Origin of the sequence: Bradyrhizobium sp. 1, from assembly GCF_023073315.1 — a bacterium.
In the GTDB taxonomy this organism is placed as follows: Bacteria; Pseudomonadota; Alphaproteobacteria; order Rhizobiales; family Xanthobacteraceae; genus Bradyrhizobium.
In genome coordinates this window covers 653,096-696,909 of the sequence record NZ_JADPJH010000034.1, presented here as the reverse complement: position 1 = coordinate 696,909, position 43,814 = coordinate 653,096, and the positions used below count along the sequence as shown (strand labels likewise).

42 protein-coding genes and 1 pseudogene (1 of these 43 cut by a window edge) are annotated in these 43,814 nt (G+C 64.1%); 22 read left to right on the top strand and 21 right to left on the bottom strand.

Annotated elements, in window-relative coordinates:
• Nucleotides 1-737 (top strand): ABC transporter permease (locus IVB29_RS33270; RefSeq protein ID WP_247507629.1); only part of this gene is annotated, 737 nt, incomplete at its 5' end.
• Nucleotides 738-863: 126 nt separating this feature from the next.
• On the opposite strand, the gene gtdA is transcribed toward IVB29_RS33270, so the two are convergent.
• Nucleotides 864-1,904 carry a gentisate 1,2-dioxygenase gene (gtdA, locus tag IVB29_RS33265; RefSeq protein WP_247507628.1) on the bottom strand — a complete coding sequence of 347 codons (1,041 nt, stop codon included), beginning with the start codon at nt 1,902-1,904 and terminating at the stop codon, nt 864-866.
• Nucleotides 1,905-1,997: 93 nt separating this feature from the next.
• Between gtdA and maiA the strand changes: the two genes are divergently transcribed.
• The gene (gene maiA, locus IVB29_RS33260; RefSeq protein ID WP_247507627.1) at nt 1,998-2,630 is read left to right on the top strand and encodes a maleylacetoacetate isomerase; all 633 of its coding nucleotides are present in this window, start codon (nt 1,998-2,000) and stop codon (nt 2,628-2,630) included.
• Nucleotides 2,620-3,132 (top strand): MarR family transcriptional regulator, encoded by a 513-nt coding sequence (locus tag IVB29_RS33255; RefSeq protein WP_247507626.1) that lies wholly within the window; start codon nt 2,620-2,622, stop codon nt 3,130-3,132. Before maiA ends, IVB29_RS33255 begins: the two co-directional genes overlap by 11 nt.
• A 161-nt stretch (nt 3,133-3,293) precedes the next feature.
• On the opposite strand, the gene IVB29_RS33250 is transcribed toward IVB29_RS33255, so the two are convergent.
• The 5 genes from IVB29_RS33250 to IVB29_RS33230 form a co-directional block, all read right to left on the bottom strand.
• The gene (locus IVB29_RS33250) at nt 3,294-4,907 is read right to left on the bottom strand and encodes a benzoate-CoA ligase family protein (RefSeq protein WP_247507625.1); all 1,614 of its coding nucleotides are present in this window, start codon (nt 4,905-4,907) and stop codon (nt 3,294-3,296) included.
• Nucleotides 4,904-6,055: an FAD-dependent monooxygenase gene (locus tag IVB29_RS33245; protein ID WP_247507624.1), complete on the bottom strand. Its 1,152-nt coding sequence runs from the start codon at nt 6,053-6,055 to the stop codon at nt 4,904-4,906. The genes IVB29_RS33250 and IVB29_RS33245 overlap by 4 nt, the downstream gene beginning before the upstream one ends.
• A gap of 184 nt (nt 6,056-6,239) precedes the next feature.
• Nucleotides 6,240-6,455 carry a hypothetical protein gene (locus IVB29_RS33240; RefSeq protein ID WP_247507623.1) on the bottom strand — a complete coding sequence of 72 codons (216 nt, stop codon included), beginning with the start codon at nt 6,453-6,455 and terminating at the stop codon, nt 6,240-6,242.
• Between the two features lie 100 nt (nt 6,456-6,555).
• Nucleotides 6,556-7,389, bottom strand: a complete 834-nt coding sequence (locus IVB29_RS33235) for a cysteine rich repeat-containing protein (RefSeq protein WP_247507622.1) — start codon at nt 7,387-7,389, stop codon at nt 6,556-6,558.
• A gap of 252 nt (nt 7,390-7,641) precedes the next feature.
• Nucleotides 7,642-8,643 (bottom strand): NADP-dependent oxidoreductase, encoded by a 1,002-nt coding sequence (locus IVB29_RS33230; protein WP_247507621.1) that lies wholly within the window; start codon nt 8,641-8,643, stop codon nt 7,642-7,644.
• A 210-nt stretch (nt 8,644-8,853) separates the two neighbouring features.
• Here IVB29_RS33230 and IVB29_RS33225 point away from each other — a divergent pair, with 210 nt between their 5' ends.
• Both IVB29_RS33225 and IVB29_RS33220 read left to right on the top strand, forming a co-directional pair.
• The gene (locus tag IVB29_RS33225) at nt 8,854-10,149 is read left to right on the top strand and encodes a dicarboxylate/amino acid:cation symporter (RefSeq protein WP_247507620.1); all 1,296 of its coding nucleotides are present in this window, start codon (nt 8,854-8,856) and stop codon (nt 10,147-10,149) included.
• A 12-nt stretch (nt 10,150-10,161) separates the two neighbouring features.
• On the top strand, nt 10,162-11,082 hold the full coding sequence (locus IVB29_RS33220; protein WP_247507619.1) for an amino acid ABC transporter substrate-binding protein: 921 nt from the start codon (nt 10,162-10,164) through the stop codon (nt 11,080-11,082).
• Between the two features lie 185 nt (nt 11,083-11,267).
• On the opposite strand, the gene IVB29_RS33215 is transcribed toward IVB29_RS33220, so the two are convergent.
• On the bottom strand, nt 11,268-12,068 hold the full coding sequence (locus IVB29_RS33215; protein WP_247507618.1) for a RimK-like protein: 801 nt from the start codon (nt 12,066-12,068) through the stop codon (nt 11,268-11,270).
• 373 nt (nt 12,069-12,441) lie between these two features.
• Here IVB29_RS33215 and IVB29_RS33210 point away from each other — a divergent pair, with 373 nt between their 5' ends.
• From IVB29_RS33210 to IVB29_RS33195, 4 genes are all read left to right on the top strand, one after another.
• Complete coding sequence (locus IVB29_RS33210; RefSeq protein ID WP_247507617.1) at nt 12,442-13,215, top strand: ferredoxin--NADP reductase; 774 nt, start codon at nt 12,442-12,444, stop codon at nt 13,213-13,215.
• 308 nt (nt 13,216-13,523) lie between these two features.
• Nucleotides 13,524-14,438 carry a patatin-like phospholipase family protein gene (locus IVB29_RS33205; protein ID WP_346731316.1) on the top strand — a complete coding sequence of 305 codons (915 nt, stop codon included), beginning with the start codon at nt 13,524-13,526 and terminating at the stop codon, nt 14,436-14,438.
• A 200-nt stretch (nt 14,439-14,638) separates the two neighbouring features.
• Nucleotides 14,639-16,264, top strand: coding sequence for an FMN-binding glutamate synthase family protein (locus IVB29_RS33200; protein WP_247507697.1), 1,626 nt, complete (start codon nt 14,639-14,641; stop codon nt 16,262-16,264).
• Between the two features lie 224 nt (nt 16,265-16,488).
• Nucleotides 16,489-16,728 (top strand): PilZ domain-containing protein, encoded by a 240-nt coding sequence (locus tag IVB29_RS33195; protein ID WP_247507616.1) that lies wholly within the window; start codon nt 16,489-16,491, stop codon nt 16,726-16,728.
• A 42-nt stretch (nt 16,729-16,770) separates the two neighbouring features.
• On the opposite strand, the gene IVB29_RS33190 is transcribed toward IVB29_RS33195, so the two are convergent.
• From IVB29_RS33190 to IVB29_RS33175, 4 genes are all read right to left on the bottom strand, one after another.
• Nucleotides 16,771-18,066, bottom strand: coding sequence for a hemolysin family protein (locus IVB29_RS33190; protein WP_247507615.1), 1,296 nt, complete (start codon nt 18,064-18,066; stop codon nt 16,771-16,773).
• Between the two features lie 121 nt (nt 18,067-18,187).
• Nucleotides 18,188-20,131 (bottom strand): carbohydrate porin, encoded by a 1,944-nt coding sequence (locus IVB29_RS33185; protein WP_247507696.1) that lies wholly within the window; start codon nt 20,129-20,131, stop codon nt 18,188-18,190.
• Nucleotides 20,132-20,567: 436 nt separating this feature from the next.
• Nucleotides 20,568-20,831, bottom strand: a complete 264-nt coding sequence (locus IVB29_RS33180; protein ID WP_247507614.1) for a hypothetical protein — start codon at nt 20,829-20,831, stop codon at nt 20,568-20,570.
• A gap of 139 nt (nt 20,832-20,970) precedes the next feature.
• Nucleotides 20,971-21,777, bottom strand: coding sequence for a creatininase family protein (locus IVB29_RS33175; protein WP_247507613.1), 807 nt, complete (start codon nt 21,775-21,777; stop codon nt 20,971-20,973).
• A gap of 151 nt (nt 21,778-21,928) precedes the next feature.
• Here IVB29_RS33175 and IVB29_RS33170 point away from each other — a divergent pair, with 151 nt between their 5' ends.
• Genes IVB29_RS33170 through IVB29_RS33150 form a run of 5 tightly spaced genes read left to right on the top strand, consistent with a single transcriptional unit; the run spans nt 21,929 to nt 26,273 of the window.
• Nucleotides 21,929-22,951: an ABC transporter substrate-binding protein gene (locus tag IVB29_RS33170; RefSeq protein ID WP_247507612.1), complete on the top strand. Its 1,023-nt coding sequence runs from the start codon at nt 21,929-21,931 to the stop codon at nt 22,949-22,951.
• A gap of 10 nt (nt 22,952-22,961) precedes the next feature.
• The gene (locus IVB29_RS33165; RefSeq protein ID WP_247507611.1) at nt 22,962-23,777 is read left to right on the top strand and encodes an ABC transporter ATP-binding protein; all 816 of its coding nucleotides are present in this window, start codon (nt 22,962-22,964) and stop codon (nt 23,775-23,777) included.
• Nucleotides 23,774-24,592: an ABC transporter permease gene (locus IVB29_RS33160; protein WP_247507610.1), complete on the top strand. Its 819-nt coding sequence runs from the start codon at nt 23,774-23,776 to the stop codon at nt 24,590-24,592. Before IVB29_RS33165 ends, IVB29_RS33160 begins: the two co-directional genes overlap by 4 nt.
• A complete protein-coding gene (locus IVB29_RS33155; RefSeq protein ID WP_247507609.1) occupies nt 24,592-25,581 on the top strand; it encodes a 2-hydroxyacid dehydrogenase in 990 nt (329 codons plus the stop codon). Before IVB29_RS33160 ends, IVB29_RS33155 begins: the two co-directional genes overlap by 1 nt.
• On the top strand, nt 25,581-26,273 hold the full coding sequence (locus tag IVB29_RS33150; protein WP_247507608.1) for a protease inhibitor Inh/omp19 family protein: 693 nt from the start codon (nt 25,581-25,583) through the stop codon (nt 26,271-26,273). Before IVB29_RS33155 ends, IVB29_RS33150 begins: the two co-directional genes overlap by 1 nt.
• A 31-nt stretch (nt 26,274-26,304) precedes the next feature.
• Here IVB29_RS33150 and IVB29_RS33145 read toward each other — a convergent pair whose 3' ends face one another.
• Nucleotides 26,305-27,696 carry a peptidoglycan-binding protein gene (locus IVB29_RS33145; RefSeq protein ID WP_247507607.1) on the bottom strand — a complete coding sequence of 464 codons (1,392 nt, stop codon included), beginning with the start codon at nt 27,694-27,696 and terminating at the stop codon, nt 26,305-26,307.
• 314 nt (nt 27,697-28,010) lie between these two features.
• On the opposite strand from IVB29_RS33145, the gene IVB29_RS33140 reads away from it, so the two are divergent.
• Together IVB29_RS33140 and IVB29_RS33135 are read left to right on the top strand one after the other, a co-directional pair.
• Complete coding sequence (locus IVB29_RS33140; protein WP_247507606.1) at nt 28,011-28,331, top strand: hypothetical protein; 321 nt, start codon at nt 28,011-28,013, stop codon at nt 28,329-28,331.
• Nucleotides 28,332-28,455: 124 nt separating this feature from the next.
• The gene (locus IVB29_RS33135; RefSeq protein WP_247507605.1) at nt 28,456-28,761 is read left to right on the top strand and encodes a YMGG-like glycine zipper-containing protein; all 306 of its coding nucleotides are present in this window, start codon (nt 28,456-28,458) and stop codon (nt 28,759-28,761) included.
• Between the two features lie 58 nt (nt 28,762-28,819).
• Here the strand turns inward: IVB29_RS33135 and radC are convergent.
• Both radC and IVB29_RS33125 read right to left on the bottom strand, forming a co-directional pair.
• A pseudogene (gene radC / locus IVB29_RS33130) lies at nt 28,820-29,542 on the bottom strand (DNA repair protein RadC).
• Nucleotides 29,543-29,645: 103 nt separating this feature from the next.
• Nucleotides 29,646-30,590, bottom strand: coding sequence for an EamA family transporter (locus IVB29_RS33125; RefSeq protein ID WP_247507604.1), 945 nt, complete (start codon nt 30,588-30,590; stop codon nt 29,646-29,648).
• A gap of 133 nt (nt 30,591-30,723) precedes the next feature.
• Between IVB29_RS33125 and IVB29_RS33120 the strand changes: the two genes are divergently transcribed.
• Nucleotides 30,724-31,332, top strand: coding sequence for an Ada metal-binding domain-containing protein (locus IVB29_RS33120; protein WP_247507603.1), 609 nt, complete (start codon nt 30,724-30,726; stop codon nt 31,330-31,332).
• 14 nt (nt 31,333-31,346) lie between these two features.
• Here the strand turns inward: IVB29_RS33120 and map are convergent, their stop codons facing one another.
• Both map and IVB29_RS33110 read right to left on the bottom strand, forming a co-directional pair.
• Complete coding sequence (gene map, locus IVB29_RS33115; protein ID WP_247507602.1) at nt 31,347-32,165, bottom strand: type I methionyl aminopeptidase; 819 nt, start codon at nt 32,163-32,165, stop codon at nt 31,347-31,349.
• A gap of 121 nt (nt 32,166-32,286) precedes the next feature.
• Nucleotides 32,287-33,603 (bottom strand): mechanosensitive ion channel domain-containing protein, encoded by a 1,317-nt coding sequence (locus tag IVB29_RS33110; RefSeq protein WP_247507601.1) that lies wholly within the window; start codon nt 33,601-33,603, stop codon nt 32,287-32,289.
• Between the two features lie 212 nt (nt 33,604-33,815).
• Between IVB29_RS33110 and IVB29_RS33105 the strand changes: the two genes are divergently transcribed.
• Nucleotides 33,816-35,609, top strand: a complete 1,794-nt coding sequence (locus IVB29_RS33105; protein WP_247507600.1) for a potassium/proton antiporter — start codon at nt 33,816-33,818, stop codon at nt 35,607-35,609.
• Between the two features lie 158 nt (nt 35,610-35,767).
• Here IVB29_RS33105 and IVB29_RS33100 read toward each other — a convergent pair whose 3' ends face one another.
• From IVB29_RS33100 to IVB29_RS33080, 5 genes are read right to left on the bottom strand one after another with little or no spacing between them, the layout of a single operon-like run.
• The gene (locus tag IVB29_RS33100; protein ID WP_247507599.1) at nt 35,768-36,676 is read right to left on the bottom strand and encodes a polysaccharide deacetylase family protein; all 909 of its coding nucleotides are present in this window, start codon (nt 36,674-36,676) and stop codon (nt 35,768-35,770) included.
• A 4-nt stretch (nt 36,677-36,680) separates the two neighbouring features.
• Nucleotides 36,681-37,478, bottom strand: a complete 798-nt coding sequence (locus IVB29_RS33095) for an ABC transporter permease (RefSeq protein ID WP_247507598.1) — start codon at nt 37,476-37,478, stop codon at nt 36,681-36,683.
• Nucleotides 37,478-38,341, bottom strand: a complete 864-nt coding sequence (locus tag IVB29_RS33090) for an ABC transporter permease (RefSeq protein ID WP_247507597.1) — start codon at nt 38,339-38,341, stop codon at nt 37,478-37,480. The genes IVB29_RS33095 and IVB29_RS33090 overlap by 1 nt, the downstream gene beginning before the upstream one ends.
• Complete coding sequence (locus tag IVB29_RS33085) at nt 38,338-39,417, bottom strand: ABC transporter ATP-binding protein (RefSeq protein WP_247507596.1); 1,080 nt, start codon at nt 39,415-39,417, stop codon at nt 38,338-38,340. The genes IVB29_RS33090 and IVB29_RS33085 overlap by 4 nt, the downstream gene beginning before the upstream one ends.
• A complete protein-coding gene (locus IVB29_RS33080; RefSeq protein ID WP_247507595.1) occupies nt 39,414-40,448 on the bottom strand; it encodes an extracellular solute-binding protein in 1,035 nt (344 codons plus the stop codon). The genes IVB29_RS33085 and IVB29_RS33080 overlap by 4 nt, the downstream gene beginning before the upstream one ends.
• A 196-nt stretch (nt 40,449-40,644) precedes the next feature.
• Between IVB29_RS33080 and IVB29_RS33075 the strand changes: the two genes are divergently transcribed.
• The 4 genes from IVB29_RS33075 to IVB29_RS33060 form a co-directional block, all read left to right on the top strand.
• Complete coding sequence (locus IVB29_RS33075; protein ID WP_247507594.1) at nt 40,645-41,397, top strand: GntR family transcriptional regulator; 753 nt, start codon at nt 40,645-40,647, stop codon at nt 41,395-41,397.
• A gap of 470 nt (nt 41,398-41,867) precedes the next feature.
• Complete coding sequence (locus IVB29_RS33070) at nt 41,868-42,446, top strand: methyltransferase domain-containing protein (protein ID WP_247507593.1); 579 nt, start codon at nt 41,868-41,870, stop codon at nt 42,444-42,446.
• Nucleotides 42,447-42,456: 10 nt separating this feature from the next.
• Nucleotides 42,457-43,134, top strand: a complete 678-nt coding sequence (locus IVB29_RS33065; protein ID WP_247507592.1) for a DedA family protein — start codon at nt 42,457-42,459, stop codon at nt 43,132-43,134.
• Nucleotides 43,135-43,371: 237 nt separating this feature from the next.
• Nucleotides 43,372-43,814 carry the 5' portion of a UDP-2,3-diacylglucosamine diphosphatase gene (locus IVB29_RS33060; RefSeq protein WP_247507591.1) on the top strand. 418 nt of this gene lie beyond the right edge of the window, so the window shows 443 of its 861 coding nt (coding positions 1-443); its start codon is at nt 43,372-43,374; its stop codon lies off the right edge, out of view.

The following is a 43,814-nucleotide window of genomic DNA, read 5'->3' as shown; positions in this document are numbered from 1 at the left end:
GGAGCCGTTTTGGTGGCTGGATCGCGCTCGCCCTCGTCATCGCGATCTGGCAAGCTGCCGGCAGCACGGGTCTGGTCAATCCGCTGTTCCTGCCGGCGCCCTCGGCGATCGCGCGGGCGATCTACCAGCTCGCGATCTCGGGCTCGCTGTGGCAGCATCTCTCGGCCTCACTCCTCCGCATCGGTGTCGGCTGGGTGCTGGGAACGGCAGCCGGCGTCGCCGTCGGCTTCGCCATCGGCCTGTCGCGGCTGGCGCGCAGCGTCGGCATCACCTTCATCTCGGCGCTGTTCCCGATCCCCAAGATCGCGCTGCTGCCCCTTCTCATCCTCTGGCTCGGCATCGGCGAAGAGCCGAAGATCGCGACCATTGCACTCGGTGTGTTCTTCTCGACCGCGATCTCGGTCTATAGCGGCGTCGACGCGGTGCCGCGCAACCTCATCCGCATGGCCCAGAGTTTCAACGTTCCCTTCGCCACCATCGTGCGCAAGGTGGTCTGGCCGGGCGCATTGCCCGCAATCCTCGCCGGCTTCCGCATCACGGCATCCGTGGCGCTGCTGCTTGTCGTCAGCGCCGAGATGATCGGCGCGCAATACGGCATCGGGGCGTTCGTGCTTCAGGCCGGCAATCTGATGCAGACGGATCAGCTGCTCGCGGGCGTGGTGATTTTGTCGGTGTTCGGGCTGGTGGTGGGGAAGGTGATCAATCTTCTGGAGATCAAATTGCTGCATTGGCGCTAGCCAAGCCCGTCATTGCGAGCGCAGCCGCCGTAGGGTGGGCAAAGCGAAAGCGTGCCCACCACCTCTCTCGATCATGGGAAGATGGTGGGCACGGCGCGTTGCGCCTTTGCCCACCCTACGAGAGCGTCACGCGTTGCCGCGATCTTCCCGAAACAAATCCAGCTTCTGTTGCACCGGCCGATCCGAGAAGCTGAACAGCACGGCATCCGCATCCGCCTCGTGCGTCACCCATTGCCAGCTCGGCACCACGAACAGATCGCGCGGGCCCCATTCGAACACGGCATCGCCAATGCGGCTGCGGCCATGGCCCTCGATCGGGCAGAACACCGTCGCATCGGTCGCGCGATAGCGTGCGGTCTTGAAACCCTTCGGCAGCAGCTGGATGAAGGTGCCGATGGTCGGCATCGCGAAATCGCCGGTCTCGGGGTTGCTGAACTTCAGCTTCAACCCGTGACAGGCGTCCCACTCCTGGCTCGTCCTCGCCTTCTCCAGCGCTTCGCGCGTGTAGGCATAGGGATAGCTGAAGATCGGCGAGGTCTTTGAGCTCCGCTTCACGTCGACCGGCAGCAGATTGTGGCCGTAGCGGGCAAAGCTGTCGCCGGCGGGCCTTGTGATCTTCTGTTGGTCTTCCTTGGAGCCTTCCGCGAAGGAGCAGTCGAAGAACTGCACCAGCGGGATGTCGAGACCGTCGAGCCAGAACATCGGCTCGCTGGTCTCGTTGGAATGATCGTGCCAGGTCATCGACGGCGTGATGATGAAGTCGCCCGGCTCCATCGCGGTGCGCTCGCCGTCGACTGCGGTATGGGCGCCCTTGCCTTCGAGCACGAAGCGCAGCGCCGACTGGCTGTGCCGGTGCGCGGGCGCGACATCGCCGGGCACCACCATCTGCACGCCGGCATAGAGCGAGGTCGTGATCTTTGATTGGCCGCGCAGGCCGGGATTTTCCAGCACCAGCACGCGCCGCTCGGCCTCCTTGGCGGTGATCAGTCGGCCTGCTTCGGTCATGTAGTCGCGGATGATGTCGAACTTCCACAGATGCGGGCGGCAGGCGCTCTTCGGCTCCGGCGTGATCAGATCGCTCATCACCGTCCACAGCGCGGTGAGATTTTCGCCGTCGATCTTCTTGTAGAACGCCTCGCGTTCCGGCGTCTTGGTCACGGCTTCCATGGTTGCTGCTCCCGTCGTTTTGTTGATTGACAGTATACTGACGGTCTAGGTAGCGTCAACGTGACGGACAAGGACGAAAATGGGAGGGTTTTGATGAAGCTGCACGGCTATTTCCGTTCCAGCGCCGCCTACCGCGTGCGGATCGCGCTGAACCTCAAGGGCCTCGGGGCCGAGCACCTGCCGCATCATCTTCGCAAGGGCGAGCAATGCGCGCCGGCCTATCTCGCCATCAACCCGCAAGGGCTGGTGCCGGCGCTGGAGAACGATGTGGGTGCGGTGCTGACCCAATCGGTCGCGATCATCGAATGGCTCGACGAAACCCACCCGCATCCGCCGCTGCTGCCGAAGGATGCGCTGCAACGCGCAAAAGTGAGGGCGTTCGCGCTGGCGATCGCCTGTGACACCCACCCGGTGCAGAATTTGAAAGTGCTGGCCCGGTTGCGCGAGCTTGGCCTCGCGGAGGAGAAGGTCCAGGAATGGGCCGCGTGGGTCAACCGCGAGGGGCTGTCGGCCTGCGAGACGCTGATCAGGGACGAGCCGGGGTCGTTCTGCTTCGGGGACGCGCCGACGCTTGCCGATCTTTGCCTTGTGCCGCAACTCGCCAATGCGCGCCGCTTCGGCGTCGATGTCTCCGCCTATCCGCGCCTGTTGAAGGCGGAAGCCGCGGCGAAAGCGCTGCCGGCCTTTGCCAATGCCGCTCCGGAGAAGCAACCCGATGCCGAGTAAGCCCTCTCCTCCAATCACGATCGACGCCATCTATGCCGCACCAGGCTATCTGTTCCGGCGCATGCAGCAGATCGCGGTCTCGATCTTCATGGAGGAGTGCAAGGCGTTCGATCTCACGCCGGTGCAATATGCGGCGCTGATCGCGATCCACACCCATCCCGGCATCGACGCGACACGGCTGTCGGCGGTGATCGCCTTCGACCGCTCAACGCTCGGCAGCGTGATCGAACGTCTTCAGGCCAAGGATTTTGTCGAGCGCAAGCCGGCGCCCGAGGACAAGCGGATCAAGCTGCTCCATCTGACCAGGTCGGGGGCCGCAATCCTGCGCGAGATCATCCCCGCCGTCGAACGCGCCCAGGCGCGCATGCTGGAGCCGCTCAAACCTGCCGATCGGAAGGCGCTGATGGGGCTGATGGCGCAGCTCGTCGATCTCAACAACGAGGCCTCGCGGGTGCCGTTGCGGGCGGAGGATGCGCTGGAGCATCTGGGCAAGGCGGGGTGAGGCTTCCAATGCCTCGTGTCCCGGACGCGCTGCTGCGCTCTTGCGCTGCTGCGCAGAGCCGGGACCCAGAATATTTGGGAGCGTGGTGCTGAAGCGTGGGCCCCGGCTCTGCAGCGCATCGCTTCGCGCTGCACTGCGTCCGGGGCACGGCACCGCGGCTGCTACATCCGCAACAACGCCTGTCGGTCGATCTTGCCCGTGCCCGTCTTCGGCAGCTCGTCGATGAAGATCACTTCGCGCGGATATTTGTAGGGCAAGAGCTTGCCCTTCACATAGTCCTGCAGCTTTCGTGTCACTTCGCCTTGATCGCAGGCGCGGTTGTTCATCACCACCGCCGCCTTCAGCGTCATGCGCCGGTCCGGCAGCTCGGCGGCGAACACCGCGCATTCGCGGATGTCGGGATGATCGGCGAGGCACAGCTCGACCTCGAGCGGGTAGACCCATTGGCCCGAGATCTTGATCAGATCATCGGCGCGGCCGCGGAAGAAGTGAAAACCGTCGGCATCGCGGACGAAGCGGTCGCCGGTGTAGATCCAGCCGCCCTCGCGAATGGTCTCGGCGGACTTGTCCGGCCGGTTCCAGTACAGCGGCGTGTTGGAATCGCCGCGCACCCACAAGATGCCTTCCTCGTCGTCGGCGACGTCGCGGCCGTCCTTGTCGCGCAGCGCGACCTCGTAGCCGGGCACGCGCAAGCCCGCGGCGCCGAGCTTTTTCCGTTCGGGGCGGTTGGAGAGATAGATGTGCAGCACCTCGGTCGAGCCGAGGCCTTCGACGATTTCGAGCCCGGTGAGAGTTTTCCAGCCGTTGAAGACTTCGGCCGAGAGTACCTCGGCCGCGGAGAGCGACATGCGAAGCGACGAGAAGTTCGTCTTGTCCGCGCCTTCGGCCTTGGTCAGTGATGTGTAGAGCGTCGGTAGGCCGAAGAAGACTGACGGCTGGTACCGCTCGATGGCCGCGAAGATCGACGCCGGCTTTGGCTGGCCCGGCAACAGCAGCGTCGCTGCTCCCGCCGAGAACGGGAAGGTGACGGAATTGCCAAAACCGTAGGCGAAGAAAATCTTCGGCACCGAGAAGCAGATGTCACCGGGCGTCAGCTTCAGCACGTTCTGCGCGAAGGCGACATCGCTATAGGCCATGTCATGCTGGAGATGCACGATGCCCTTGGGCCGGCCGGTCGAGCCGGAGGAGTACATCCAGAACGCCATCTCGTTGCGATGGGTGTCGGCTTCGGCCAGCTCAGTCGGAAATTGGGCGAGCCAGCTTGCCGCTCCAACTGCCGCTGGCGCGGCGTGATCGCCGACCTCGCCGTTGACGACGATCAGCGTGCGCAGGCGCGTGTCCTTGCAAGCCTCGGCATTGAAGCGCGTAGAGAACTCGGACTCGGCGACTGCGACCGTCGCGCCGGAATCGGCGAGATAGAATTGCAGCAGATCCGGCGGCGTCAGCGTATTGATGAGCAGCGGCACGAAACCGGCGCGCACCGCGCCGAAGAAGGCGGCAGGATAAGCCGGCGTGTCGTCGAGGAACAGCAGCACGCGGTCGCCGCGCTTCAGGCCCAGCGAGGTGAAGCCATTGCCCCACCGACAAGCGTCCGTGCAGAGCTCTGCGTAGGTGCGCGTGCCCGCCGGGCCGATCAGCGCGAGCCTGTCGCCATGATCCTTGGCGAGATTGTCAAACAGCACACGGCTGGCGTTGTAGGTTTGCGGGACGGCAAAGCCGATTTCGCGGGCGCCCGCGCTGTCGGCGGAAACCTGGTCGCGAATTTCGCTGCTCATGTCGCATCCCCGCCGTCGTCTCCACCGTTTTTGGCGGCCTCGTAACGCGCCATGAAGGCGGGCGACATATGGCGCAGGCGTGCATCGTCGATGCGCCCGGAGCGGGTGATGTAGCTGTAGGCGAAGTCCACCGGATCGAGCTGCATGTGCTGGGCGAAGTGCTCGTACCAGAAGGCGCTGGTGCGGGCGGCATTGACCAGCTTCTGCACCACCGGCTTTCGCGCGGCCTGGTAGCGATGCAGCGCGGTCGTCAGATGCGCATCGGATTCCAGCGCCTTGACCAATGCGATCGCATCCTCGATCGCAAGCCGCGTGCCCGAGCCGATCGAGAAATGCGCCGAGTGCAGGGCATCGCCGATCAGCACCATGTTCTTGAACGACCAGTGCTCGTTCCAGACCCAGGGGAAATTGCGCCACACCGATTTGTTGGAGACGAGGCAATGGCCGCCCAGCGTGTCGGCAAACACCTCCTCGCAGACGCCCTTGGACTGCTCGACGTCCTTGTAGGCGAAGCCGTAGGCCTGCCACGTCGCGTGATCGCATTCGACCAGGAAAGTGCTCATGGTCGGCGAGTAGCGATAGTGGTGGGCGTTGAAGGCGCCGCGGTCGGTCTTCACGAAAGTCTGGGACAGCGTGTCGAAGCGCTTCGAGGTGCCGTACCAGACGAACTTGTTGGACGAGTAGGACAGCGACGTGCCGAAATCGCCCTCATAGGCGCGGCGCACCAGCGAGTTCAGCCCGTCGGCGGCGACGATGAGGTCATGGCCGTTGAGCTGGTCGATTGCGTGGATCTGGGTGTCGAACCGCGGCGTGACGCCGGCATCGAGCGCGCGCTGCTGCAGGAACTGCAAGAGCTCGAGCCGGCCGATCGAGGAGAAGCCGACGCCGTCGATGGCGATGTTGTCGCCGGCGAGGTTCAGCGTGATGTTCTCCCAGCTCTCCATATGCGGCGCGATCGCGTCGACCGTCTCCGGATCGTCCGCGCGCAAGAATTCCAGCGCTTGGTCGGAGAACACGACGCCAAAGCCCCAGGTCGCGTCGGCCGGGTTCTGTTCGAACAGGTCGACTTGATCCTCAGGGTGACGCTTCTTCCAGAGATAGGCGAAGTAGAGCCCACCGGGGCCCCCGCCAATCACGGCGATCCGCAACGTCTGCCTCCCTAATTGACAGTATACTTACTATCTAGGGGTAGCCTAATGGGCTCCGGCCTCCCACGCCAGCGGAATTATCGAAGGCGCGCCAAAGCCCATGCCCGGACGCGCGCATGGCGAGCGTCCGAAGCAGTGACATTGCAAATCATAGCCAAACCGCGACGGCTTGGCTATTCGCGCGTCAGACGCAGCGCTTCACGTAGACCCCGTCCACCAGCACCCTGGTGCAGCGGACCACCGGAACCGGCCTGCGGACCACCACGGCGCCGTTCGGCCCGGCGCAACCGGCGCGATAGACGCCGCGGGCGCACACCACCGCATTGGCGTCGGCAGCCTCGAAGGTCATGGTCGCGCCGAAAGCGAGGAGCGCGGGAGCGATGAGCAGCAATGAACGCATATTGTCCTCTTGTCTTGATTGAAATCGATATCAGCGAAGGCTTGTCGCAACAGGGGCGCGAAAATTCGTGCGCGGCCGCCGATCAGTATCGCGCGTTGCGCTATCGCGCCGCGAACGGGGCGAGCACGTCCTTGCAGCCGGGCGACAGCGACGCGGCATTGCTTGCGATGCATTGCACGATACGGCCGCCGCCGGGTGCGACGCCGGCGCAGAGCGTGCGGATGTCGGCGCCGCAGGCCGAGCGTACGATGAACAGTTCTTCGCGCGGCCGCAGCGGACGAAGCACGATCACGGTGGGCGCGGCCGCCGGTGCTGCTGCAGCAGCCGGTGCAGCACCGCCCGCTGGCGCTGCGGCTGTTGGGCCGCCGCCACCGGTCGCGGCGGTCACGGCCTTCGCGCAGGCCGCCGACACCTTCGCCTTGTTCTTCTCCAGGCATTCGAGCGCAGGGGCGCCGCCCGGCGGCACGCTGGCGCAGACTTTGGGATAATCGGCGCGGCACGCGCTCTTGACCGCGGCGACCTGCGCGCTGCTCGGCGGCTTTGCGGCTGCGGCCTTTGGAGCGGCTGAAGCTGCCGGCTTGGCTGCGGGCTCGGCGGCCGGCGCTGCTTCCGTCTTTGCCGGTTCAGATTTAGCCGGTGCCGCTTCGGTCTTTGCAGGTTCAGATTTGGGCGCCGCGGCCGGCTCGACCGCGCGAACCGCGGTCTGGCATCCCGACGACAGGCTCGACATGTTCTTCTGGAGACATTGATACGCTTCCACGCCGCCGGGCGTCACGCTCGAGCAATGCGCCATGAAGTCCGAGCGGCATGCGGAGCGGATGGCGCTCTTCTGAGCCTCGGTCGGCGCCTGCGCGAATGCGCCTGCTGCAGTTGCGAAGAGAGTTGCGGCGAGCAACGCGGTGCGCGTTGAAGCATGTTTCAACGTGTTGAACATTTGAGTGAATTCCTGCCCTGTCGGTAACGCCGACGTCTTATTAAAAGTGATGCAAACAATTGTCGCGGGTGATGCCGCGTGCGGCATCATTGGCCGCCTCGACCTCAACCGCAAGTAGATAATGCCTTTGTAATTGCGACGTAAGCATGATCCGGACCCGAAGGGCCGCGTTAGCGCAAAGTGTGCAGCGGTTTTCCCGCGCGACAAACGCGAAACGCGTTTGCGCGCAGATCATGCTCGAACAATACGTCGCTAGAGCTTGACCATGCGCTTGCCGCGGTTCTCGCCGGCGAGCAATCCGATCAATGCTTTCGGCGTGTTCTCGAGGCCGTCGATGATGTCTTCCTGCACCTTCAACTTGCCGGACTTGACCCAGCCTTGCAGGTCGGCGAGTGCGCGCGCACTGTCCTTCATATAGTCCATCACGATGAAGCCCTGCATGACCAGCCGCTTCACCACGATCAGGCCGGGCACGCCGCGCGGGCCGTGCGCCGAGGGCGCTCCGTCATATTGCGAGATCGCGCCGCAGCAGGCGATGCGGCCGTAATTGTTCATCTGCGGCAGGCAGGCTTCCAGAATGTCGCCGCCGACATTGTCGAAATAGACGTCGATGCCTTTGGGCGCCGCCGCGCGCAAGGCCTTGAACACCGCGCCGTCCTTGTAGTCGACGGCGGCATCGAAGCCGAGTTCGCTAGTCAGCCAGTTGCACTTGTCCGCGCCGCCGGCGATGCCGATCACGCGGCATCCCTTGATCTTGGCGATCTGTCCGACGATCGAGCCGACCGAGCCCGCGGCCGCGGACACCACGACCGTCTCGCCCTCTTTCGGCTTGCCGATCTCCAGCAGCCCAAAATAGGCGGTGAGGCCGGCGATGCCGAATACGCTGAGCAGATGCGTCATCGGCTCGAGCTTCGGCATTTTTGTGAGATGCTTCGCCGGCACCGCGGCATATTCCTGCCAGCCGGTGTCGCCGAATACGATGTCGCCGGGCGCGAGGCCCGGCGCGTTCGAACTCACGACCTCGGCGATGGCGCCGCCGGCCATCACGCTGTTGGCTTCGACGGCTGAACGATAGGTCGCGCCATGCATCCAGGCGCGGTTGGCGGCGTCGAGCGAGATGTAACGCACGCGCAGCAAGGCCTCACCGTCCTTCGGCTCCGGCATCGCCGCCTCGACCATCCTGAAATGTTCAGGGCCAAGCTTGCCGCTGGGCTTTTCCACCAGAAGAATCTGACGATTGCTGCTGCTGCTCATGGTGTTTCCCTCCGTTTATTTGACGATTATTGATGCAGCTGCCGCAAAGAAAACGTGCAAGCCGCATTCGTTGTGCGCTGCGTGAAGGCTAGATCGTGGGCGTCGGTTTCGCAACGGGAACATCCTCCCCAAGCGGCCACCCGCCAAGCGTGTTGCGTCGTTGTCATATCTGCGACATCATGAAGCAATCGGTGGTGTGGGGGTGTTTCGATGTCGAACAGGTTTACGCAATACATTCTGGCCGCGATGGCGCTGGGCATCATCATGGGCTCGGCGATCTACAACTTCATGCCCGATACGCGCGGCGACTGGGCCTCCTCCATCAATTTGATCGCCGTGATCTTCCTGCGCCTGATCAAGATGATCATCGCGCCTTTGGTGTTTGCGACCCTGGTCGGCGGCATCGCGCATATGGGCTCGGGCTCCAAGCTCGGCCGCATCTTCGCCAAGACCATGGGCTGGTTCATCAGCGCCTCCTTCATCTCGCTGCTGCTCGGCCTCGTGATGGTGAACCTGTTGCAGCCCGGCGCCAACTTCCCGGGCACGCTGCCCGCGGCGGGGCAATCGACCGGCCTGCCGGTCTCGGCCTTCTCGCTCGAGAAATTCCTGACCCATCTGATCCCGACCTCGATCGCGGACGCGATGGCGCAGAACGAGATTTTGCAGATCGTGATCTTCGCCGTGTTCTTCTCGGTGGCGATGGGCTCGATGCCCGAGCGCTCCAAGCCGATCCTGGCACTGATCGACGACATCGGCCACATCATGCTGAAGGTGACGAGCTATGTGATGCTGTTCGCGCCGATCGCGGTGTGGGCCGCCATCACCGCGACCGTCGCCAAGAACGGCCTGCTGGTGCTCTGGAAGCTCATCGTCTTCATGGGCGGCTTCTATCTGTCGCTGATGATCCTGTGGGGCATCCTTGTTATCGTGGGCTTCGTCGTGATCGGACCGCGCTACAGCCATCTGTTGAAGCTGATCCGCGAGCCGCTGATGATCGCGTTCTCCACCGCGAGCTCTGAAGCGGCCTACCCGAAGACGCTGGAGGGGCTGAACAAGTTCGGCGCCTCGTCGCGGATATCGAGCTTCGTGCTGCCGCTCGGCTATTCCTTCAATCTCGACGGCACGATGATGTACTGCACTTTCGCCAGTATCTTCATCGCGCAGACCTATCACATCGAGATGTCGCTCTCGACGCAGCTGGCGATGCTGGCAACCCTGATGATCACCTCCAAGGGCGTCGCCGGCGTGCCGCGCGCCTCCCTCGTCGTGATCGCCTCGACGCTGTCGCAGTTCGGCATCCCCGAGGCGGGCTTGTTGATGATCATGGGCATCGACACCTTCCTCGACATGGGCCGCAGCGCCACCAACGTGATCGGCAACACGCTGGCGACCTCTGTCGTGGCGAAGTGGGAAGGCGAGCTCGGGCCCGAGCACGAGCTCGGAGCGGGTGACGGCGTGCCCGACGACATGATCCCCGGCGAAGTGCCTGCGATGGCCGGCCATTGATCGGAGTGCGACATGCACCTTTCAAAGGCGATTTCGGGCGGCCTGTTGCTGGCAGCATGTCTGCTGGCAAACGGTGCCTCCGCCCAGACCGGCGGCAGCGAAGGGCTTAGCCCGTCGCTGTCGGCCATCAAGACTGCGCACACCGTGCGGCTCGGCTATCGCGAAAGCTCGCCGCCGTTCTCCTTCCTCGACCAGTCGGGTCGCCCGATCGGGTATAGCCTCGAATTGTGCGAGGCCATCGTCGAGGAGATCGGCGTCGAGATCGACGATCCCAATCTGAAGATCGACTACGTCAAGGTCACCTCGGACGATCGCATCGACGCGGTGCTCCAGAACAAGATCGACCTGGAATGCGGCTCGACCACGGCCAATGCCGAGCGCGGCAAGCGCGTCGCGTTCTCGCCGCTGATGTTCGTCGCCGGCACCAAGCTGATGGTGCCGAAGGCGTCCAGCGTCCAGTCGCTGACCGATCTGAAGGGCAAGACCATCGTGGTGACGAAGGGCACCACCAACGAGCAGGCGATCCAGGCGGCCGACAAGAAGCTCTCGCTAGGGCTGAAGATCGCCGTCGGGGCCGATCACGAGCAGTCGTTCCAGATGCTCGCCGACGGCAAGGCCGATGCGTTCGCGACCGACGACATTCTCCTGTCGGGCCTAATCGCGCGCCACAAGGCACAGGACAAGTTCCGCGTCACCGGCGATTATCTGTCCTACGATCCCTACGGCATCATGTTCCGCAAGGGCGAGCCGCAACTCTCGGCCGTGGTCGAGCGCACCTTCCGCAAGCTCGGCTCCAACCGCGATCTCGTGCCCCTTTACAACAAATGGTTCACGGCGAGGCTTCCAACCGGCGAACGGCTGAACGTGCCGATCTCGCTGCAATTGGAAGAGGCGTTCAAGGCGATGGACGATTCGGCCAGCGCGAATAATTAGGCGGCGAGCTCGGTGCACCTTCTCCCCTTGCGGGAGAGGGTGGCTCGCCGCGTAGGGGCGAGACGGGTGAGGGATTCTCTCCGCGCGTGCCACTCTCATTCGAGTTCGCTGAGGCAACCCCTCATCCGGCGCTTCGCGCCACCTTCTCCCACAGGGGGAGAAGGATTGCACCGTGCTCGCGGCTGCTAATTTTCCCCAAACACCCGGTCCAGCGCCGCGTCATACGTCGCCTGCGCCAGCTCTGGATATAGCTTCGCCAGCGCTTCCATCATCACGCCGGAATTGATCTCGAGCACGCGCCACTCGTCATCGACGCGCACCACGTCGATCGATGCGAAGGTGATGCCGATCGCGCTCGCGGCATCGGCGGCGAGCTTCACGCAAGCCGTTCGAGCCTCGCCGTCCTCCATCAGCACCGGCTTTGCGCCGGCATCGAGATTGTGTCGCCAATCCGCGCCACGCTGCTTGCTATAGACGACGAGGGGCACATCATCGAGCAGCACCACACGGACCTCGTCCTCGATGGCGACATAGGGCGAGATCACGAGCCCGGCGCTCATCGAAAAAACCTCCCCAGCCGCGTGGTCGAGCTCCGCCTCCGTCGTCACCTTGAACACCGAGCGCCCCGATGTCCCCTCGTTCGGCTTCACCACCACGCCCTGCGGATGGTCGGCAAGCAGCTCAAGCATGGCCTCCCGCCAGGCGAGGCCAACAATATTCTTGCCCAGCTTTGGATTGAGGAAGAGGTGATGAGGAATTGAGGGCACACCCTCCAGCGTCAGCGCCTCGGCGGTTGCCGATTTATCATTGGCGAGGCGATGCGCAATGGCGCTGTTGAGGCCGATGTCATAGCCGAACGCGAAGTGCCGCTGACCGCCCCGGCGCATCGCAATCAGCCAGCCACCGGAGCGGATATCGATCGCGATGTCATGGGCCGCGCAATAGCGCCTGATCGCCTGGACGAAGATCCGCTCGCCGTCTGCCATGTGTCTTCTTCATTCCTGTCGCCAGAAGCCGCAAAAATGCGGGAAACGGCGCCAAACCGGGGTGAAAATCAGAGCTATTCTTAATGAACTTCTCGCGAGCAAGACGGAAATTAAGTGCTGCGATTGCACCTCACAGGGAAAAGAAATTGCCCTCAGGGCAGGTTGGGCAGCAAATCCGTTAATGATGCGGCCGTTTCCCGCGCAAATGCCGGTTTGATCGGCATCAATTGCATCCGAAACGAGGTTGATTATTGGTCTCAATGGCGTAGATCACACCCAAGAAATCCTCCGCCATGGCAATGGTGTCCGCCCGTTTTCAGGGCCGGGCAACGCTTTTGCCCTAAAACCGCAATTATTCGGAATATCGAAAATCATGAGCGCGTTTTACCGAGAGAAGGTTCTGTCCGTCCAGCACTGGACCGACACGTTGTTCAGCTTCCGCGCCACGCGCGACACCGGCTTCCGCTTCCAGAACGGCCAGTTCGCGATGATCGGCCTCGAGATCGACGGCCGTCCGCTGCTGCGCGCCTACAGCATGGCGAGCGCCAACCACGAGGAAGAGCTCGAGTTCTTCTCGATCAAGGTTCAGGACGGCCCGCTGACCTCGCGCCTCCAGAAGATCAAGGAAGGCGATACCATCCTGGTCGGCCGCAAGGCGACCGGCACGCTGATCACCGACAATCTCATCCCCGGCAAGCGGCTGATGCTGCTCTCGACCGGCACCGGCCTCGCGCCGTTCGCCAGCCTGATCAAGGACCCCGAGGTCTATGACCAGTTCGACAGCATCGTGCTTGTCCACGGCTGCCGCCAGGTCTCCGAGCTCGCCTATGGCGAGAAGCTCGTTGCCTCCCTGCGCGAGGACGAGCTGTTCGGCGAGCTGCTTGCGGACAAGCTGATCTATTATCCGACCGTGACCCGCGAGCCCTTCAAGAACCGCGGCCGCATCACCGACCTCATCAACTCCGAGCAGATCTTCAACGACATCGGCCAGGGCCCGCTCGACATTGCAACCGACCGCGTCATGATGTGCGGCAGCCCGGCGATGCTCGAAGAGCTGAAGGTGATGTTCGAAGGCCGCGACTTCATCGAGGGAAGCGGCAACAAGCCTGGTCACTTCGTGATCGAGAAGGCGTTCGTCGAGCGCTAAGCGCGGCTCGGGTTCGATCGCGGCACGTTAGCCACAACATCAGTGTCGTCCCGGACAAGCGTAAGCGCAGATCCGGGACCCATAGCCACAGGAAGTCGTTTGGCGACGACTCGGAGTTGAGAGCTTCGCGCTACAACCTCTCCCTGCGGTTATGGATCCCCGCGTTCGCGGGGATGACAGCGGAGAGTGTGGCGAGAGGCGCGGCTCGCACACTCACCAGCCACCACCTCTTACCATCATCCCCCGACTTTGTTATTGGCGCCGCCTTCCTGAGCGCTGCTATATGCTCGTGCCAAAATCTCGCCGCGATGCTGCAATGCGAGAGCTGGGGAGCTGCGCACGCCTTGTCCGTGATCGACCATGGCCGTCCACCGAAGCCGACTGCCTTCGTGCTGGCGGGCGGCGGCAGTTTTGGAGCGATCCAGGTCGGGATGATGCATTCGCTGGTGAGGCACGGGGTCGTCGCCGATCTCGTGGTCGGCTCCAGCGTGGGCGCAATCAACGGCGCGTTTTATGCCGGCGATCCCTCGCTCAAGGGCGTGCTCGGGCTTGAAGCGGTCTGGCGCGGGCTGAAGCGTCATGACGTCTTCCCGGTCACCTGGAAGAGCCTCGCCGGATTCATGTGGCGGCGGGATTTCCTGATTCCCCATGACGGCGTCCGCAAGCTGGTCGAGGACCATATACCCTATCGCAAGCTCGAAGATGCCGCGTTGCCCGTGCACATCGTGACCACCGATTTCGTCTCCGGCGAGAGCGTGGTGCTGTCGGAGGGATCGACAGTGGAGGCAATCCTGGCGTCCACCGCGATTCCCGGCGCATTCTCGCCGGTCTATTATCGTGATCGTTACCTCGCCGACGGTGCGCTCTCCTCGAACACGCCGGTCCGGGTCGCGATCCAGAAAGGCGCAAAACGGCTGGTCGTGCTGCCGACCGGGCACGCCTGCGCGGTGAAGGATCCGCCGATCGGCGCTGTCGCCAACGCCCTGCATGCGCTGACGCTGCTGATCGCGCGACAATTGGTGGCCGAGCTCGAAGGGCTCGCGTCCGACATCGAATATGTCGTGGTGCCGCCGCTCTGTCCGCTGGTGGGGTCACCTTACGATTTCTCGCGCACGGACGACCATATCGAGCGCGCGGTCGCGAGCACTGATGCCTGGCTGGCGCAAGGCGGCCTTGAGCGGCACGGCGTGATTCCGCACGAGGCGCAGCCGCATGGTCACTGATCTGTCATTTCATTTGAATCTATTGCACTGCAAAAACACGTGTCCGGACCGATTGATTTGCAGCATCCGAATTCGGTAGCCTCAAGCCACCCGCGTCATATCCATGGACGTGGCGCGGGCGTATTATACCCCGTCAGTCTGACGAGAGGGACGTGGTCGTGGCCAACGAGAACAAGACGCAAGCTTCGCCCGAAGGGCTGATGGAAACCCTGCTGCTTCCATTTTCGCCGCGCTTCATCATCCTGACGATCTGCGCGGTGGTCACTGCGCTCTTGATCGGCATCGGCATCGCCGACCGCAAGATCTTCGACATCCTGCTGATCCCGATCGTGATCTTCGGTGCCCTGACGCTGCTCGGCATCCGCGATCTCATGCAGAAGGGCCATGCGGTCCTGCGCAACTACCCGATCTCGGCGCACATGCGCTTCCTGCTCGAAGAGATACGCCCGGAGATGCGGCAGTATTTCTTCGAGAGCGAGAAGGACGGCATGCCGTTCTCGCGCGATACCCGCTCGCTGGTTTACCAGCGCGCCAAGATGCAGCTCGACAAGCGGCCGTTCGGTACCCAGGAGGACGTCTACCGCGAGGGCTATGAGTGGATGCATCACTCGGTCGCGCCGAAGGCGCATGCGGAGGAGAGATTCCGCATCACCATCGGCGGTCCCGACTGCAAGCAGCCGTATTCGGCCTCGGTGTTCAACATCTCGGCCATGAGCTTCGGCGCGCTCAGCCCAAATGCGGTGCGCGCGCTCAATGCCGGCGCGAAGAAGGGCGGCTTCGCCCACGACACCGGCGAGGGCGGCTTCAGCCCCTATCACAAGGAGATGGGCGGCGACATCATCTGGGAGATCGGCTCGGGCTATTTCGGTTGCCGCCATCTTGACGGCACCTTCGATCCGGAGGCCTTCGCGCGCGTTGCGAGCCAGGACCAGATCAAGATGGTCGAGCTCAAGATCAGCCAGGGCGCCAAGCCCGGTCATGGCGGCGTGCTGCCGGCGGCAAAAGTCTCGGAGGAGATTTCAAAGATCCGCGGCGTTGCCATGGGCGAGGATTGCATCTCGCCGGCCTCGCACCGCGCCTTCTCGACGCCTGTTGGCATGATGCAGTTCATCGCCGAAATGCGAAAGCTCTCCGGCGGCAAGCCGGCCGGCTTCAAGCTGTGCATCGGCCATCCCTGGGAATTTCTGGCGATCTGCAAGGCGATGCTGGAGACCGGCATCTATCCGGATTTCATCGTCGTCGACGGCAACGAAGGCGGCACCGGCGCCGCGCCGCTGGAGTTCATGGATCATCTCGGCATGCCGATGCGCGAGGGCGTCAGTTTCGTCCATAACGCGCTGATCGGCATCAACGCGCGCGACCGCATCAAGATCGGCGCCTCCGGCAAGATCGCGACCGCCTTCGACATGGCGCGCGCGATGGCGATCGGCGCTGACTATTGCAACTCGGCACGCGGGTTCATGTTCTCGCTCGGCTGCATCCAGTCGCTGAGCTGCCACACCGACCGCTGCCCGACCGGCGTCGCGACGCAGGATCCGACCCGGGCGCGCGCGCTCTACGTGCCGCTCAAGATCGATCGCGTCCACAATTACCATCACGCGACGCTGCACTCGCTGACCGAGCTGATCGCCGCGGCCGGCCTCGAACATCCGCAGCAGCTCCGCCCGGTCCACTTCAGCCAGCGCACCTCGACGACCCATGTGCAATCCTTCGCGCAGCTCTATCCGTCGCTGCGTCCGGGCGAACTGATCGAGGGCACCGAAGACCCGCGGTTTCGCGACGCCTGGCGCATGGCGCAGACCGGGACGTTCCAGCCGGCGATGTAAAGCATGATCCGGACCTGGAGGGCCGCGTTAGCGCAAAGTGCGAAGCGGTTTTCCGAAAAGATCATGCTCAAACAACAACCTGAAGCGCGATGACGATTTATTCCCATCTCATCGCGCTTTAGGCGATCCACCGCATGGTACCGACCGGTGCCGTGGCAGTCCGAATTCACAGGGAAGGGTTGAGGTTTTAAGGTCTGTGTCAGCTTTGGGTGTAAATTGGCCCCATGGACGAGCGACGCGATAAAACCAGGCACCGCGTGCTGAAGGCCGGAACCATCGAGTTCGGCGGCGGCGCGATCTCCTGCACCGTCCGCAATTTCTCGGACACGGGTGCAGCCCTCGATGTCACCAGCCCGGTCGGCATCCCCGAACACTTCACCCTGTTCATCCAGGCCGACGGAAAGCATCTGGCTTGCACGGTGGTCTGGCGCAAGGAGAAGCGGATCGGGGTGAGGTTCGGGTAGGGGATGAGCGATTAAATTTTCGCTCGAAGGAAAAGACAGCGCTCACCCGGTCTCGACCTCACTGAGCCGGCTCGCCAGAATCTTGTCGATCCTTCGGCCGTCTAGGTCGACCACCTCGACGTGCCAGCCGGCGAAGTCGAACGCATCGCCGACATTTGGCAGCACGCTGAACTGTTGCAGCACCAGGCCCGCCACCGTGTTGTAGCGGTGTGGCGGCAGCTCGATGCCGAGCAGCTCGCCGAACTCATCGACCGGCATCCAGCCTGCGACCAGCAGCGAATCGTCGGCGCGTCTGACATAGGCCGGCTCCGGCGGCCCCTCCTCGGAATGGAAGGCGCCGACGATTGATTCGAGGATGTCGGCGGTCGTCACCATGCCTTCGAAGGCACCGTATTCGTCGTAGACCAGACCGACGTGAACCGGCGCGGCCTTCAGGATGGCCAGCACATCGCGCGCGTCCGCCGATGCCGGGATGCCGGGCGCCTCGCGCACCAACGCGCGCAGATCGGGCGTGCGTTCGCTCATATAGGCGATCAGCAGATCCTTGGCCTGGAGCACGCCGATCGGCTTGTCGCGATCGCCGTCCGAGACCGGAAAGCGCGAATGCGGGCTCTTGACGATGGTCTCGTGAATGGCCTCCGGGGTATCGCGCAGGTCGATCTCGTTGACCTCGGTGCGTGGCGTCATGATCGCGCCGACCGGCCGGTCGCCGAGCCGCATCACGCCCGCGATCATCTCCTTTTCGCCCGACTCGAGCACGCCTGCGTTCTCGGCTTCGCTGACGAGGTGATGGATCTCGTCCTCCGAGACCTTCTCCTCGGACTTGCCGCCCTGGCCGAGCAGCGTGAGGATCAGCTTGCCGGAGAGATCGAGCAGGAAGACCAGCGGCAGCGAAACCTTCGCCAGCAAGTGCATCGCCGGCGCAACCTTGACCGCGATGCTCTCGGGGTCGCGCAGCGCCACCTGTTTCGGCACCAGCTCGCCGACGATCAGCGTCGCATAGGTGATCAGCGTGACCACGAGGCCGACGCCGACGATGTCGGCAACGCCGGGGGAGAGACCAAGCTCGACCAGCCATAGCGTCAGCCGCTGTCCGAGCGTCGCGCCGGAAAACGCGCCCGAGAGCACGCCGACCAGCGTGATACCGATCTGCACCGTCGAGAGGAATTTGCCGGGATCGGCGGCCAGCGTCAGCGCCCGCTCGGCGCCGCGCACGCCCTTGGCGGCGAGCATCGACAGCCGGGCCGGGCGGGACGACACCACGGCCAGCTCGGACATGGACAGCAGGCCGTTGATGACGATCAGGACGACGACGATGATGATTTCGACGGACAACATTTTGCGCAACGGTGAGGGATATCGAGCCCGGCGGACGCCGGGCCGAGCCCCTTATATATGAACTCCATGCGCGATTTGCCCGGTTCCGACCCAAATTGTCACACCGGAACGGTGGAGTCGGTCAGAATTCGGCGTGCAAGCGTCCCGAGAAGATCGACACCGGTCCACGATCGGCGTTGTAGGCGGGGTTGACGATCAGCTGATAGTCGGCGGTGAGGGTCACGTTCCTGACCACGGAGTAGGCGTAATACGCTTCGAGAATACGTTCGTTGCGATAGTTGAGCTGGCCGTCGCCGATCAGCAGGCCGGTGCCGCCTGCGGCAAGGAAAGCGCGATGCGCGTCCGACAGGCCGTTGATGGCGCCGCCGATGCCGATCGTATCGTCCGGCCGGCCCCAGCGGCTGCCCTTGACCGAGAGGCCGCCTGAAACGCTGCGGTCGATATCGGTGAAGGAGAGAATCTGGTTCTGGCCGTCGTTCCAGCTCGCGCGGGCGAACAGGCCGACATCGTTGACGAGCTGCTGCTCGAGATTGACGTAGAAGCCGTATTTGGAGCGCGTGCGCTGGTTCGCGGTCGCGATGGCGTTGATGTCGAGCGCGGGGTTGGCGGCCGCCTGCGCAACGACGTCATTGTAGTTCGCGGTGTTGCCGCTGTTGGTAAAAGCGCCGACGCGCAGTTTACCCGGCTGCTCGAAGATCGCATGGCGCTCCTCGAATTCGACGACCGCGCCGCCCGTCTTGTAGACCAGTGTATCGCTGTTGGGCGCATCGGGGACCTGGAACAGACCGCCGCGCACGGCCCAGTCCTTGCGATTGAGCTCGACAATAGCGCCGCGGGTGTAACCCGGAAGGTCGGCGGGGAAGTCGTATGCGGCCGAGGCCCACATCGCCCAGTTCATGAAGTCGGCGCGGGGGTCTTTTGCGTATGAGTTGCCGTCGAAGAAATCACCGACGGCGAAGCGGCCGACGATCAGTGTGACGCGGTCGATGTCGCGCTTGCCGGCAAGCTGGTTCGGAGCGTCCGGGACCTCTTCCTGCTCGCCGCCGAGGCCAAAAGTCTGCTTGAAGTAGTAGCGCTGCGCGCGAATCTTCGGGAACGGCGCGCCGGCCTTCTGCGCCTCGCCGTTCGAGAAGCCCGCAAGTCCCAGCGTGCCGTTGAGGCCAAAACCCTGGGCCAACTCCGGATTGAAATAGAACTCGCCGCCGTCCCACAGCCGCGCGCCGAGGAAGGCTGTCGTGGTCCACGTCGCCTGAAACTGGCCTCCGCCGGGCAGGCTCTGCGGACTTGCATAGGGCGAGTGGATCGGCCCGTAGCCCTGCGGCAGCACGGTCGTCTGCGCGTGGACATTCCAGTCACTGGATTCCGGCAGTTTCGTCTTGCCGTTGATCGGCGCCATCCAGGGCGTATCGCCAAATTGGTAGTTGAGGCCGAGCTTGAACAGGTGAACGCGCGGCTCGACATCGACATTGCCGAGGCCAAAGCTGCTGAGGTCGTAGCTTCGGCGCGACAACGCGACGTAATCGTATTCGGCCTTTGCGGTCCAATTGCCGCTGACAGCGAATTCGAGGCCGAGTCCCGCCGTCCATCCGGTCTGATACTTTCCGACCGGAAACAGCTCCGAGATTCCGTCGGCATCGTTGACGTTGATATGCGTGTGGCCCCAGGCGAAACCGCCGGTGACGAAGGGCATGAAACGGTCGAACGCATAACCGATGCGGCCGCGCACGGTGCCGACATAGTCGATCGTGGTGTTGAAGGGCGCCGGTGACCGCTCATGCGCGACGATGTCGCGTGCGCCACTGAAGGTGGAGTCCGCTTCGATGCCGAGCACCACGCGGTTTGCGAGCTGGCGATTATAGCCGAGCTGATAGCCGCCGTTCAGTCCAGTCGCGCTTGGCGGCAGGATCACGCCCTGCAAGGGCAGTGCATTGGTGCCGGCTCCAAAGCTCGCATCGCCATAGCCGGAATGGCCGCCGACATAGAAGCCGGTCCAGTCGTAGAGGGTTTTCGCGGTGCGTGCCTTCAGCGGCAGGTCGGCGGCAAAGCCTGCGCCCGGAAACGCCATCACGCCCGAGGCAATCGCCGCGGCCGTCCGCAAATATTTGTAACGGTGACCTCTCAACGTCAAAACGCACGCCCCCAAACGCGAATGGACCCATCCGCCGCAACCAACATCCCTGCCGATTCGCAGCCGCCCTGTCATCAGGTCTTGGTTGCCGCCGCGATCGGATCGGATGATCCCGATTCCACGCGATTTCTTCCCAAGCCCCTCAGCTTGCTGCAAACCTTATTGCGATTAATTCGCAATAGCAACTGGTGCGGATTGCCGCAGGGAATCGTTGGCATCGCTGTGTGACGGGACTGCAACAAATTCCCGGGCCCAGAAACAGATGACCCCGCCCGGGGGGACAGCCGGGCGGGGTCGGGGGCACGACACGGGGTGGATGAGGCGCCCGTGTCGGACGCGGGATCCACGATGAGATCGGCCTCAGGTACCTGGATCAGTAGCAGCTGCGAACGCGGCCGACGTACTGGCCGAAGGCGTTGTACTGGGCGACCCAGCCGCAGCGGTGATAGCCGTAATAATAGGGGTCATTGCTGGCGGCGATCGCGGAGCCGACCACAGCGGCGGTGGCGATGCCTGCGCCGACACCCCAGACCCAGCCGGGCGGCTTGGCTTGCGCCTGCGAGGTGGTGGACACCATGGTGCCGGTGACGGCGAGGGCGGCGAGAGCGATGGCGGCAATTTTGGTCTTGATCGACATGTGAAACTCCATCCGGGTTGAGGCGGTCCGTTGTGGTCCGCGTGCCCAGTTGGACGGAGGCACCTCGCGTCCGGTTCGAATCCACGAATTGCGGCCGTGGAATCCAGCTGTTTCCTGAATGATCCCAGTGAGATGCGAGCTAGCCGAGGGGGCCCTTGGCGAGCCTGTTCACGTCGAAGTTATCGACTTCTTCGAGCAGCTCGCAGAAAGCCGTCGCGCCCTGATCGAGCAGCCGCTCGCCCTTCTCGGCGACAGCCATTGTCGCGTTGCCGATCGCGCCGCTCGGATGGAGATCCTGCGCCTGCCAGGCGAACGGCGCGGGCCGCTGCGTTGAGAGCCAGCGATATTGCTTCTCCATCGCGATGCTGCTCGCGGGAAAATCCGCGATCGCATCCTTGCGCACCTGATCGGGATAGCGCGCCAGCATGATCGAAGTTTCGATGGCGCCGCCGTGAATGCCGTGGCGCACTTCATCGGCCGGGAATAATGTGTCCGCGCCCGAGAGCCGCGACCACGACGTCGTCACCACGAACAGTTTTTGGTGCGCGCGCAGATCCTGCGCGATCAGCATCATTGCCGCGCTGTTGCCGCCATGGCTGGTGATGATGACGAGCTTTCTCACGCCGCGCCGCGCGACCTCTTCGCCGATCCCTGTCCATCGCTTCAGCGCGACCTCAGTCGGTAGCGTCTGCGTGCCGGGATAGTCGATATGCTCGGTGGAAATCCCGATCGGTTCAACGGGCAGGAACGTCGCCGGAACGCTGTCGGGCAGAAGCTCGCGCACGCGCGCCAGATAGGCGTCGGCGATCAGCACGTCGGTCGTAACAGGCAGATGCGGGCCGTGCTGCTCGGTTGCCGCCAGCGGCAGCACCGCGATCCAGCGCGACACATCCGCCGGGGCAGCACTGGCCCAGTTGATGTCGATCCAGTCGCGGGATGGCCTCATTGAGTTTTCTTTGGTGGTTTCTTTGCCCAATTTTGTCACGTAGTTTGGGGTATGGAGGGGACGCAGGCCTGGCCGGCTCGCGTCCCCTGATCTCTTGCGGTTTTATCGCGTTGGACTGGGATCGGCTAGAAGCGATCGACGGAGTGCACCCATGAGCCCCTCTCATTTGCGGCGAGCGTTAACGGCGGGCTTGATGGCCGCTTGCGTCTCTCTTGCGCCTGTAAGGGCCGAGACGCTGGACAAGGTCACCTTCGGCACCAATTGGGTCGCCGAGGCCGAGCATGGCGGTTTCTTCCAGGCGGTCGCCGACGGCACCTACAAAAAATACGGCCTCGACGTCACCATCGTCCCAGGCGGGCCCAACGAGAACAACCGGATGCTCTTGATCGCCGGCAAGATCGACTTCTTCATGGCCGCGAACACGCTGATGTCGTTCGATGCGGTCGCCAACAACGTCCCCGTCGTGACCATTGCCGCGGTGTTCCAGAAGGATCCGCAGGTGATGCTGACCCAGCCTGATGCCAAGGTCGCCAGGATCGAGGACCTCAAGCCGCTGACCTTGTTCGTCTCCAAGGAGGGCATGACCAGCTACTTCCAGTGGCTGAAGTCAGAATACGGCTTTAGCGAGAAGAACGTCCGTCCCTACAATTTCAATCCGCAGCCCTTCATCGCCAACCCCAAGAGCGCGATGCAGGGCTACGTCACCTCCGAGCCGTTCGCGGTCGAGAAGGCCGCCGGCTTCAAGCCGAACGTGCTGCTGCTCGCCGATTACGGCTTCAACACCTATTCGACTTTGATCGAGACCCGCCGCGACATCGCCGAGAAGAAGCCCGACCTCGTGCAGCGCTTCGTCGATGCCTCCATGATCGGCTGGTACAATTACATCTACGGCAATAACTCCGCCGGCAATGCCATGATCAAGAAGCTCAATCCGGAGATGACCGACGATCTGCTCGCCTATTCCGTCGCCAAGATGAAGGAATACGGCATCGTCGATTCCGGCGACAGCTTGAAGAGCGGCATCGGCGCGATGAGCGACGATCGCTACACCTCCTTCTTCAACAAGATGGTGAAGGCCGGCGTCGTGAAGGGCGATCTCGACTTCCGCAAGTCCTACACGCTGCGCTTCGTCAACAAGGGCGTCGGCGTCGAGCTGCGCCCGAGCAAGCCGTAACGCTGGGTCCATGTCTGCTGTCAAAACCTCGTCCGGGGCCGAGGCCGGCCTGACGGCCCTCGCCGTCAGCCTGCGCGGCGTGACGAAGGCGTATGACAATGGCGTCATGGCGCTCGGCCCGCTCGACCTTGCCGTGCGCAAGGGCGAGTTCATCTCGCTGCTCGGCCCGTCCGGCTGCGGCAAGTCGACGGCGCTGCGGCTGATCGCGGAGCTCAGTGCGCCGTCATCAGGCACCGTGCGGGTGGCGCGCCACGAAGGCGAGGTGTTACCAGGTCATGGCATCGGCTTCGTGTTTCAGGAGCCGACCCTGATGCCCTGGACCAGCGTGCGCGAGAACGTGCGGCTGCCGCTGAAGCTCGGCGGCGTACCAAAGGCCGAGGGGCGCGCGCGTGCCGATGAAGCACTGGCCAGTGTTGGCCTTGCCGATTTCGCCGACGCTTTCCCGCGCGAACTGTCCGGCGGCATGAAGATGCGGGTGTCGCTGGCGCGCGCGCTTGTCACCAATCCCGACATCCTCCTGATGGACGAGCCGTTCGCGGCGCTCGACGAGATCACGCGCTTTCGCCTCAACAACGATCTGCTCGCGCTGTGGCGAGCTCTGGGCAAGACCGTCATCTTCGTCACCCATTCGGTGTTCGAATCCGTCTATCTGTCCCAGCGCGTCGTGGTCATGACGGCGCGGCCCGGCCGCATCCAGGCAGACATCCGCATCGAGACGGTCGAGCCGCGCGGCGAGGAGTTTCGGACTTCAGTCGCCTATTCCGACTATTGCCGGCGCGTGTCGGCGGCGCTGGCGCCGTCCTATTCGGGGCAGTCGACGCTATGAACGCGCAAGCCGCCGCCACCGCAAAACCATCAGGCGCACCACGCGCGACGCGCATTGTGCTTCCGGTCATCGTGTTCGCGGCGGGACTTCTCGCCTGGGAACTCCTGGTCCGCATCAAGGACATCCCGCCCTACGTGCTGCCGGCGCCTTCCGTCATTGTCCTGACACTGATCAAGGACTGGGCGGTGCTGTCACAATCGCTCGCGGCCACGCTTCTGACGACGCTCGAAGGTTTTGTCGCCGCCAGCATCGGCGGCATCGCGCTGGCGCTGCTGTTCAACCAGTCGAAATGGGTGGAATATTCGCTGTTCCCCTATGCCGTCGTGCTCCAGGTGACGCCGGTGATCGCGATTGCGCCGCTGCTTCTGATCTATCTGGAGCAGCAGACCGCGGTCGTGGTCTGCGCCTTCATCGTCGCCTTTTTCCCGGTGCTGTCGAACACCACGCTCGGGCTGAATTCGGTTGATCGCAACCTCGCCGGGCTGTTCCAGCTCTACGGCGCCTCGCCGCCGCAGACCCTGCGTTTCCTGAAGCTGCCGGCGGCGCTGCCCTATATCCTCGGCGGCTTGCGCATCGCCGGCGGCCTGTCGCTGATCGGCGCGGTCGTGGCCGAGATCGCGGCCGGAACGGCCGGTGCCGGCTCCGGGCTCGCCTATCGGATCGCCGAATCCGGCTACCGGTTGAACATACCCCGCATGTTCGCAGCGCTGCTTTTGTTGTCGCTGGCCGGGATTGTCATCTATGGGGTGCTGGCGCTAGTTTCCCACCTCGTTTTACGGCGCTGGCACGAGAGCGCACTTGGAAAGGAAAACTGATGTCTACCGGTTCGATTTCGTCCGACAAGATCGACCTTTTGATTTATGGACCGGTCCGGCCGATCCTCGAGAACGGGTTTTCCGATCATTTCATCGTGCACAAGGCCGAGACGCGGGGCGACCTCGAGCGGCTGACGCCGGCGATCCGCGAAAAAGTCCGCGGCGTCGCCGTGACCTATCACACGGTCCGCGCCGACAAGGACTCGCTGTCGCAGCTGCCCAAGATCGAGATGGTGGCAAGCTTCGGCGTCGGCTACGACCACATCGATTCCAAATACGCGGCCGAGCACAACATCATCGTCACCAACACGCCCGACGTGCTGACCGAAGAGGTCGCCGACGTCGCGATGGGCCTTCTGATCTCGACGGTGCGTGAATTCATCAAGGCCGATCGTTACGTCCGCTCCGGTCTCTGGCAGACCCAGAACTATCCGCTCAGCGTCGGTTCGCTGCGCGATCGCAAGGTCGGTATCGTCGGCATGGGCCGGATCGGACAGGCGATCGCGCGCCGGCTCGATGCCTCGCTGGTGCCGGTGGTTTATCACACCCGCAATCCGTCCAAGGACGTCTCCTACAAGCACTATCCTGATCTGATCGAGATGGCGAAGGCGGTGGATACGCTGATGGTGATCGTGCCCGGCGGCGCCAGCACCAACAAGATGGTCAATGCCGAGGTGCTCAAGGCGCTCGGTCCGCGCGGCGTGCTGGTCAACGTCGCGCGCGGCTCCGTCGTCGACGAGCAGGCTTTGGTCCAGGCGCTCAAGTCCGGCACCATCCTCGCTGCCGGTCTCGACGTGTTCGCAGCCGAGCCGAGCGTGCCGGACGAGCTCAAGAGCATGCAGAACGTCGTGCTGCTGCCGCATATCGGCTCGGCCTCGGTGGTGACGCGCAACGCGATGGACCAGCTCGTGGTCGACAACCTCAAATCCTGGTTCGCCGGCAAGGCGCCGCTGACCCCGGTTGCCGAAACGCCGTTCAAGGGGCGCTGATGAGAGGTCTTCGGGTCGTTGCATTCGCCGTCGCGGCCTGCGTTGCCGCGATCGGCGCTGCGCGTGCGCAGGATGCGACGACCCTGAAGAAGGACATGGTGGGGCAGTGGGAGCTTTCGACCACCGAGCGCAGCAAGACCTGCGTGGTCACGATGAAGGGCGATCCTGCTGGACAGGGGTTCAAGCTGGAGCTGGAGCCGGCCTGCAAGGCTGCGCTGCCCTTCACCAAGGACATCGTCGCTTGGAGCGTCAGGGGTCTCGACATCGTCCGTTTGCAGGATGCGACCGGTGAATCCGTGATCGACTTCACCGAGGTCGAGGCCGGCATCTTCGAGGGCCTGCGACAGGGCGAGGGCGTCTACATCCTGCAGGATCTCGCCGCCGCGCGGTCGATGGCGAAGTCGATGGACCAGATGATCGGCGATTGGTCGATGGTGCGCGGCAACGGCCAGCCGGTGTGCGGGCTGACTCTGACCAACACGGAAGCCGGCCCGGACAACTTCCAGGTCTTCCTCAAGCCGAGATGCGACGCGACCATCGCGCAGTTCAACCCGACGCAATGGCGGCTCGAACGCGGCCAGATCATCCTGATGTCGAAATCAGGCGACGTCTGGCAGTTCGAGGCCGACGACAACGCGCAGTGGCGGCGCGTCCCCGACGCCGCCGATCCCCTGATCATGCTGCGGCAGTAGGCGCTGCCACGATTGGCGCGGTGGTCTCAACTCACGTCGTCGGCTTGGGCGGCGGCGCGGTGCCTTGCGCCCACTTCTCCATCTTGCCGAGCACGCCCCAGGCGGTGAGCGCCAGCGAGATCGGCATTGCGAACTGGCCGAGGCCCGGCACCGCCGAGACGATCGTCCCGAGCAATCCGGCAATGCCGCCCGCATTGGGGCTCGCCGTCACCGACGAGAGCAGTGCGGTGAGCACGGAGCCGCCGAGGCCGAGCGCGGTCTTCTTGCCGTCGAGCAGCTTCCCGATGGTTTCGCCGAGCGCGCCGTTGACTTGTCCGAGCACGGGCTTGCCGTCCTTGTTGAGCAGCGCGCCGAGCAGGTCGATCACCTGCTTCAACTGATCGACGGGCGCGGCGTTCGGCGCGCCCGGCTTGGTCGTCCCGGGTACGGCGCCGGTCTTGTTGACGAGCGTCAGCAACCGCTCGAGCAGGTTGATCGGGTCGCCGGCTGCGGGCGCCGGGTTGGTCGGCACCGCCGCCGGCACCCTCGGTCCGGATTGAAACAACGTCACCAGATCCTCCAGGCGCTTCAGAATGGGAGACAAGTCCGCCGGCTGCGCAACCGCCATCGATTGCTGCGCGGCCCGCGTGATGGCGGCGACCGTCGCGCCGTCCAGGGCCCCGGATTCGGTGATGCCGTGCTGCTGCTGAAACTGCGCCACCGCCGCCTTGGTCTTCGGTCCGACGATGCCGTCTTCCTCAAGCGGGGGATTGGCGCCGATCTTGTTGAGCGATTGTTGCATCAGCAACGCCATCGGCGCGATCCGCTCCTCGGGTTCGAGTTGGCCCACCAGCGTCGGGGCGCCGTCGAGATTGATCGAGGGGTCCAGTTCCATCATCGCCCGGAGGATCGTCGCTGCGCCCAGTTGCTTGTCGACCTCGCTGGACGAGAAGTCGCCATCACCGACGAACTTTCCACCCCTCTGTTCCGGCGGCCCATAGATGTTGGATCCGGACCACAGATAGGGCGAATTGATGCCGCGGCCGCGATAGCCGAAGCCGTTATACTGCTCCAGCCGAAACATCGTTCTTGCAACGCCCCAGTCGCGTGCGCCGATAAATCCCTCGTGCCTGAGCGCGTCCACGGCGCCTTCGGCGAACGAGGTAAACGGGCCATGTCCCTTCGGGACGATGGTCGTCATCCGACTAAGCGGCTGGCCGTTTCCGAGATATTTGCTGAAGTTGAAACTGGCTTCGCGCGAATGAAGGATGGCGACGAACCACCAGGGTACGTCGGTCTTGTCTTCGATCTGCTTATAGATATCCTTGCTTTTGATGGCCGTGTTTGCTGCGTGGTTCGCCTCGTCGGCGTGCGAGGGCCTGATCTTCATGTTGGACCAGTTTCGTTCGTACTCGTCCTTGATCCTGTCGAATGACACAGCCATTGTTCGGCTCCCGCAAATTGATGGATGATCGAAATCTCATGCAAGTCAGTTGTGAACCAGGCGCCGTGATCGGGGCGTGACTCCAGCGTGATCTGCGCGAATGTCGCAGGTTGCCGGTTGGGGCCATATGAAGTGGCTTACAGTTTTTGGCCACCAATCGGCGAGCCCTACGTCAATGCGATTGTCCGTTCGGGAAGCAGGCGCCGTAGCCGGTGTATCGGCGTCGCACCGTCATTCCTGTGGTTTGCCCGTTGTGTTGAATGATGCGATAGCTACAATCTTACCGAGAGCGTGAATTCCATTCAGGTCCCCCGATGTTCAGAGCCGTCGTCATCCTTGTTCTCGCCTTTGCCCTGTCCGGTTGCGGTGCTGTGGACGCACTGAAAGACGGTATGCAGCACGCGCAGGCCGTCGAGGGCGATCTCGAGCAGTCGACCGGCGTAAGGCCGCAAGTCGGCTTCAACTGGCGCAATGGCCGCCTCGCATCGGTGACCGTCATGTTCCCGAAACTTTATCAAACCAAGCCGCTGGGCGACCTCGCCGGCCTTGTGCGCGAGACGGTGACCAGGGAATTCAACCAGACGCCGGACGCGATCGTGCTCTCCTTTGTTCTGGCCAAGGGCCCCTCGGTCTGAGGGCCGCGTGGCTGTCGCGACAGGCTGGCTCCGTGGCGCGGCAAGCGGGCGGTCTGCGACAATTGGTCTGGTCCGGGATCGTCGCGAACGCTATGACTACAAGCATCAACCGGGAGGATTCGGGATGCTTCGAGCTGTTGGAATGGTGGTGTGTCTGACCGTTGCGATGGCGGTGCCGGGACATGAAGCGGCAGCCCAGGATGCCGTCGGCGGCGCGATCATCGGCGGTGTTGGCGGGGCGATCCTCGGTGGCGCGATCGGCGGAGGCCGTGGCGCCGCAATCGGCGCCGTCGTCGGTGCCGGGACGGGCGCTGCGATCGCCTCCGAGGGCGAGCGCCGCCGCTCCGGCTACTACGCCTATCAACGCGGCTGCTACATGCAGCGCCGGGACGGCTCCTACGTCCCGGTCGACCCCCGATATTGCTACTAAGCGATCGGCCTGATGTTGGCATCGTCATTGGTCGTGCATTGACCGAAGACGATGCTTTCTAGATCAACCGCATCCCGCGCAGGCTCGCATGCCCGCTCTTGCCCACGATGATGTGATCGTGCACCGAAATGCCCAGCGGCTTGGCGATGTCGATGATCGCCTTGGTCATCTGGATATCGGCCTGTGACGGCGAGGGATCGCCTGAGGGGTGATTGTGCACCAGGATCAGCGCGGTCGCGGAGAGCTCGAGTGCGCGCTTGATGACCTCGCGCGGGTAGACCGGGGTGTGGTCGACGGTGCCGGTCTGCTGCACCTCGTCGGCGATCAGCTGGTTGCGCTTGTCGAGGAAGAGCAGGCGGAATTGCTCCTTGTCGGAAAAGGCCATGCTGGAGCGGCAATAGTCGATCACCTCGTTCCAGGACGACAGCGCGTTGCGGCTGTTGACCTCGCCCTTGGCGACGCGATGCGTTGCGGCCGCGATCAGCTTGAGCTAGTGGACCGCGGCTTCGCCGATGCCGTCGATCTCGCGCAAGCGCGCCACCGGCGCGTGGATGACTTCTGCGAACGAGCCGAAAATCTTGATCAGCGTTTTCGCCAGCGGCTTGGTGTCGCGCCGCGGCAGGGCCGGAAACAGCGCCATCTCCAAAAGCTCGTAGTCGCTGAGCGCATCGGCGCCGGCGCTGTAGAAGCGCTCGCGCAGCCGCTCGCGATGGCCGAGATAGTGCGGCGGATCTGGCTCGGATTGACTAGACGGATCGCTGGAGCTGGATTTGGCGGACATCGCGCGGCAGCATTGCCGCGGAGCAGCTATTTTGCAACCGCCAATTGCGCCGGGGTCAACGATCGCGGTCGCGCTCCTCCTTCACAGCGCAAGATGGCAACCATCAGCCCCGCGGTTTCCAATCATGTCGCGCCGGCCGGGGCACCGTGACGGTGACGACGCCAGCGAGAATGAGCGCCATCCCGGCGAGGCTGGACCAGGTGAAGTGCTCGCCGAGCCATACGGTGCCGAGCGCCACGGCAAAGCCCGCACGCAAATAGCTCCCGCTGGTCGTGCCAAGCGGGCCGAGGGTGTGGATCAGCCGGAAATAGATCACCATCGCAAGGGCCGTACAGATGATCGCGAGCGTGATGACCGCTGCGACCGCGCTCGCGGGCGGTGGCGGGAGTGTCCAGGGCTGTTCGATGGCGGCGGCCGCGGGGACCATCAGCGCTGCGGCGCAACTCATGGCTCCGGCCGCGGTGACGATTGCGGGCAGGCCCGAGAAGCGCTGTCCCCATATCGGTGCGAGCGCGTAGCAGAGGCTTGCGCACAGCACTGCGGCCTGGGCCAGCGGAGCGGCGGTGCCGATTCCCGAGAATGCATCGGCCCCCATGGTCACGATAACGCCCGCAAGACCAAGCGTGACGCCGATGATCTTCCGGCTGCCGATCGCCTGCCGCCCACGCCCGCTCATCACCGCGATCGCGAGCACGAACATCGGAGAGGTCGCATTGAGCACGCCGGCGAGACCGCTTGCGATATGCATCTCACCCCAGCTGATCAGGGTAAACGGCAGCGCGCTTTGCAGCAGCCCTTGCACGAAGAAGGCCGCCCACATCGATCCTCGACCGGGAAGAGCGTGCCCCTGAGCGCGAGCGACCGCGATCAGGAGAATGGCCGCGATCGTCACGCGCGCGGCGACCATCGTGAATGGAGGGATTGTCGGGATTGCGACCTTGATCAGCGTGAACGAGCTGCCCCAGATCAGTGAGAGCAGCAGCAGAAGCCCGATCTCGAACGCGAGAGGGGTTTGTCCTGACGTCGTGTGTTGCGCCTGCGTGTGCATTGCGAATCTGCTCCGGGATGGATCGGGACCATGATCCGGCGCGGCGGCGCAGGCTGGCTGAATTCGGACCTCATCGCCCGATCGAGTCCGATTCCAGCTACTCGGGGAGCCCCGATGAAACTATGATTCCGCCATGACGAAAATCCTGGCGAAAGTTTCCGCGCAGCCGCCAACGCTGCCACCGCATCTCGACTGGGATACCTGCGACCGGGCGCGGCTGGCGCGTATGCGCGCGTTCGACGGCCTGTTCTTTTCAGGTGTTCGCTCGACGAGGATCTACTGCAGGCCGGTCTGCCCGGTTCGCCCGGCGCGCTCGGAGAATGTCACCTTCTACCCGACCGCTGCCGCCGCCGAGCGGGCCGGCTTTCGCCCGTGCCTCCGCTGCCGCCCGGAAACGGCGCCGGGGTCTCCGGCCTGGCTGGGAACGGCCACCACCGTGGCGCGCGGGATGCGGCTGATCAATGACGGTTTTCTGGATCGCGCCAACGCCGCGGAGCTGGCCGAAGCCCTCGGCGTCGGGCCGCGCCATCTGCTGCGGCTGTTCCTTCGTCACGCCGGCGCGAGCCCGAGCGAGATCGCGGCAACGCGGCGTGTGCAGGAAGCCAAGCGCCTGATCGACCAAACCGACATGACCCTGGCGGAGATCGCGTTTGCGGCCGGCTTCGGCAGCGTGCGCCGGTTCAACGATGCCTTTGCCGCGACCTACAAGCGGGCGCCATCGTCATTCCGCCGCCGGCGGTAGCCGATGCGACGGAGTTACCCGATCTGCTTCTCGCCGTGCCGCTCCGACAGCGTGAAAATCTCGACACCCGTCGCGGTGACGCCGACCGAGTGCTCGAACTGCGCCGACAGCGAGCGGTCGCGGGTCACGGCGGTCCAGCCGTCGGAGAGGATCTTCACATGCGGCTTGCCGAGATTGATCATCGGCTCGATGGTGAAGAACATGCCGGGCTTGAGCTGGACGCCTTCGCCGGGCCGGCCGATATGGATGATGTTCGGCTCGTCGTGAAACATGCGGCCGAGGCCATGGCCGCAGAAATCGCGCACCACGCTCATGGCCTGCGGCTCGACAAAGCTCTGGATGGCATGGCCGATATCGCCGGTGGTGGCGCCTGGCTTCACCGCGGCGATGCCGAGCATCATCGCTTCATACGTGACTTCGATCAGCCGCTCCGCCTTGCGCGCGATCGGGCCGACCGCATACATCCGGCTGGAATCGCCGTACCAACCGTCGACGATGAAGGTGACGTCGATATTGACGATGTCGCCTTCCTTCAGCGGACGGTCGCCGGGCATGCCGTGACAGACCACGTGGTTGAGCGAGGTGCAGGTCGAATAGCGGTAGCCGCGATACATCAGCGTCGCCGGATAGGCATTGTGGCTGAAGGCGAAGTCGCGGACGAACTGGTCGATGCGCTCGGTCGGCACGCCGGGCCCGACGATGTCGGTGAGCTCGTCGAGACACTTCGCCACCAAAGCGCCCGCCTTGCGCATTCCGGCAAATGCGCTCGGCCCGTGCAGCTTGATCTGTCCGGTCTTGCGCAGGGAGGTATCGGAGGCTTCGACGTAGCTCATGCGGGGCGGTCTTCTGGGCTCAAATCTCGATGTCGGCGGAAAGGCTTGATTTCAGGGCCATAATCTAATGATCACGGGCCTTCATGCAAGTCAGGCGGGCCTCTTGCGCCCGAAACAGGGCCTAATTCGGGACTTCTACGGTGGTTTCCACCGGCAGGGCGCCGCCGCGGACGCGGATTTCGCGGACCGGGTAGGGAACCCGGATGCCCTCGCGCTTGAAGGCGTCCCAGAGCGCCAGCATGACGTCGCTCTTGACGTTGTCCATGCCGTCGGGGTCCGCGATCCAGAAGGTCAGCGAGAACTTCATCCCGGCTTCGGCGAACTCGGTCAAAATGCTGTTCGGCGGCTTGCCCTTCGTCGCGCGCGGATGGGCGGCGGCGGTCTCGGCGGCGAGCTTGCAGACCAGCCGGGGGTCGGCATCATAATTGGTGCCGAAGGCGATCTTCACCAGCGTGTTCTTGTCGGTATAGGTCCAGTTGACGACCTTCTGCGTCACCAGATCCTCGTTCGGCACCAGGAATTCGCGGCCGTCGCCGGCGGCGACGGAAATATAGCGCGTCTTCATCGCGCTGATGCGCCCGGTGTTGTCGCCGATGGTGACGAGATCGCCGGGTTTCACCGATTTGTCGGCGAGCAGGATGATGCCGGAGATGAAATTGGCCACGATCTTCTGCAGGCCGATACCGATGCCGACGCCGACCGCGCCGGAGAATACCGCGAGCGCCGAGAGGTCGATGCCGACGGAACCGAGCGCGATCACGATCGCGATCGCAAGCAGGCCGATGCGGATGATCTTGACCAGCAGCACCTGCACCGACGGCGTCAAGTCGGTCGCCGAATTGATCCGGCTCTCGGCGAAATTGCTGGCGATGTTGGTGACCCAGAGCGCGATGAGCAGCAGCACGCCGGCCTTGATCACCAGCAGCGGCGTCAGCCGCAAGCCGCCGAGCACGATGGCGAAGGAATCGAGCAGGTCGACCGTCGCGCTGAGTTGCCCGATGATGGACAGTGCTGCGACGAACCACGCCGTGACCGACACCAACCTGACGATAAAGGCGTTGCGGAGCACCGGGGTCACCAGCCGGATCGCGAGCCAGGCCAGGCCCAGCTTGGCCGCGACCATCAGCAGGTAGCTGCGGCTCGGCCAAGTCGCGTGATACATCACGACGCGGGAGACGATCACGAGCAGGGTGAACACCGCCGTCGAGGCGCTGGACATCATCACGCGGGCGAAGTGCCGGAGCGGTAGCGGCCAACCGATCGCCAGCGATGTCAGGTCGACGCGGTTGCGAACCCCGGCTTCCGCCGCATAGGCGATGCCGGCCGCAGCGAGAATGAGGCCGAATTGCAGGTAGAACCAGGGTGAGGAGATTTCCGCCCCGACGCTGCGCGCGGTCGTATGCACGAACTCCATGAAGTCTTTGAGGTCCATGTCCATCGGGCAGGTTCTCGTCGGGAAGCGGGGAGGAATTGATTCGAGGGCGCCGCAGAATCCCACAAAGGCAGCGGCCGGGCCATCGATACACCGCTATGTGAAGCGCGTTAAGGCCGCAAAATACGGGCAGATTGCCGCGAGGCGCGAAAATGGGTTGGCGCGGGAGTCCGCCGACGATAAGGATGCAAGTCCAGCGATTTGTACCCGGAAGGTGGATGGCCTCCCTCGACTCTGTCAGCCTCGCCATATTGCTCGGCGCCGTCCTCGTCATGGCCGGTATCCTGTCGAGCCTGCTTGCACTGCGCTTCGGCGCGCCCTTGCTGCTGGTCTTCCTTGCAATCGGCATGCTCGCGGGCGATTCCGGCCCCGGGCAGCTCCAATTCGACGATGTCCGCACCACCTATCTGGTCGGCTCGGTGGCGCTGGCCCTGATCCTGTTCGACGGCGGCCTGAAGACGCGCTTTGCCAGCATCCGCACCGTGCTCGCGCCCTCAGTGGTGCTCGCGACCGTCGGTGTGCTGCTGACCGCGCTGGTCACGGCGCCGTTCGCCAAATACGCGCTCGACCTCAACTGGACGGAGGCGCTGCTGGTCGGCGCCGTCGTGGCCTCGACCGACGCGGCCGCCGTGTTTCTGCTGGTGCACACCCAGGGCCTGCGCCTGCGCCCGCGCGTCGGCGCGACGCTGGAAGCCGAATCCGGCACCAACGATCCCTTCGCGATCTTCCTCACCTTGATGCTGGTCGAATACATCTCGCTGGGATCGACCTCGGCAGGCCATGTGGCGATGGAGTTCATCCAGGAGGCGGTGCTGGGCGCCGTCGTCGGATTCCTCGGGGGACGCCTCGTCGTCATCGCCCTCAACCAGGTCGCGCTGCCACAGGGCCTGCACGCGCCGTTCGTGACCACCGCCGCGCTCGTGATCTTCGGCGGCTCGCAGATGATGCACGCCTCGGGTTTCCTCGCGGTCTATCTCGCCGGCATCATCATCGGCAATCGTCCGACCCGCGCGCATAATTCGGTGGTCGCCTTTCTCGATGCCGCGACGTGGCTCGCGCAGATCGTGATGTTTGTGCTGCTCGGCCTGCTGGTCTCGCCGAGCCGGCTCGGCGCCAGCGTGCTGCCGGCGGTCGGGGTTGCGTTCGTGCTGATGCTGGTCGCGCGGCCGCTCGCGGTGTTCGTCTGCCTGGCGCCGTTCCGTTTCAACTGGCGCGAAAAGATCTTCATCGCCTGGACCGGCCTGCGCGGTGCCGTCGCGATCTTCCTGGCCTCGATCCCGATGCTGGTGGGCCTGTCGAAAGCCTATCTCTATTTCGACGTCGCCTTCGTCGTCGTCATCATCTCGCTGCTGCTGCAAGGCTGGACGCTGGCGCCCGCCGCACGCAAGCTGCATGTGGCGCTGCCGCGCGCCGAGCGCGGCCCACGACGTGTCGAGCTGGACCTGCCAGGCCAGCTCGAGCAGCAGCTGGTCGGCTACCCGGTGCGGCCGAAAAGCCTGTATTTCCGCCGTGGTCTGATCCCGTCCTGGTCGAAGCCGACGCTGGTGATCCGCAAAGAGAGCATCCTGACGCCGACAGAAGCCGATCCGATCGCGCCCGGCGATTACATCTATCTGCTGGCGCCGCCGGAAAAGGCCGAGTCACTCGACCGCTTCTTCGTCGATATGCAGCCAAGCACCACGCCCGATCCGCATCTGCTCGGCGACTTCATGGTCTCCGGCGAGCACACGCTGGCCGAGCTTGCGGAAATCTACGGCGTCAAGGTGAGTGAGGACGAGGGCAAGCTGACGCTCGCCGACTATTTCGACGTCCATCTCGACCGCGCGCCGAAAGAAGGCGCCGAGATCGCGCTGGACGAGATCGTGCTGGTTGCGCGCAGCATCTCCGGCGGCCGCGTCAACGTCGTAGGCCTGCGTCTGCCGGAAGACGACGAGACGCCGGCCCCGCTGACGCGCCGGCAAGCGCTGCGGAAGAAGCTGGCGGAGGTGTGGAGCTCGGTGGCGGGGGTTTAGGATCGTCCTGTGTCCCGGACGCGCTGCAGCCTAGGCGATGCGTAGCATCGTCCGGAAACGCTGCTGCGCAGAGCCGGGACCCAGAATGCCGCAACATGGGCCCCGGCTCAGCAGCGCACCACTTCGTGATGCGCTGCGTCCGGGGCACGAAGAGTGCGTCACACCCCCGCCGGCACCACTTCCTTCCAATGCCGCGCAATCGCCGCGCGCGGTGCGATCCACGCGGCACCGCTCTTTGTCATGTGCGCCAAAATCCGCTCCAGCGCGCCGATCCGGCCTGGCCGTCCGATCATGCGCAGATGTAGGCCGACCGACATCATCTTCGGCGCCGTCTCGCCCTCGCGCCGGAGCCACTCGAACGCATCGATGACATAGTCGGCGAAGTCGGCGCCGTTGAAGCGCGAGGCGTTGTAATATTGCATGTCGTTGGTGTCGAACGCATAGGGCAGCACGAGGTGCTGCTTGCCCAAAACCTCCCGATAATAGGGCAAATCGTCATTATAGGCGTCGCTGTCGTAGAGAAAGCCGCCGTCCTCGACCAGCAGGCGCCGCGTGTTCGGCGATGTCGCCGAGCGGGTGTGCCAGCCGACCGGGCGATGTCCGGTGACGCGTTCGATCGCCGCCACTGTCTTCGCAATGACCGCGCGCTCGCTCGCCTCATCCATGTCGGCGTGGCTCTGCCAGCGCCAGCCATGCGCCGATACTTCGTGGCCGCGCGCGATGGCATCGCGCGCCAGCTCCGGCGAGCGCTCGACGGCGCGGCCGCAGGAGCTCACCGTGGCCGTGACGCCGTGCGCGTCGAAGAAATCCATGATGCGCCACCACGCGGCGCGGGTGCCGTATTCGAAATGGCTGTCGATGCAGGAGTCCGGGCCGTCGAGCTTGTGGACGACCTCGTAGATCGCTTCGTTGTTTGAATCACCGTCGTTGATCGAGAACTCCGAGCCCTCCTCGAAATTCACCACCAGGGACACAGCGACGCGCGCGCCGTTCGGCCAGCGCGGGTTCGGCGGCTTGCCGCGGTAGCCAACGAAATCGCGCTGCGAAGATTTGGGTTCGTTGCTCATGGAATCAATCCGAAGTTCCGGCCATGCGATGCAGGCCGACGACGCGATCGCTGACGAACAGCAAGATTACTGTCCCGGCGAGAATGAGGGTGGAGAGTGCCGCGAGCGTCGGGTCGGGCGCCTCCTCGATATATTGCAGCATCCGGATCGGCAGCGTCTTGGTGCGGACGTCGGCGAGGAAGATCGACACCGGATAATTGTCGAACGAGGCCAGGAACGAAAAGATCCCGGCGATCAGGAACGACGGCGCCAGCGCCGGCACCATCACGCGCAGAACGCTGCCGGGATAGGTGCAGCCGAGCGTGCGCGCCGCCTCGATCAGCGTGAAATCGAACCGCGCAAGTCCTGAGATCATCGTGCGGGCGACGTAAGGTAGCGTGATCACGAGATGTGCGACCAGCAGTGTCGCCCACGGCGCGGTGAATCCGACCGCACGAAACCCCTGCAACAGCGCGATGCCGAGCACGAGGCCAGGCATCATCAGCGGCGAGACCAGCGCGGTGGCAAAGACATTTGCGCCCGGTAGTTTTCCGCGCGCGATCGCGATGGCCGCGAGCGTGCCGCAGACCAATGAGATCGCGGTCGAGAACAGCGCGATCTCAAGCGACAGCAGCAGCGACGGCCAGAAGCCGTCGAGCCGGCCTATCTTGCCGTACCACCGCGTCGATGCCCCCGTCAGCGGCAGGTCGAACACCGGCGTCGGCGAGAAGCTCGCGGCTGCGATTACCAGCAATGGCGCGATCAGGAACAGCGCCAGTCCGATCGCCATGACCCAGCAGACGATGATTGCGGCGCGCGTCATCACTTCGGCTCCCGCGACAGGCGCGCGCTCAGCGCAACGACGGCAATCGCGATTGCCAGCAGCACGACGCCGGCGGCAGCGCCGAAGCCGGGTTCGCGCGCCAGCAGATAAGCTTTTGCGATCGTGGTCGCGAGCGTCGGATATTTTTCGCCGATCAGCAGCGTCGGCACCACATAAGCGGAGACCGACAGCGAGAACGCCAGCGCGACGCCCGCGATGATGCCGGGCAAGGTCAGCGGCAGGATCACGCGGAAGAACGTCACGACCGGCGACGCCCCGAGCGTGGCTGCGGCCTCCGCATAGCGGGAATCGAGCTGCGCGACGATGGCGTAGATCGGCAGGATCATGAAAGGCAGGAAGATATTGACGGCGCCGACGATCAACGCGGTCTCGGTGAAGATCATCCGGATCGGGTCTTCGATGATGCCGAGCGCGATCAGCGTCTCGTTGACGATGCCGTCGCTGCGCAGCAGGATCGTCCAGGCAAAAGCTTTCACGATGACGCTGGCCGCAAGCGGCAGGAACAACGTCGCCAGCAGCAGCGAGCGCAAGGGTCCGCGGGCCCGCGCCAGCGCAAACGCGGCGGGATAGCTGATCAGGAAGGCGATCAGCGTGGTCAGCAATCCCAGCCGCAGCGAATTCCAGATCACCCAGAGGTAATAGGGCGCGCCGAGCAAGCGCTTGTAGTTGGCAAAGGTCAGCCCATTCGCATCAACGAAGCTGACGCCGAGCAGGAGCACCAGCGGCAGCGCGAACACGCCGGCGATGATGACGAAGGAGGGCAGCACGAAGCCGATCGCGGTCAACCGTTCTCGGTCGACCTTGGGCGACGCGACCGGTGCGGAAAGGGCCGCCTCGGTCATGCCTGCGCTTCCATCGGAAACGCAAAGGTCTCGGTCACAGGCCAGCTCAGGCGGATTTCGTCGTGCACATCAGGGATCGCGCCGTCGCGCCCGGAGAGTTCGGCGAGCAGGCTTTCACCGGCGCCGGCATCGACCTCGACCAGCGTGCGCGAGCCCTGGAACACCACGGAGCGGACGCGGCCTGAAGCCGAATTCGTCTCACCTCCGCCACCGATCCGAAGCTGCTCCGGCCGCGCGGCAACGATGACGGGGGAGCCCGCCTGGAAACTGCCGAGCGCCGAGAGGCGGCCGACCTTGGTCTCGACGTGGACCTTGCCATTGTCAGCGGAAAGCACAGTGCCCGAGATCCGCGTCGACAGCCCGACGAAGTTGAGCGCGAACAGGCTTGCAGGCCGTAGATACAATTCGCGCGGCTCGGCGAGCTGCTCGATACGGCCCTTGTTCATCACCGCGACGCGGTCGGACATGGTCAGCGCTTCGTCCTGGTCGTGGGTCACGAAGATCGCGGTCGCCTTCACCTCCTGGAGCAGGCGGCGCAGCTCGACCTGCATCTCCTCGCGCAGCTTGCGATCGAGCGCGGAGAGTGCCTCGTCGAACAGCAGCACATCGGGCTCGACCGCGATGGCACGCGCCAGCGCGACGCGCTGCTGCTGCCCCCCTGATAGCGCCGAGATGCGCCTGCCAGCGAGATGACCGAGCTTGACCAGCGACAGCGCACGCTCGACCGCGATGTCGATCTCGCGCCTGGCCATGCCGCGCACTTTCAGTCCGAACGCGACATTGCCGGCGACGGTGAGATGCGGAAACAGCGCGTAGCTCTGGAACACGACGCCGACATTGCGCTTGTGCGGCGGTACGTTGGTGATGTCGCGGCCGGCGAGCTCGACCTTGCCTGTATCGGGTTGCGCGAGCCCCGCAATGGCGCGGAGCAGGGTGGTCTTGCCGCAGCCGGAGGGGCCGAGCAGCGTCACCAGCTCGCCGCGGCGGATGGTGAGGTCGATGTGATCGAGCACCGTCGTCGGCCCGTAGCGCTTGGAGACGCCGCCGACGACGAGATGCGGGCTGCCCTCGCTCATGTCATCTCCTTGCTCCAGCGGTCGACCCAGCCGGCGCGGTTCTTGGCGACGAACGCCCAGTCCGGCGCAAATAGCGAAGCGGGATCGGGGAAGCCCGCCGGGGTTGGCGTGCCCTTGTTGGTCGGCGCGACAAACGCCTTGTCGGCAAGGATGGTCTGCGCCTCCGGGCTGAGGAAGAAGTCGATCGCGGCATCCGCGAGATCGCCGGCCGGTGCGCCCGCTACCTTCGCGATGCCTGAGGGCATCGCAAAGCCGCCGTCCTGCGGCACGGCGAGATCGACCGGCGAGCCCTCCGCCTTGCGGATCAGCGTGTAGGCGGAAAACTGGCCGCCGATCATCCAGGCCTCGCCCTGCTCCATCAGATTGATCGCCTGCGGCGCGTTGGTATAGACGTTCAGCAAATTCGCCTTCAGCTCCTTCGCCTTCTTGAAGGCGGCGTCGATCTCGTACTGCGCCTCCTTGTAGGGTTTTCCAGTCTCGAGATGCGCGGCCGCAAGCAGCGTCCAAAAACCTTCGGTGTTGGAGAGTGACGGCACGATGACCTTGGAGGCATATTTCGCGTCCCACAGATCGGACCATTTGGCGGGCGGGGTCTTCATGCGCTTGGTTGAATAGGCGATGCCGGCCCAGGGCCGCTGGTAGTTCGCCCACATGCCGTCCTGATGCACCGAGCCGTCCACGAGCTTGCCGAGATTGGCGATGGACGATGCCGACATCTTGGTGATGAGTCCCTCAGCCGCCGCCGGCAGCATCACGGGATCGTCCATGATAACGACGGAGATCTTTGGCGCGGCCTTGTCGGCCTGCATCTTCTGCAAATTCGTCAGCGAGTTGGTGCCTTCGTAGAGCACCTTGCAGTCGAGCTTCTTCTCCAGCACCGGAAACAGATCGGCATTGAAATATTTTGCGGCGCCGGCTGGGCCGCCGATGACGATCTCCCTGGGCGCGGCGCGTAGCCGTGCCGGAGCCGCGAGAGTTGCGGCGAGAGCCACGCCGGATTTCAAGACGCTGCGTCGGGATTGGGTGTGCATGGGCATGTCCCGTTTGTTGTGCGTAAAGCTTGCAACGAAGCAGCAGCAAGCGCCATGCCAAATGTGCACATTTTTAAATCACATAATGATTTCAATGGAATGGACCTATGACGAGATTGATCCCTGTGCAGGAGCGCAGAAAATGTGCACATTTTTTGGAGGTGACGCTGCGCATCCTTTGGGCCTAGCTATCGCCATGGCGACGCAGCGCAGGCGCAACGGCAAGGGGATCGGCAAGGGGATTGGCAAGGCCAATCCGGCAGAGGACGAGGCGGTCTATCAGGCCATCCTGCACGCGCTGCTGGAGGGCAAGTTGAAGGCCGGCGTCAAACTTGCCGAGCCGCCGCTCGCCGACATTTTTGGCGTCTCGCGCGAGCGCATCCGCAAGGTCCTGCACCGGCTCGGCGCCGAGCGGCGCCTGGAAATGATCCCCAACCGCGGCGCCCGCGTGCCGCGCCCGACGCTCGACGATGTCCGCAGTGTCTACGAGGCGCACCGCGTGCTCGAGGCCGGCGTGCTGACGCAGCTCGTCCGCCTTGTCGACGAAGCCTTGATCGAAAAGCTGACTGCGCATCTCGCTGAGGAACGTGCCGCCGCAACGCGCGGCGATCGCGCCGCGTCGGTGCGGCTGTCCGGCGCGTTCCATGTCCATCTGGTCGAGGCACTCGGCAATGCCGAGCTCACGCGGTTCCTCGCCGATCTGCTCAGCCGCTCCTCGGTGATGGTTTCGGTCTACGAGCCGGCCACGGATTCGATCTGCGCCGTGGACGAGCACGGCGCCATCGTCGAGGCGTTACGCGCCCGCGATGTGGCGCGTGCGATTGCCGTGTCGCGCGAGCATTTTTTGCATGTGGAGAGCCGCCTGCATCTGGATGATGATCCGGCGCCGGCCAGTGAGGATTTGACGAGTGTGTTCGGCGCAATGAAGCCGAAGCGGCGCAAGCGCTAGCGTTTCGCGCCGCTCTCTCCTCCCGTCATTGCGAGGAGCCCTTGCGACGAAGCAATCCAGTCTGCCTCCGCGGAAAGATCCTGGATTGCTTCGCTGCGCTCGCAATGACGGTGGAGGGACTACGGCCTCACGTCAGCACCTTCATCCCGCCGAACGACGTCACCCACCCTGCTTCAACATCACGATCCGGATTTTTGTCCAGTTCATTGCGGCAACGTTGCGGCTCCATCGGGCTCGATCGTCGCGGATATTTTCTGACCGCTGCGCATTCGCGACAGACTCTCGCAATGTTGGCGTGAGACTGAAGCCACTGTCGGGCGAGGCTTGATCATCCTGCAGCGCCGGACATGGCTCATCCGGCGCGTGTCTTTCGCGTTCGATGGCGGACACGGGCAAGCGGAAAGACCTTTGAATGACCTTGGTACAAGACCTCATCTGCGAAACCGGCTGCGACGCGAAGGAGGGATGGCATGTCGGCCGCTGACATCCTGCCGTTCTTCCGCGCCTGGATTCGCGATCCCTTGCGTGTGGCGGCGGTTGCGCCGACCGGGCCCGCCGCGTCGTCGCTGATGGCGCAGGAGATCACGGCCGAGACCGGCCCCGTCATCGAACTCGGCCCCGGCACCGGCGCTTTCACCCGCGCATTGCTCGATCGCGGCGTCCGGCAGCAGGATCTGACACTGGTCGAATACGGCTCCGATTTCATCCCGCTGCTGCAGCGGCGCTTCCCCGGCGCGCGCGTGCTGTGGATGGATGCGGCCTGGCTGGCGAGAGAAAAACTGTTCGAGGGGGCGCCGGTCGGCGCCGTCGTCAGCGGGCTCGGGCTGCTGACGATGCCGCAGGGAAAAGTGCTGGCGATTCTCGGCGGCGCGTTTGCCTATCTCCGTCCGGGCGGCGCGTTCTACCAGATTACCTACGGCCCGCGCTGTCCCGTCCCTGATGCGATCCTCGATCATCTCGACCTGCAGGCAAGCCGGATCGGGCAGACCTATCGCAACCTGCCTCCGGCCTCGGTGTACCGGATCAGCCGCCGTCCCCCTTACGCGTAGCCGAGGCATCATGGATACGTCGAGCACGATCGCAATGTTTCTGCACTTCGGCCTGCTGGGCATGGGTTGCCTGGCGGTCGCCGAGAAATTCATTCCGGTGTTTCCGTCTTACGTTCTGTTGATGCTGCTCGGTCTCACCGTGTCCGACGGCGCGATGCTGGCCATGGCCATCCTGGCGACAAGTGTCGGGTCGGTGGTCGGCGCGATCGGCTGGTACGGGCTTGGCCGCGCGCTGGGCTCGCAGCGGATCGAGCGACTGGTGAGGACCTATGGCAAATACGTGCTGCTACGGCCCTCGTTCTACGAGCAGCTCACCGATGCCTATCGCAGTAACCATTTCTGGGTCACGCTGATCGGCCAGACGCTGCCGACGGTGCGAATCTATCTGGCGTTGCCGGCCGGCGTGTTGCGGCTGGAGGCGCGCGCCTTCGTCACCGCCACCGCGATCGGCACCGTGATCTGGAACATGCCGTTCTTGAGCCTCGGCTATGCGTTGCGCGACAGCGGTCAGGATCCCGTCAGCGTCGGCTTCTGGGTGGTCGCCATCCTCGTCGCCGTGGAGGTCGCGATCATTCTCGGACTTCGCTCTTACAAGCGCGCGGCAGCGCGGCCGCGTCTGGCGTCGTCGCGCGCCATCGCCGCCCCCAAGGCTTTGGGGGAGATCAAGGCTGTGGAGGAGATCGCATGAGAGGCCTGTTGTCCCGCTTCCGGCCCGGCTCGCACACGCTCGAGCACCTCAGCGCCGCTGTGCTGATCCTGCTCGCCGGCCTTCAGTTCGGTGTCGCGGCGTCAGACGGGCGGCATCGTGGCGCACAGTTCGCGCTGCTGGTTTTTGCCGTCGCCGTATTGGCATCGCTCGATCTTCCGGCGGCGCGCCAACCGGGATGTGACGAAGGCGGTCGCGGGATTGGCGGAAGCTGCCGCGATGGCATTCCTCCGCGACGGCCATGGCGGCGACCGGCCGCCGCAATGCCGGAACACGGATGCGGCGTTGCCGCCTGACATCGTCAAGGTCAGGAGCCTGTTCATCTCCGATGTCCATCTCGGGACAAGAGGATGCCAGGCCGAACGGCTGATCGACTTTCTCCATCATCATGACGCCGACACCGTGTACCTGGTCGGCGACATCGTCGATGGCTGGTACCTGCGATCGAGCTGGTATTGGCCAGGCACGCACAATGCGGTGGTGCAGGAGCTTGTCGATCTTGCGCGGCGCGGCAAGCGGCTGGTTTATGTGGCGGGCAATCACGACGAGTTCGTGCGCGACTATGTCGGCTCGACCATCGGCAACGTCGAGGTGGTTGAGCACGCGATCCACCGGGGCGTTGACGGCCGCGATTACCTCGTCGTCCATGGCGATCACTTCGA

Bases quoted from the DNA above. Each gene is read 5' to 3' on its own strand.
- gtdA (WP_247507628.1), bottom strand. From the start codon at position 1,904: ATGGAAGCCGTGACCAAGACGCCGGAACGCGAGGCGTTCTACAAGAAG.
- maiA (WP_247507627.1), top strand. From the start codon at position 1,998: ATGAAGCTGCACGGCTATTTCCGTTCCAGCGCCGCCTACCGCGTGCGG.
- IVB29_RS33255 (WP_247507626.1), top strand. From the start codon at position 2,620: ATGCCGAGTAAGCCCTCTCCTCCAATCACGATCGACGCCATCTATGCC.
- IVB29_RS33250 (WP_247507625.1), bottom strand. From the start codon at position 4,907: ATGAGCAGCGAAATTCGCGACCAGGTTTCCGCCGACAGCGCGGGCGCC.
- IVB29_RS33240 (WP_247507623.1), bottom strand. From the start codon at position 6,455: ATGCGTTCATTGCTGCTCATCGCTCCCGCGCTCCTCGCTTTCGGCGCG.
- IVB29_RS33235 (WP_247507622.1), bottom strand. From the start codon at position 7,389: ATGTTCAACACGTTGAAACATGCTTCAACGCGCACCGCGTTGCTCGCC.
- IVB29_RS33230 (WP_247507621.1), bottom strand. From the start codon at position 8,643: ATGAGCAGCAGCAGCAATCGTCAGATTCTTCTGGTGGAAAAGCCCAGC.
- IVB29_RS33225 (WP_247507620.1), top strand. From the start codon at position 8,854: ATGTCGAACAGGTTTACGCAATACATTCTGGCCGCGATGGCGCTGGGC.
- IVB29_RS33220 (WP_247507619.1), top strand. From the start codon at position 10,162: ATGCACCTTTCAAAGGCGATTTCGGGCGGCCTGTTGCTGGCAGCATGT.
- IVB29_RS33215 (WP_247507618.1), bottom strand. From the start codon at position 12,068: ATGGCAGACGGCGAGCGGATCTTCGTCCAGGCGATCAGGCGCTATTGC.
- IVB29_RS33210 (WP_247507617.1), top strand. From the start codon at position 12,442: ATGAGCGCGTTTTACCGAGAGAAGGTTCTGTCCGTCCAGCACTGGACC.
- IVB29_RS33205 (WP_346731316.1), top strand. From the start codon at position 13,524: ATGCTGCAATGCGAGAGCTGGGGAGCTGCGCACGCCTTGTCCGTGATC.
- IVB29_RS33200 (WP_247507697.1), top strand. From the start codon at position 14,639: ATGGAAACCCTGCTGCTTCCATTTTCGCCGCGCTTCATCATCCTGACG.
- IVB29_RS33195 (WP_247507616.1), top strand. From the start codon at position 16,489: ATGGACGAGCGACGCGATAAAACCAGGCACCGCGTGCTGAAGGCCGGA.
- IVB29_RS33190 (WP_247507615.1), bottom strand. From the start codon at position 18,066: ATGTTGTCCGTCGAAATCATCATCGTCGTCGTCCTGATCGTCATCAAC.
- IVB29_RS33185 (WP_247507696.1), bottom strand. From the start codon at position 20,131: ATGGCGTTTCCGGGCGCAGGCTTTGCCGCCGACCTGCCGCTGAAGGCA.
- IVB29_RS33180 (WP_247507614.1), bottom strand. From the start codon at position 20,831: ATGTCGATCAAGACCAAAATTGCCGCCATCGCTCTCGCCGCCCTCGCC.
- IVB29_RS33175 (WP_247507613.1), bottom strand. From the start codon at position 21,777: ATGAGGCCATCCCGCGACTGGATCGACATCAACTGGGCCAGTGCTGCC.
- IVB29_RS33170 (WP_247507612.1), top strand. From the start codon at position 21,929: ATGAGCCCCTCTCATTTGCGGCGAGCGTTAACGGCGGGCTTGATGGCC.
- IVB29_RS33165 (WP_247507611.1), top strand. From the start codon at position 22,962: ATGTCTGCTGTCAAAACCTCGTCCGGGGCCGAGGCCGGCCTGACGGCC.
- IVB29_RS33160 (WP_247507610.1), top strand. From the start codon at position 23,774: ATGAACGCGCAAGCCGCCGCCACCGCAAAACCATCAGGCGCACCACGC.
- IVB29_RS33155 (WP_247507609.1), top strand. From the start codon at position 24,592: ATGTCTACCGGTTCGATTTCGTCCGACAAGATCGACCTTTTGATTTAT.
- IVB29_RS33150 (WP_247507608.1), top strand. From the start codon at position 25,581: ATGAGAGGTCTTCGGGTCGTTGCATTCGCCGTCGCGGCCTGCGTTGCC.
- IVB29_RS33145 (WP_247507607.1), bottom strand. From the start codon at position 27,696: ATGGCTGTGTCATTCGACAGGATCAAGGACGAGTACGAACGAAACTGG.
- IVB29_RS33140 (WP_247507606.1), top strand. From the start codon at position 28,011: ATGTTCAGAGCCGTCGTCATCCTTGTTCTCGCCTTTGCCCTGTCCGGT.
- IVB29_RS33135 (WP_247507605.1), top strand. From the start codon at position 28,456: ATGCTTCGAGCTGTTGGAATGGTGGTGTGTCTGACCGTTGCGATGGCG.
- IVB29_RS33125 (WP_247507604.1), bottom strand. From the start codon at position 30,590: ATGCACACGCAGGCGCAACACACGACGTCAGGACAAACCCCTCTCGCG.
- IVB29_RS33120 (WP_247507603.1), top strand. From the start codon at position 30,724: ATGACGAAAATCCTGGCGAAAGTTTCCGCGCAGCCGCCAACGCTGCCA.
- map (WP_247507602.1), bottom strand. From the start codon at position 32,165: ATGAGCTACGTCGAAGCCTCCGATACCTCCCTGCGCAAGACCGGACAG.
- IVB29_RS33110 (WP_247507601.1), bottom strand. From the start codon at position 33,603: ATGGACATGGACCTCAAAGACTTCATGGAGTTCGTGCATACGACCGCG.
- IVB29_RS33105 (WP_247507600.1), top strand. From the start codon at position 33,816: ATGGCCTCCCTCGACTCTGTCAGCCTCGCCATATTGCTCGGCGCCGTC.
- IVB29_RS33100 (WP_247507599.1), bottom strand. From the start codon at position 36,676: ATGAGCAACGAACCCAAATCTTCGCAGCGCGATTTCGTTGGCTACCGC.
- IVB29_RS33095 (WP_247507598.1), bottom strand. From the start codon at position 37,478: ATGACGCGCGCCGCAATCATCGTCTGCTGGGTCATGGCGATCGGACTG.
- IVB29_RS33090 (WP_247507597.1), bottom strand. From the start codon at position 38,341: ATGACCGAGGCGGCCCTTTCCGCACCGGTCGCGTCGCCCAAGGTCGAC.
- IVB29_RS33085 (WP_247507596.1), bottom strand. From the start codon at position 39,417: ATGAGCGAGGGCAGCCCGCATCTCGTCGTCGGCGGCGTCTCCAAGCGC.
- IVB29_RS33080 (WP_247507595.1), bottom strand. From the start codon at position 40,448: ATGCACACCCAATCCCGACGCAGCGTCTTGAAATCCGGCGTGGCTCTC.
- IVB29_RS33075 (WP_247507594.1), top strand. From the start codon at position 40,645: ATGGCGACGCAGCGCAGGCGCAACGGCAAGGGGATCGGCAAGGGGATT.
- IVB29_RS33070 (WP_247507593.1), top strand. From the start codon at position 41,868: ATGTCGGCCGCTGACATCCTGCCGTTCTTCCGCGCCTGGATTCGCGAT.
- IVB29_RS33065 (WP_247507592.1), top strand. From the start codon at position 42,457: ATGGATACGTCGAGCACGATCGCAATGTTTCTGCACTTCGGCCTGCTG.